Annotated in this window: 49 protein-coding genes, 1 other RNA gene and 1 other annotated feature (2 of these 51 cut by a window edge); of the genes, 1 reads left to right on the top strand and 49 read right to left on the bottom strand. The window is 45.5% G+C overall.

Translation table 11 applies throughout. From position 1 onward, the window contains the following. From MWG26_RS13345 to ssrS, 28 genes are all read right to left on the bottom strand, one after another. Positions 1-347: the beginning of a response regulator gene (locus MWG26_RS13345; RefSeq protein WP_025657078.1), read on the bottom strand. 3,265 nt of this gene lie to the left of the window's left edge; 347 of the gene's 3,612 nt are visible here — the first part of the coding sequence; its start codon is at positions 345-347; its stop codon lies off the left edge, out of view. Continuing rightward, the gene (locus tag MWG26_RS13350; RefSeq protein WP_025657077.1) at positions 331-2,061 is read right to left on the bottom strand and encodes a putative bifunctional diguanylate cyclase/phosphodiesterase; all 1,731 of its coding nucleotides are present in this window, start codon (positions 2,059-2,061) and stop codon (positions 331-333) included. Before MWG26_RS13350 ends, MWG26_RS13345 begins: the two co-directional genes overlap by 17 nt. An 80-nt stretch (positions 2,062-2,141) precedes the next feature. Further along, positions 2,142-4,940 (bottom strand): ATP-binding protein, encoded by a 2,799-nt coding sequence (locus MWG26_RS13355; RefSeq protein WP_044927246.1) that lies wholly within the window; start codon positions 4,938-4,940, stop codon positions 2,142-2,144. 347 nt (positions 4,941-5,287) lie between these two features. Beyond that, positions 5,288-6,259, bottom strand: coding sequence for an ABC transporter ATP-binding protein (locus tag MWG26_RS13360; RefSeq protein ID WP_025657075.1), 972 nt, complete (start codon positions 6,257-6,259; stop codon positions 5,288-5,290). Positions 6,260-6,271: 12 nt separating this feature from the next. Beyond that, positions 6,272-7,363, bottom strand: a complete 1,092-nt coding sequence (locus MWG26_RS13365) for an ABC transporter ATP-binding protein (RefSeq protein ID WP_117440781.1) — start codon at positions 7,361-7,363, stop codon at positions 6,272-6,274. A 2-nt stretch (positions 7,364-7,365) separates the two neighbouring features. Next, complete coding sequence (locus tag MWG26_RS13370; RefSeq protein WP_049915845.1) at positions 7,366-7,950, bottom strand: TetR/AcrR family transcriptional regulator; 585 nt, start codon at positions 7,948-7,950, stop codon at positions 7,366-7,368. A 12-nt stretch (positions 7,951-7,962) separates the two neighbouring features. Then, positions 7,963-8,835 (bottom strand): ABC transporter permease, encoded by an 873-nt coding sequence (locus MWG26_RS13375; protein ID WP_044927242.1) that lies wholly within the window; start codon positions 8,833-8,835, stop codon positions 7,963-7,965. Between the two features lie 17 nt (positions 8,836-8,852). Continuing rightward, positions 8,853-9,785, bottom strand: coding sequence for an ABC transporter permease (locus MWG26_RS13380; RefSeq protein ID WP_025657073.1), 933 nt, complete (start codon positions 9,783-9,785; stop codon positions 8,853-8,855). 235 nt (positions 9,786-10,020) lie between these two features. Beyond that, entirely contained in the window at positions 10,021-11,562 is a 1,542-nt protein-coding gene (locus MWG26_RS13385; protein ID WP_025657072.1) for an ABC transporter substrate-binding protein, read from the bottom strand. A gap of 192 nt (positions 11,563-11,754) precedes the next feature. Continuing rightward, positions 11,755-12,177 (bottom strand): DUF2000 domain-containing protein, encoded by a 423-nt coding sequence (locus MWG26_RS13390; protein WP_025657071.1) that lies wholly within the window; start codon positions 12,175-12,177, stop codon positions 11,755-11,757. Continuing rightward, on the bottom strand, positions 12,161-13,039 hold the full coding sequence (locus tag MWG26_RS13395) for an AraC family ligand binding domain-containing protein (protein WP_025657070.1): 879 nt from the start codon (positions 13,037-13,039) through the stop codon (positions 12,161-12,163). Before MWG26_RS13395 ends, MWG26_RS13390 begins: the two co-directional genes overlap by 17 nt. Before the next feature lie 121 nt (positions 13,040-13,160). After that, positions 13,161-13,649, bottom strand: coding sequence for an FtsX-like permease family protein (locus MWG26_RS13400; RefSeq protein WP_025657069.1), 489 nt, complete (start codon positions 13,647-13,649; stop codon positions 13,161-13,163). A 390-nt stretch (positions 13,650-14,039) separates the two neighbouring features. Further along, a complete protein-coding gene (locus tag MWG26_RS13405; protein WP_416388519.1) occupies positions 14,040-14,309 on the bottom strand; it encodes an ATP-binding cassette domain-containing protein in 270 nt (89 codons plus the stop codon). Continuing rightward, on the bottom strand, positions 14,231-14,662 hold the full coding sequence (locus tag MWG26_RS13410) for an ATP-binding cassette domain-containing protein (protein WP_275891947.1): 432 nt from the start codon (positions 14,660-14,662) through the stop codon (positions 14,231-14,233). Before MWG26_RS13410 ends, MWG26_RS13405 begins: the two co-directional genes overlap by 79 nt. A 47-nt stretch (positions 14,663-14,709) precedes the next feature. After that, a complete protein-coding gene (locus MWG26_RS13415; RefSeq protein WP_244062732.1) occupies positions 14,710-14,898 on the bottom strand; it encodes a hypothetical protein in 189 nt (62 codons plus the stop codon). A 129-nt stretch (positions 14,899-15,027) separates the two neighbouring features. Continuing rightward, positions 15,028-15,285, bottom strand: coding sequence for a hypothetical protein (locus MWG26_RS13420; RefSeq protein WP_049915842.1), 258 nt, complete (start codon positions 15,283-15,285; stop codon positions 15,028-15,030). 91 nt (positions 15,286-15,376) lie between these two features. Next, a complete protein-coding gene (locus MWG26_RS13425; protein ID WP_025657067.1) occupies positions 15,377-18,499 on the bottom strand; it encodes a glycosyl hydrolase in 3,123 nt (1,040 codons plus the stop codon). Then, positions 18,486-20,015, bottom strand: coding sequence for a response regulator transcription factor (locus tag MWG26_RS13430; protein ID WP_025657066.1), 1,530 nt, complete (start codon positions 20,013-20,015; stop codon positions 18,486-18,488). Before MWG26_RS13430 ends, MWG26_RS13425 begins: the two co-directional genes overlap by 14 nt. Positions 20,016-20,108: 93 nt before the next feature. Then, the gene (locus tag MWG26_RS13435; RefSeq protein WP_181969572.1) at positions 20,109-21,806 is read right to left on the bottom strand and encodes a sensor histidine kinase; all 1,698 of its coding nucleotides are present in this window, start codon (positions 21,804-21,806) and stop codon (positions 20,109-20,111) included. An 85-nt stretch (positions 21,807-21,891) separates the two neighbouring features. Next, positions 21,892-22,722: a carbohydrate ABC transporter permease gene (locus MWG26_RS13440; RefSeq protein WP_025657064.1), complete on the bottom strand. Its 831-nt coding sequence runs from the start codon at positions 22,720-22,722 to the stop codon at positions 21,892-21,894. A gap of 1 nt (position 22,723) precedes the next feature. Beyond that, positions 22,724-23,581 carry a carbohydrate ABC transporter permease gene (locus tag MWG26_RS13445; RefSeq protein WP_025657063.1) on the bottom strand — a complete coding sequence of 286 codons (858 nt, stop codon included), beginning with the start codon at positions 23,579-23,581 and terminating at the stop codon, positions 22,724-22,726. Between the two features lie 38 nt (positions 23,582-23,619). Continuing rightward, positions 23,620-24,957, bottom strand: coding sequence for an ABC transporter substrate-binding protein (locus MWG26_RS13450; RefSeq protein WP_025657062.1), 1,338 nt, complete (start codon positions 24,955-24,957; stop codon positions 23,620-23,622). A gap of 509 nt (positions 24,958-25,466) precedes the next feature. Beyond that, a complete protein-coding gene (gene queA, locus MWG26_RS13455; RefSeq protein WP_025657060.1) occupies positions 25,467-26,492 on the bottom strand; it encodes a tRNA preQ1(34) S-adenosylmethionine ribosyltransferase-isomerase QueA in 1,026 nt (341 codons plus the stop codon). Positions 26,493-26,511: 19 nt separating this feature from the next. Next, positions 26,512-27,519 carry a signal peptide peptidase SppA gene (sppA, locus tag MWG26_RS13460; protein ID WP_117440783.1) on the bottom strand — a complete coding sequence of 336 codons (1,008 nt, stop codon included), beginning with the start codon at positions 27,517-27,519 and terminating at the stop codon, positions 26,512-26,514. Between the two features lie 122 nt (positions 27,520-27,641). Beyond that, positions 27,642-30,059, bottom strand: a complete 2,418-nt coding sequence (pheT, locus tag MWG26_RS13465) for a phenylalanine--tRNA ligase subunit beta (RefSeq protein ID WP_025657059.1) — start codon at positions 30,057-30,059, stop codon at positions 27,642-27,644. 64 nt (positions 30,060-30,123) lie between these two features. Then, complete coding sequence (gene pheS / locus MWG26_RS13470; protein WP_025657058.1) at positions 30,124-31,143, bottom strand: phenylalanine--tRNA ligase subunit alpha; 1,020 nt, start codon at positions 31,141-31,143, stop codon at positions 30,124-30,126. A gap of 234 nt (positions 31,144-31,377) precedes the next feature. After that, positions 31,378-31,604, bottom strand: a binding site (T-box leader). Positions 31,605-31,681: 77 nt separating this feature from the next. After that, positions 31,682-32,542: a YihY/virulence factor BrkB family protein gene (locus MWG26_RS13475; protein WP_025657057.1), complete on the bottom strand. Its 861-nt coding sequence runs from the start codon at positions 32,540-32,542 to the stop codon at positions 31,682-31,684. Positions 32,543-32,747: 205 nt separating this feature from the next. Continuing rightward, a non-coding RNA gene (gene ssrS / locus MWG26_RS13480) (6S RNA) lies at positions 32,748-32,926 on the bottom strand. Between the two features lie 162 nt (positions 32,927-33,088). Here ssrS and MWG26_RS13485 point away from each other — a divergent pair. After that, entirely contained in the window at positions 33,089-33,871 is a 783-nt protein-coding gene (locus tag MWG26_RS13485; RefSeq protein ID WP_025657056.1) for an EFR1 family ferrodoxin, read from the top strand. 322 nt (positions 33,872-34,193) lie between these two features. On the opposite strand, the gene MWG26_RS13490 is transcribed toward MWG26_RS13485, so the two are convergent. The 21 genes from MWG26_RS13490 to MWG26_RS13590 form a co-directional block, all read right to left on the bottom strand. Continuing rightward, positions 34,194-35,885, bottom strand: coding sequence for a phosphoenolpyruvate carboxykinase (ATP) (locus MWG26_RS13490; protein WP_025657055.1), 1,692 nt, complete (start codon positions 35,883-35,885; stop codon positions 34,194-34,196). A 258-nt stretch (positions 35,886-36,143) separates the two neighbouring features. Further along, positions 36,144-36,491 (bottom strand): hypothetical protein, encoded by a 348-nt coding sequence (locus MWG26_RS13495; protein ID WP_025657054.1) that lies wholly within the window; start codon positions 36,489-36,491, stop codon positions 36,144-36,146. A gap of 3 nt (positions 36,492-36,494) precedes the next feature. Next, positions 36,495-37,988: a threonine synthase gene (gene thrC, locus MWG26_RS13500; protein ID WP_025657053.1), complete on the bottom strand. Its 1,494-nt coding sequence runs from the start codon at positions 37,986-37,988 to the stop codon at positions 36,495-36,497. A gap of 68 nt (positions 37,989-38,056) precedes the next feature. Continuing rightward, positions 38,057-39,355: a Na+/H+ antiporter NhaC family protein gene (locus MWG26_RS13505; RefSeq protein WP_025657052.1), complete on the bottom strand. Its 1,299-nt coding sequence runs from the start codon at positions 39,353-39,355 to the stop codon at positions 38,057-38,059. A 17-nt stretch (positions 39,356-39,372) separates the two neighbouring features. Next, a complete protein-coding gene (locus MWG26_RS13510; RefSeq protein WP_044927229.1) occupies positions 39,373-40,173 on the bottom strand; it encodes a TrmB family transcriptional regulator in 801 nt (266 codons plus the stop codon). After that, a complete protein-coding gene (locus MWG26_RS13515; RefSeq protein WP_155857973.1) occupies positions 40,160-40,297 on the bottom strand; it encodes a hypothetical protein in 138 nt (45 codons plus the stop codon). The genes MWG26_RS13510 and MWG26_RS13515 overlap by 14 nt, the downstream gene beginning before the upstream one ends. 56 nt (positions 40,298-40,353) lie before the next feature. Further along, positions 40,354-41,340 carry an ornithine cyclodeaminase family protein gene (locus MWG26_RS13520; RefSeq protein WP_117440784.1) on the bottom strand — a complete coding sequence of 329 codons (987 nt, stop codon included), beginning with the start codon at positions 41,338-41,340 and terminating at the stop codon, positions 40,354-40,356. 461 nt (positions 41,341-41,801) lie between these two features. After that, positions 41,802-42,287, bottom strand: a complete 486-nt coding sequence (gene leuD, locus MWG26_RS13525) for a 3-isopropylmalate dehydratase small subunit (RefSeq protein ID WP_025657049.1) — start codon at positions 42,285-42,287, stop codon at positions 41,802-41,804. Beyond that, entirely contained in the window at positions 42,287-43,561 is a 1,275-nt protein-coding gene (gene leuC / locus MWG26_RS13530) for a 3-isopropylmalate dehydratase large subunit (protein ID WP_025657048.1), read from the bottom strand. Before leuC ends, leuD begins: the two co-directional genes overlap by 1 nt. Before the next feature lie 615 nt (positions 43,562-44,176). Further along, positions 44,177-45,262, bottom strand: coding sequence for an aspartate-semialdehyde dehydrogenase (gene asd, locus MWG26_RS13535; RefSeq protein WP_025657047.1), 1,086 nt, complete (start codon positions 45,260-45,262; stop codon positions 44,177-44,179). A 111-nt stretch (positions 45,263-45,373) separates the two neighbouring features. Continuing rightward, a complete protein-coding gene (argH, locus tag MWG26_RS13540; RefSeq protein WP_117440785.1) occupies positions 45,374-46,750 on the bottom strand; it encodes an argininosuccinate lyase in 1,377 nt (458 codons plus the stop codon). Between the two features lie 122 nt (positions 46,751-46,872). Further along, entirely contained in the window at positions 46,873-47,502 is a 630-nt protein-coding gene (locus MWG26_RS13545; protein ID WP_025657045.1) for an epoxyqueuosine reductase QueH, read from the bottom strand. Between the two features lie 600 nt (positions 47,503-48,102). Then, a complete protein-coding gene (kdpC, locus tag MWG26_RS13550) occupies positions 48,103-48,708 on the bottom strand; it encodes a potassium-transporting ATPase subunit KdpC (RefSeq protein ID WP_025657043.1) in 606 nt (201 codons plus the stop codon). A gap of 46 nt (positions 48,709-48,754) precedes the next feature. Beyond that, the gene (gene kdpB / locus MWG26_RS13555) at positions 48,755-50,821 is read right to left on the bottom strand and encodes a potassium-transporting ATPase subunit KdpB (RefSeq protein ID WP_025657042.1); all 2,067 of its coding nucleotides are present in this window, start codon (positions 50,819-50,821) and stop codon (positions 48,755-48,757) included. Between the two features lie 19 nt (positions 50,822-50,840). Beyond that, a complete protein-coding gene (kdpA, locus tag MWG26_RS13560) occupies positions 50,841-52,583 on the bottom strand; it encodes a potassium-transporting ATPase subunit KdpA (RefSeq protein ID WP_025657041.1) in 1,743 nt (580 codons plus the stop codon). Between the two features lie 132 nt (positions 52,584-52,715). Next, the gene (locus MWG26_RS13565) at positions 52,716-53,153 is read right to left on the bottom strand and encodes a tetratricopeptide repeat protein (RefSeq protein WP_117440787.1); all 438 of its coding nucleotides are present in this window, start codon (positions 53,151-53,153) and stop codon (positions 52,716-52,718) included. 274 nt (positions 53,154-53,427) lie between these two features. Continuing rightward, on the bottom strand, positions 53,428-54,054 hold the full coding sequence (locus tag MWG26_RS13570; protein ID WP_025657039.1) for a YesL family protein: 627 nt from the start codon (positions 54,052-54,054) through the stop codon (positions 53,428-53,430). A 46-nt stretch (positions 54,055-54,100) separates the two neighbouring features. Beyond that, positions 54,101-54,958, bottom strand: a complete 858-nt coding sequence (locus MWG26_RS13575) for a class II fructose-bisphosphate aldolase (protein ID WP_025657038.1) — start codon at positions 54,956-54,958, stop codon at positions 54,101-54,103. After that, complete coding sequence (locus tag MWG26_RS13580; protein WP_025657037.1) at positions 54,958-55,926, bottom strand: 1-phosphofructokinase family hexose kinase; 969 nt, start codon at positions 55,924-55,926, stop codon at positions 54,958-54,960. Before MWG26_RS13580 ends, MWG26_RS13575 begins: the two co-directional genes overlap by 1 nt. Next, positions 55,927-56,952: a LacI family DNA-binding transcriptional regulator gene (locus MWG26_RS13585; protein WP_025657036.1), complete on the bottom strand. Its 1,026-nt coding sequence runs from the start codon at positions 56,950-56,952 to the stop codon at positions 55,927-55,929. It abuts the gene before it with no gap. A 15-nt stretch (positions 56,953-56,967) separates the two neighbouring features. Next, positions 56,968-57,671 carry the 3' portion of a cupin domain-containing protein gene (locus tag MWG26_RS13590; RefSeq protein WP_025657035.1) on the bottom strand. The gene runs 505 nt beyond the window's last position, so only the last 704 of its 1,209 coding nucleotides appear in the window; its start codon lies off the right edge, out of view; the stop codon is at positions 56,968-56,970.

The raw sequence follows: 57,671 nt of genomic DNA on the forward strand, positions 1-57,671 counted from the left end.
ATCTGCCACTTCCCGCCCGTACATTTTAAAGTAAAGAAAAACCGGAGGTGCCACATATACATGGAATTGATCAGAGTCAGGTCCGCAGCCTGCGAAAAGATGCCGGCCGCCAGATACTGCTCATGAATGACCGAAAAATCCATATGAAAAGGTTCCGGAATCTCACTTATGTCCTGCCTCAGATACTCCGTCATCATTTCCTTTCCCTGGGCTGTTTCCCCGATTCCGGTACCGACAAATTTTATATCCTCCGCTAAAAAAGAAAGCGTTTTTTCCAGATTCCGCTCCTGAAACCATGCTCTGCAGAAAAGCTGCACCGTCTGCCGTTCATCAATTGTAATTGCCATACTTGTCCTCTCTCTTTCCGCTAAATGCAGTATTGTTATATAATATATCAGCGCTGCTGCATTCTCTCAAAAGAGCTTTGAATTCTTCGCAGGGCATCGGTTTTGCAAAATAATATCCCTGCACGTAGTCACAACCTATCTGGCGGAGCCGCTCGAGCTGTTCCCCGGTCTCCACCCCTTCTGCCACTACATCCAGGTGCATCCAGCGGGCCAGATCAATGATAAAGCGCAGAATCCCCTGGCTGTTAGGCTTGGCGGTCTCGCTCCGGATAAACTTCATATCCAGCTTTAAGATATCAATCGGCATTTCATTTAACATATTCAGCGAGGAATATCCGCTGCCAAAATCGTCCATTTCAATAACAAATCCCATATCCCGCAAACGGCTGACCGTATCTATGATCTGTTTCGGATTCTCTGTATAGGCGCTTTCCGTAATCTCCAGATGCAGCCGGGAGGCTGGGAGCTGATAATTTTTAACCGTTTCCCTGAGAATCTCGGACAGGTCTGCATTGTATATATCGGCCCGGGATACATTAACAGAAACTGAGACCCGCGGCAGCCCCTCCAGATCCCATTCTTTCATGCTGCTGCATACCTTGTCCCACACAAACTGATCCAGCTTTGTAATAAATCCGTTCTGCTCGAAAAGGGGAATAAACTCAGCCGGTGACTGAAGCCCCCATTCCGGATGCTTCCACCTCACCAGCGCCTCTGCTCCGGCCAGCTTTTCATCCGATATCCGGTACTTAGGCTGGAAATATACCTGGAACTGCTGCTGCTCCAGTGCAGACTCCATACAGTCTGTAACCGCCTGTTTCTTCAGTATCATATTGCGGAGCATATCATCATATTCCGCAAAATATTTACCGTATTGGCCTTTAATACTGCTGGCCGCCAACAGCGCCCTGTCACACATCTGTTCCACGGAGATGGTTCGGTCAACGATCGTATAAACGCCCCATTTCATCGTAATATTCCTAATATCCGCCTCTTCATTCACCTGCTCAATTGCTTCCATAAACATCTCATCCGTATAGTCTGTACGTTTTTCCAGCAGACAAGCGAACCGGTCTGAATTCAGACGGCCGCAGATGCCTCTGTCCGCCGTTTTCCGGCTGTACATGTCTGCCACCGCACAGAGCAGGCGGTCTCCGGTCGGTACACCGAACACAGCATTGATCAGTTTAAAATTTTCGATATCGGAACAGACAATATCATATTCTATATCCGGATTTCTTAGAAGTATATCTTTTACCATCTGATAAAAAAATTCTTTGCTGTACAGCCCCGTCAGCCTGTCATACTGAATCACGTTAATCATGGCCGCCGTCTCCCGCAGATTGATGATGTTGGCTACCCTGTGCAGGATAATCTGAGGTTTGTAGGGCTTGGCAACAAAGTCAGCGGCGCCGTGGGACAATGCCGCCACCTCGTCGGACTCTCCGTCGTTCTGGGTCGCTACGATGACAGGGATAGCGCAGAATGCCGGTTCCGCTTTCATAATAGAGAGAAATGTGTAACCGTCCATCACCGGCATAACAATATCCAGAAGAATCAGTGAAATTACTTCCCCGTATTGCTTTAAAATATCTAAAGCTGCCTGCCCGTTCTCGGCCTCCAGAACATCATATTCCGAAGAAAGAATCTGGCAAAGCAGCTCTCTGTTCAGTTCATTGTCTTCCACAACTAGAATTTTTTTCTTTGAAAACATAATTTCCATCCTTCTGTAAAAAGTTATTCTTACAATGTCTATTGCAAGTGCTCCTACTCTTCGTATATTTGCAGGTATTTCTATTTTCCGTATATTAGAGTATGCAAAACATGAAACAGGCGGTTCACATCCAGAGGCTTTGCAAGAAAATCGTTCATTCCTGACTCTCTTGCTGCATCAACATCTTCCTGGAAGGTATTTGCAGTCATAGCCACAATCGGGATAGAGTCAGCGTCCTGGCGACGGAGGGCTCGGATAGCCCGTGTGGCGTCCAGTCCGTTCATTTCCGGCATCTGCACATCCATCAGTATAGCCTGGAACTCCCCTGGTTCACTTTCTTTAAACCGTTCTACCGCCAGCACACCGTTTTGCACCCGGCATACGACGGCTCCCTGCATTTTCAGCAAATCTTCTGCGATCTCCGCGTTCAGGTCATTGTCTTCAGCCATCAGGATATGGGTCCCTGCCAGTATTTGGCCTTCCTGCTTATCTTCCTCCTCTGTTTTCCTCTCACAGATTGGAAGCGTAACTGTAAAGTAGAATTCACTCCCCTTCCCTAACTGGCTGTTAACCTGCAGCTCCCCGCCCATCAATCGGACGATATTGCTGCTGATCGCCAGCCCCAGCCCAGTGCCCTGACTTCTCGATGTATTGCTGCCGAGTTGTTCAAAGGATTTAAAAATCCGCTCTTGATCCTCCGGACGGATACCCGTACCATTATCTATTACTCGGAAGGTAAATACAGCCTCCTGTCCACCGGTTTCTGTTTCGATCGTACGAAGCATAACCCTGCCGCCTGCCGGGGTGAACTTAAAAGCATTGGAAAGAAGATTTACCAGTACCTGGCGCAACCGCACGGCATCTCCCATTAGACTGCTGTGGGAGATCTCTGTTTCTAAGGAAAAGGAAAGCCTGTAACGTTCAGCCTCGCCAGCCATCATGCTCTGCAGGTCGTGAAGCATCTGCTCCAGGTAAAAGGGTTCGCGTGCAATGGAAAGCATGCCGTTCTCGATGCGGCTCATGTCCAATATATCGTTGATAAGGCTGAGCATATACTGTGAGGAGGTACGAAGCTTAGACAGGTTTTTACGTGCACCATCAGGGACCCCCTCCATCATACTAGTCAGATCTGCCAGCCCCACTACCGCATTCATTGGGGTGCGGATCTCATGGCTCATGCGTGAAAGAAATTCACCTTTGGCACGGCTGGACGCCTCCGCCTTTTCCAAATTGCTCCGCATCGCAGCCGCCTTCATACGGGAACGGAAGATCAGAACCACCGCAGCTACGATGAACAAAAGGATTCCCCCCAGTACCGCCGCAAACAAAAACGGGTTGGCATAAACAAAATTAACCAGTGAAAACTGATTGGTGCCAATGGAAACCATGTTTCGGTTGAGGAGATCATCCTTTTCATCAGCATCAAGACTGTTGATGGCCTTGTTCAGTATAGTAAGAAGCGTAGGATCCACTGGACGCGCCAGCGCAAAATCCACACTGCTGTTATCATTGACCAGGGTCACCGGAACTACCTTATTGAAATAGCTCCGCTGAATTTCCTGCTCGATGCGGTTGGAAAGCCCATAGCAAAAATCGATTTCGCTCCGGTCAACCGCAGCAAGGGCCTCTTCTATGTCAGAATAGGTTCTGACTTCCGACACGGGTATACTTTTGGGGAGCTGCCGCCCCTCAACAATGCCGCCTACCAGATCATCGTCTGGATAGTTCGATGCCTTGTTGCGTACAATAATGTTGTTTAAGCTGGCATAGGGGGCTGAAATTGCCAATCCCTGTTCAGCCGCATTTTCTTCCGAATCAAGGTAAAAACCTAACATATCTGCCCGTCTCTCCTTCACCATCTGGATAGCTTCCAGATAACTCTGGGCGTACACATAGGTGAATGTAAGACCGCTATAACCTTCGATCTCCTGCAGAATATCAGGAACCACTCCTTCATGTGCGTTTTCTGCCGAGGTCTTACAGAATAGAGGGTGCCAGCCCTCCGGTACAGCCACTGTTACCACTTTCTTCTCCTTAACATAAGACAGCTCGTCTTCGTCAAGCAGGATATCCGCCGTTAGATTCGTAAAATTTGCATTAAATCGTTCCGTGCCAAAATTAGGATTCGATGCGCTGATTAGCGCCAGTGACATATTTAACCCATCCAGAACCTCCTGGTTTCCTGGTGTGGTAACAATATAGTATGGCTGGGAATCATAGGACGCCACAATACGGAAATCTGTGCCGCGCTCAGTAAAATTGCCCAACAACAGATCTACCTCTCCTTCAGCCAAATATGTATAAAGATTCCCCGCCGCCGATAACTGATCATAGGAATATTCCTTTAAGCGGCAGTTCAGATTGTTAGTGGACAAAAATTCTTTCAAACGGCGGATAGATTCCTGTGCATTAACATAGACACCGATGACTTTGCCATTCATGCTCTCCAGATCATTAGTCCGGATGCTCCCGTCGTCCCTGCGGGCCAGAAGGGCAGATCTGCCGTACCCCATATTGTAATCCGGATAGGCATAATGCTCCTCTAAGCCAGGCATGTAATAGCTGCCGCCCATCAGGTCGAATTCGCCATGATCAAAGCGCTCCAGCAGTTCATCACTGCTGTCAACATCAATGTACTCGTACTCCCAGTTCGTATATTTTGCGATTTCGTTGAGGTAATCAACCACCAGGCCGTGACGGGTTCCATCCTCCGAATTCTCACTCATTCCCTTTACTTGGGGAAAGGCCACCCGAAGTACGCGAGGAGTCTTTTCTGCAGACTTTACCGGAATACAAAACATGATTGTCAGAAGTACCGTCATCAAAATCGCAGCAATCCGCTTCCTAGATTTGCCCTGAGATCTTTTACATATTTCCATATCCTTGTACCCCTTATTTCTCCAAATTGCCTGATCATGTGAGATGCTGCAGACCGTCATTTCAATCATTACAGATCTCAGGCAGAGTGCCAAGAGGTAACGGTATGAATTCAGCTTTTCCGCATCCTAATTTATATATCTATATTTAGTAGTATAGCAAAAACAGCCTAAAATATCAATAGAACGTCAACGAATAGGAAGACGGTGTCAAAGCCTCAGGCACTGGCTGGATTTGAAGTCATTAAAAACCCACAAAAGCGTATCCGGCCATGCTTATGTGGGTTTTATCTATAATGAAAGACCAAGATCCTCTGTCTTTCTATTGATTGTTTCGATTTTTCATTTCTTCAGGGTTCTAGCAGGTGGCAGGCTGCTTTATGTCCGCCCCCGCAGTCCTTCCAAGCCGGCGCCTGCTCTCTGCAGATGTCCATACAATGTCTGCATCTTGTATGGAATTTACAGCCTGATGGCGGCTGATCGGCTGACGGAACATCTCCTTCCAGTATGATCCTGCCTCCTTTACGGTCAGGATCCGGCCTCGGTACAGCGCTCAAAAGCGCCTTTGTATATGGATGCAGGGGATTCCTAAATAATTCTTTCTTAGGCGCAACCTCTACCATAGAACCAAGGTACATCACCCCTACCTCGTCCGAAATATGTTCTACCACTGACAGGTCGTGTGAAATAAACAAATATGAAAGCTGCTGCTCCCTTTGCAGCTTCTTCATGAGATTAATGACCTGCGCCTGGATTGAAACATCCAGTGCAGATACCGGTTCATCACATATAATAAGATCCGGATTCAGCGCCAGCGCCCTTGCAACGCAGATACGCTGTCTCTGCCCGCCTGAAAATTCATGAGGAAAGCGTTCAATATATTCCCGGGAAAGGCCGCATTTTTCCATAGTCTCCTCAACATAACTGCGCAGTTCATTGCCAGGTACCAGGTGATGTTCCCTTACCGCTTCCCCAATCAATTCAAACACATTCATCCTGGGATCCAGCGAGGAATATGGATCCTGGAAAATCATCTGGATCTTTGTGCGCATCTTCTTTAACTCTTTCTGATCCAATAAAAACAGATCCCTGCCAAACAGTTTTGCTTCTCCCGCCGTCGGTTCCGTCAAGCGCAGGATTGTTTTGCCGATTGTCGTCTTGCCACAGCCTGATTCTCCCACCAGGCCAAAAGTCTTTCCTTTTTCTATTGTAAAGCTGACATCATCCACTGCTTTCACAAGCCCTGCGCTTTTGCCAAATACCCCTTTTTTCATTGTGTAATACGTTTTCAAGTGATTGACTTCCAATACCGTATTGCTCATACCTTATCCCTCCTAACCGGCCGATTCTCCGCTGTCAAAACAGCTGACCAGGTGTGTCTCACTTAATTTTACTACGTCCGGATATGACTCCCGGCAACGCTCCTGACAATTGTAGCAGCGATTCTGGAAATAACATCCGGGCGGCAGTTCCAGCGGATTCGGGACGCTTCCCGGTATGGCATAGAGCTCTTCTGTCTCCTCGTTCAGCACGGGCCTTGACCGCAGCAGCCCAACCGTGTAAGGATGTTTGGGATGATGGAATATTTCGCTCGCTGTCCCCGATTCTACAATCCTTCCTGCGTACATGACAACCACAAAGTCTGCCATCTCAGCCACCACGCCCAGATCATGCGTAATCAGCATGATCGAAGCGCTGATCTCTTGTTTCAGTTCCCGCAGAAGATCCAGGATCTGCGCCTGGATCGTAACATCAAGCGCTGTCGTCGGCTCATCTGCGATAATCAGCTGTGGATTCCCAATCAACGCCATTGCAATGATCACACGCTGGCGCATCCCTCCGGATAATTCATGAGGATAATTATCATAAACATTTTCTCTTGTGATGCCTACTCTCTTCAGAATCTCCAGAATTTTCACTTTTGCTTCCTTCTTGGAGATACCTGGCTGATGGGTGCGTACGCATTCTTCCATCTGGTCTCCTATTGTATAGACCGGATTCAGGCTGGTCATCGGTTCCTGAAAAATCATGGAAATATCATTTCCCCTTATTTCCCGGTATTCCTTTTCCGGAATCTTCGTCAGATCAACGGTTCTTCCCCGCTTCCTGTCTTGAAAACGTATGCTGCCGCTTTCTATCTGCCCCTGTGGTCCGGGAAGCAGCCCCATAACGGAAAGACTGGTTACTGATTTGCCGCATCCAGACTCTCCCACTATTCCAATTGTCTTTCCCGCCGGGATATCCAACGTCACTCCGTTCACTGCTCTTACGGTTCCGCGATCAGTATAAAAGCAGGTACACAACTGTTCAATCTCCAGAATATTCTCCTGTGAGTTCATGGTCGTCAAATATTCTGATTCCGGCACATTTTTTCTCTTTTTTTTCTTATAGTATTCTTTATATTTCTGCTTATTTCCATCCTTCATACTTATCGCTCCAAATTCTGATATCCAGTCTTCAGCATTTTTTTTAATAACAATAACTCTTCATCGACTACACGGTCAGTTCCATCGGCCTCCGCAAATTCATCCAGTATATATTGCAGTGAATTCATCACAAAGGCCACCATCCGTTTTTCCCGTTCCGTATATTCCGTCTTTGTCCCATACTCTTCTACTTCTCCCAAAAACCGTTCAAAAAGCTGGTTGTTATTTGTTCTCAGATAATAATGTTTCCGCTTATCCAGGGAGCACTTTTCAAACTGCTCCCAAAAGGCCTTCTGAAGCGGCTCCATTTCCAGAATTTCTTCCGTCTTCACATCCCGGTTCAGTTGTTTTCCCAATGCCTCCTGCTGTTCTAAAAACTTCTGAAACATATAATCTGTAATATAAACAAACAACTCTGTCTTTGAATCAAAATAGCAGTAAAATGATCCGATTGAGATATTCGCCTTTCTCACAATCTCCCTGACATTTGCATCATGATAGGAATGCGTGGAGAATTCCTCCACTGCCGCTTTTAGAAATATTTCCCGCTTTTCATCTGCAAGATTAAAAAAAGTCATTTTTGGCATTTTTTGCTCCTTTTACCGTTTGGATCTCGGATCCAGCGCGTCTCTCAGTCCATCACCCAGCAAGTTCATAGCCAATGCCGACAGAATGATTGCGATTCCAGGAAATACGATCATGTAAGGAAACGTTCTCATATAGGCGCGCCCTTCATTCAGCATGGCTCCCCATTCCGGTGACGGCGGCTGTATGCCAAGTCCCAGAAAGCTCAGGCCTGCAATTGAAAGAATTGTCCCGGCCACTGTCATGGCTCCCTCCACGATGATAATTCCCATCGCATTGGGCATCACATGCCTGACTGCAATCTTCCATGTACTGAATCCGGACGCCTTTGCCGCACTGATATAATCCTGGTTTACAATGGACAGCACCGCTGCACGCACCACTCTTGTAAATCCGACTGTCGTGTTGATGCAAAGCGCCACCACCAGATTACGGAGTCCGGGTCCTAACGCCGCTACCATAGCCAATGTCATCAGCATGGAAGGGATACACGTAAAAATATCCACCACCCTCATGATTAAATTATCCAGTTTCCCGCCGAGCAGGGCTGACAGGGAACCTATAAATCCGCCTAGTGCTGCGGAAATAATCACAACCAGAAATCCTACCCCTATTGACACCCTTGCCCCATAGATCATGCGCGCGAAAATATCTCTTCCCAGATGATCCGTTCCCAGCCAGTGTTCTCCGCTCGGAGCCTGAAGCCGGTTCACGGTATCCTGTTTAATAACCATATCATAATCGCAGATTACGCCTGCAAAGACTGCCAGAAGCACAAAGATCAGTATCACAATCAATCCGGTCATGGCCGCCTTATTTCTGCGCAGACAACGCCAGACGTCTAAAAAGCGGTCCGTCTTACGTTTCCATTTTTGCTGAATCTCCATCGTTTTCCCCGCCTCCTCTATTTTCTAAGATATACATTGCGAATTCTTGGGTCAATATAAGCCATAATAATATCAGCCAGCAATACAAGCATACAGTATATCAATGCCAGGAAAATAGTGGCCGCCATAACAACAGGGACATCTTTCTGCCTGATGCCTGTCAAAATCAGATTGCCAATCCCAGGTACTGAAAATACATTCTCAATTAACACGAGTCCGCCAAGAGACAAACCAAAGGTAGTAATCAATGTCACTAAGATCGGAAGCAGCGCATTCTTAAATGCATGTTTCCAGATCACCTTCCACTCCGGCAGGCCCTTGGCCCTCGCGGTCCGGATGTAGTCCTGCTGAATTGTTTCCAGCATGGAGGTTCTGGTCAGCCTGGAGGTAATTGCGGCCTGAGGCAGTGCAATAACAGCGATGGGCATGACGAAATTCCGCCAGGTATCGATTCCGCTGGGCGGAAGCATGTGCAGCTGCAAAGAAAACAGAAGAATCATCATAAGCGCAAGCCAGAACTGCGGCACCGCCGCAAAAAACATCGCAACCACAGTACTTCCCACGTCAACTGCCGAGTACTGTCTGACCGCAGAATAAATCCCGATCGGTATTCCGATCAGATATGCAATAATGGTTCCCCACACTGCCAGCCTTAAAGAATGCGGAAATGTAGCTACAATCTCCGTGATAACCGGCCTCTGTGAATTATAGGAAATCCCAAAGTCGCCATGAAGCGCGCCCCCTATAAAATTGAAAAACCGGACGAAAAAACTCTGGTCCACGCCCAGCTGATGGTTGAGCTTAGCGACTTCTTCCGCCGTAGCATTCATACCTAGAATTAATCTTCCCGGATCACCCGGTGTCAGAGATAATATAAAAAATACGATAAATGTGACTCCCAGCGTAATCGGGATCACCAAAAGACATCTTTTAATAATATATTTTTTCATGCTGTTTCTCCCCACATTTCTAAAATAGGGTGTATCCTTATAGCCCTTAAGGCGGATTTGGATTCCACGGATTTCATATTAAAATAGAGTTTCGTTTGCGAAGCTCGCGCCTTCGGCGGCCGCATCGCGACATCTGCCTCTTACGCCGCAGTGCACATCCCGCCCAGAGGAATTTCCTATATCATAAAAAAGAAGGCTGCCTCGCAGGGCCGCCTTCTCAACTTTCAACCCGTTCTTATTCACCCCATCTGAAATCCTTGAAGCAATAGAACATTCCGTTTGGATCAATATATGTATCCTGCAGACCCTGACGGTAAACGATATTAGATGTCAACGTTACCAATGGAATCTCATTTGCCGATGCCATAATATCCTTTAAAAGAGAGCAAGTCTCTTCAGTTTTCTTATCTGAATCTACTTCATAACGGATTGCATCCAGTCTTTCATTATAAATATCGCTGTCCGGTGAGGATGCACTCCATGTATTATCCGGCCAATAATAACTGTTGTAAAGTCCCTCGCTTAAGTCCGGCGTGATCTCGGAACCACTCTGGTAGATAGCCTCGAAGTTCCCGTTCAGCCAGTCCTGAGAATGCGCCCCCATTTCCAGCGTCTCAATCTTGACCTCTATTCCGATCTGATTCAGATTATCCATAATAATCTGCGGAACAACATCGCCATAGGTATCGGATGTTTTGATTGTAAAGGAAACACCGCCATCCGGATATCCTGCTTCTTTCATAAGCTCTTTTGCCTTGTCCAAATCAAGCGGATATGTATAGTCTTTCCCGTCATAGTACAGGAAATCTTCATAAGACCCGGTAGCTATTGTACCGGTACCTTCAAATGCGGATGTATTAATGGCTTCTCTGTCAATTGCGCAGGCAATCGCTTGTCTGAGTTTCTCGTTTTCAAGAACGCCATTGCGGACATTCAATACCAACGATGCGGTACTATGCGATGGTGCACTCTGAAGCACTAATTCCTCGTTCTTTTCAATCAACGGTAAATCCGCTGCTGAGGCGTTGATCATAAAATCATTATCACCATTTTCCAATGCCACAAGGGCCGTTGCGGAATCCGTAATGATATTGAAATTGAGATTTTTAATTCCTGCCTTCTTGCCATTATAATCTTCGAAGGCTTCGAAACTGATCTTGCTTCCTTTTACCCACTCTTTTAACTTATATGCTCCGGTACCTACCGGCTCGATAAAGGCATCATCGCCCTTTTCCTCTACGTAAGACTTGCAGACAATCCCAAGTCCCGGTGAACTCAGGCTTGAGAAAATACTTTCACAAGGATATTTCAACTTTAATTCTACCGTATTGTCATCTACCGCAGTCCATGACTCAATCTTAGGTTTAAAGGAATTGGAAGGAGATTTTTCTGAATTCATCTCAAAGCTGTAAATAACGTCTTCACTCGTACATGTCTCTCCATTATGGAACTTTGCACCCTCGCGCAGGTGGAAGGTTATCGTCTTCTTGTCATCGCTGACATCCCATGATTCGGCAAGTCCTGGGACAGGCTCCCCCTCCTTCATATATACCAGACGCTCATAAATCTGATAAACCGACATAATATCCGAATAAGAATTCGTCACATAAGGACTAAACTGATTTGCATCATCCCCTACAATGACATTCAATGTGTCCTTTGCTGCATCGCCGCCCGTTGACTTCGAAGCGGATTTGTCTTCGCCGCCTCCTCCACAGCCGGAAAGCATCCCGATGCACAGCATGACTGTCATCACTACCGCTGCTGCCTTTTTCATGAATTTTCCTCCTTTTGATCGAACAGTGTGCATCTCAAAGAGTATGAACCTGTTCATTTTTACATAGTAATATAATACACCTATGCTTTAATGTTGTAAAGCCGCATTTTAGATTCTCAGAGGAAATTTTCAGACATTCTGGCATATTTTAACACAGTTAAGCAAGAATTTAAATGATTGGACAACATGATTCTATCGCAGCAGAGGAAGATTCCCCGTTAATTTACTGACCAGTTTTTTCTCTCCACAAATCCCAATCCCATAATAGTTAAAATCAGTCTCTTCCACAGAGGCCGCTTTTTGAATATAATCTTCATACACATTGCAGCTCTGCGCCACATCGGAAAAATCCACCACGGTCAGGCCTTCAAATTCCGGTTCAAAAAGTCGTTCCCGTAACTTTTTGATTTTCTCTTTATCCGCTTTCAGGACCGGAACCGGTATCTGAATGATCCCCAAATGAGAACTGCCGCTTTTATCCGTAACTACCGGTCCAATTGTTTCCGGAATATGCTTTCCAAGAGTAATCCCCATGATACCGGCAGTATTTGCTATAACGCCGAGGGGCAGAGCCTCATCAATCACCATCACACATTTATTAGAGTTCTGTTCCATATCTTTTTTCTCCTTTACCTTCTCCTGATTCAAATGCCGGCGTATCGGTAAAAATCCGCTGATACTGCTTTGGCGTCAACCCAATAAATTCTTTAAAATAATTGGTAAAATGGCTTTGGTCGGTAAATCCAGTCATCCCCGCAACGTCTATTGGCACAATCCCCTGCTCCAGCAGCCTCTTTGCCCTCTCTATCCGGATCGTCTGCAGATACCGGTAGGGGGATACACCTACTTGTTTCGCGAAAGAACGCAGCAGATACGATTTTCCCGCTCCAATCATGGAAGCCAGATCGTCCAGTGTAATATTTTCAGCCAGGTGCTGTTCCATGTAACTGCAAAGCATTTTCGTCTGCTTATCAGGTTCTGTATCTCCAACCTTTTCAAGCGGAACCGCATACTCCTGCAGAATCTGTTCTATCAGATAAAAGAGGGCTTCTTCCTTCTTAAGCTTTGGCGAATCCATAAGGATTGCATCATACACATCTGCTACGGATGGGGCAATTTCGCTTTGGATAATGACATTCCGGGTAAAATATGGCGTGTACTCCTTTCCGGTAATTTCTTTGACAATGCCTGTCATGACATCGGCGTTGATATTCACAGCGCGGTAATCTAACAGTTCCCCGCCTACGGGGGCACAATAATGGTTGTCCCTCGGATTAAATAAGACCAGGTCTCCCGCGCTCAAATCGTACTCCTGTCCCTTGCACCAAAGGTGGCGCTTTCCGCCCTCAATAAAGCCAATTACGTAAAATTCATGAAAATGATTCGGAAACTTTTGTACGATCCCGCTTAACTGATATGCCTCTATTCCCAGATCACGGTCATAGTAGATATGACGCTGCTCCTGCTTTTTGATCATGTTTTGTTTACCTCCTAAATATTGGATTAGATGATTATAACATGTAGGATTTGTTTTTTCTTGTATAATATGACACGATGAATACAAGAGAGGGGCTGCCTTCACGACGCCCCCCTTTTCATCATAATGCAGAGTTCTCATTCAGGTTCCTCTTTCTACAAACCCGTGATATCCCTATTGAAAATACGATTTCAACCATCTGATAGATTACATTCAGGAAGACAAACAGCAGCAGTATTGCGTTTACATGAATCCCAAAAGGCATATAGTCCTGAATTGCAATCGACAATGCTTTCTGAACAGCTCTCGCAGTCAAAATGCCTGGAATAAGCGTTATCATAAAAGCAGCCCACACAATGGGACGGTAAACATAAACCTGCATTTTTCGGATTTCCTTCTGACTGTATCCCAAAAGACTTAAGATGGACATATCCCTCTGATTGTCCTGGAAATTGAGATACAGCGCAAGGAACAGCAGTATACATCCTATAATCGCGCCAATCACCTGGTTTATGACTGCACTCGTTTTATTGGAGGTAGCATCCCGCTGAAGCATCTGCTTCACCTGTTCTTTGCTGATTGCCGTACCATCTTCTGACACCGGGCTCATGCTCCATACTCCATTGTAGCTCCCTCGGGCGCCTTAATAACCTCCGACAATGCGGATGCATTCACATAGATCGTTTTTAACTGTGCGTTTTCAGCAATCCCGCGAACACTTTTTTTGATCTCATGTCCGCCGGTCCCTATGACAGAATCACAGAAAAGATACGGCAGTGCATCTTCCGGAAGTGCTTCGTTTTTGTATTGCCATATTCCCGTCTACGGAGAACATGACAAAGAAAAAGGAAAGTGATGTAAGGCCGGTCAATAGAAAGAGAAATAGGATAAAGACTTTATTCTGCCCGACTTGTTTCGCCAGCTGTTTATATAATAGACCCATATCTTACCCCCATACCATGTTTCTGGCTGCTATTGGATGTTCATTCAGCACATCACTTTATACGATGCCATTTTTCATCGTAATAACCCGGTCGGCCGTCCTGGCAATCTGCGGATTATGCGTCGTGAAGAGAATGGTCATGCCAAAAGTCGTCTGCAGATTATGCGAAAGTTCCACCATAATTTTGCTGTTCTCCTCATCAAGGGAACCTGTTGCCTCGTCACAGAAAAGGAGCCGCGGGCTTTTGATCACAGCCCGCGCGATAGAGGTTCTCTGCTGCTGTCCCCCGGAGAGCTCAGCAGGAAACTTATGCAGCAAATCTTCCAACTGGACACCAGGCGGTCAAAGGAAAGGGAAGGCTTTTGGGGGCTTATACCAATTTTTATATTTTCTTGCACCGTCAGGTTATCCAATAGCAGATAGTCCTGAAAGACATTTCCAACATCCCTGCGCTTCCATCCGGCAAGCTGTTTTTCAGTATAGTCCGTAATGACGGCATCTCCGCACCTTACGCTTCCGCCTGTTGGCTTTATCAGCCCGGAAAGAATATTTAACAGGGTACTTTTCCCGGAACCGCTGGGGCCCAGGATGGCGGTGAATGTATTTTCATGGATTGTGAGGGTAATTCCTTTTATCACATGCTCTTTTCCAAAATCTTTCGTCAGATTCTCCGCTTTCATAATTGTGTCCAAGTATATGTTTCATTGCCGTTTCTGGATTCGGTTTTTTATAGTCCTTTTGGCACTTTCCTATTCATTCTGACCTCTTCTTTTGTCCGGTAGAGATCTGTAAGATAGCCAACCAGATAAATCACGAAAACCATAACGACTAATACCCATACAGGAATACTCCGATACCAATGGAATACGGCGCCCAATAAAAGTGTCACAAACAAGGGATAACTAACATCCAGCATAATTCCAAAAACGGATTTTGGATATCCAGCCTGTACGGCTGTTTAACAGAGGCCGTACAAAATCCAGCACATGGATATTTAGAACGCATGATTTACTAATCTGAACAAACCCAACCGGGGCCAGAATTTCTAATAATTAATACAGGCGGATGTCTGTACGGTAAACCCCGTTTTCACAGTAACAAAAGTATGCTTATCCACACTTTCGAGGTAGTAAATATCTGAGGCATTGAGCAGCTTCTCATTCCCGTCAGCGGTGCATCTGATTTGGGTGTCTGCTGACCGGATCAGCGAAATGAGCCTCGTTACATCCTGGTTCATTTTCGGATATTTTATGGAAACCTCGATTTCTTTCTGGGTTGTGTCTTGTTCCAGCTTGAGTAACAATGTAGTACCTCCTGCTATTTATGGATATTAGATCCGGAGTCATGGGACGCTTATTTTGTGAATTTCATATCATTTCTGATCATTCTTCTTTTTAATCACACACGTATAAAAGAGGCGCCTTTAAGATTCCGGACGGTTCTAACTGATATTCGCAGGCCCAGCACGTTCCTTCCGTTCTCCATGCATTTGGACCATACCATCGCTCCGTTTCATTGCAATTATGAAGCGTACCAAAGGTATTTATACGATTTCCAAAAACAGTGAGCTTCAGTACATGCTCCCCTTCCTCAATCTCCGTCTTCACTTGATATGGCGCATAGGCGACTGCCTGTTTCCTGCCTTCGTCAATTTGAACTTTTAAAAGAGGCGCTCTGAATCTGGATACCTCAACAAGGATTTTCTGTCTTTTCTCCAATTGAAATGGTATATGGTATTGTATGTTCCCGCCATAAAACGGAAGTCCCTGACGAGTTATATCCGCATATGCCAGTTTTCTTACAGGCGCTGTCAGGATTGATTCCGCGCCAGCAGTTTGTACTCCAAAATCCCCTAGCAGAAACATCGCCTCAATATTTTCCTTTTTCCTATAAGGGATTTTTACGATCAGTTCGTTTTCACCCCGGCTGATTATACCTAATTCCCTGCATATGATGTCCTGGTCCACATACCATCCATTCACCCTGCTCTGAACCATGCTTCCATTGAGCCAAACTTCTGCCTCCCGATTCTCCAAGGCCAGTTTTGCTCCCGCTATATCTGCCATTGATAAAAACTTAAACCTCAAAAACAACCAGTGTTTCAGCGGTTCTGCATCCTGATCCAGCCAAGGCTGTGCAAAGGCTTCCATACGAAGGGGGTAACCCAGAACCTTCCGGAACTTATTGTCGATACGCAGTATTTCTTCTTTTTTCTGCCATGGTCCCTGGTCGAAAATATACTCCGCCTGATCGAACACCAGTACATTCGGTTCCGATAAAACAACCGGCACTTTTTCTGGAATTTCTATTCGTTTCAGAGCTTCCGTTTTTTCCCTTTCCGGTATCACCGGCATCAATTTTTTTTGATATTCCACAGCTTCTGCAGGACAAAGACGGAGCAGAAGGCTGTCATGATTATACATTTCTTTTCGGATGATCGTTTTCCCATCATAATACTCTAATGCTAATTCTGTTTTTGTGCCATCCAGGGGATTATAACATATAACCCTGTATACTCCTTGTATTGTAATGGTATTATTTTCACGCACTGGTACATCCGGATTTTCCATTTTGTTTACATGTGCAAGGAAAATTATTTTTTCTTCATTGTCCTCCCGCATCTGATAAATCAAATTATCCGCTCTCATGCCATTTTCATTTTTTACATCTAACACTCTTCTATTCTCTAATTTATTTAAAAGCTTAGTGCGCGTAAATGGAACGTATTCACATACTTTTACAAAATCCTCCATTTCTTTTGAATATTTTCCATCCAGATACTTCGGAGTGTTTCCTGTGAATAAAACGCTGCCACCCTTTTTGTAAAATGCTTTCAGACGCTTGAACGTAGTAGTTCTCAATGTCTCACAATTCGGTACCAGAATTGCCTCATACCTCATGTCTCCCACCGGGAATATTTCGCCGTTTATTTGTTCTATGCTGTTTTGGTTTGGTAATAGCGATTCACAGATAAAGTCAAAATCCAGAAAACCATAGAGCAGCCACTCTATCACTTTTTCAAAATTCTGCTCCATCTCCTTTCGTATTCCACTTGTTTTTTCCTCACATCCCCAGTAAAGCCAATACGATTCAATGGGATGGATCACACCGATCTTTACGACAGCCTTTCCCCTTGTCAGTAGTGTATTGATTCTTGCAAAATAATCTTCCACATAATAATACTCTCTGTACCAAGGTGACTGGTAACCAATGGCCGCCGGATAATCCCGCTTTGCTTCGCCTCCCATAGAAGTCCATGTTAAATGATGGACACGCACGGTTACACCCAGGGCCGCCTGCCAGTCTCCCTGCAGTTTATGTCCCCGAAAGTCAAAATCCCAGTTTGTTACACCATACATTTCACTTAACACACCCGGACAGCCAAACTGGCGGGCTGCACTCTGGGCCTGTTTGGCAGTTGATAACTCCCGCCTGTCACAAAGCATATCTATTCCCGGGAGCTGAAATGCTCTGTATGACCTCATGGCTTCTCCCAGTGCTGCTGTCTGTGATTCAAGAGTAGGCTCATCCATCATATGTCCTGTCAGCATTAACCCGTTTTGTCTGCACCAGTTCCCCAGTGTGTCTGCAAAAGCCGATACAAACCGTTCACAGACATGATCATGATACTGATAACGGATTTCAGAAACACAGTTTTCACCTTTTTCCCAAAATAATTCCGGCAGATAAGACAGAAAATCATGCCCATACGCTTCCGTAAACGTCTCGTCAAAATCATCTGTGTAAGGAATTATGACTTCCGTTTTATCTTCAGCATAACATAACCTTGTTTTATGGCAAAACTGCGGTTCATCTGTAAAGATAGCAGGAATAGACTTTCCAAATTCAGCGCCCAGTTTTTCCTTATACTTTTCATGTGTAACTTCAATAAAACATTGTATAGCCTTTTTATCCAGTGTATTAACATATGCCTGGTTATTAAACCATGGATTCTCCCCGGAGATTTCTAAATATGCAAACCATTCATCATAGCCGCTCTGTGGTACTTCTGCCTCTGACAGTCTGTGATAATCTATAAGCCATCCATCCCTGATCAGTACTTCATAGCGGGATAAGAGCCTGCGCTTATCGCTTCTGACAGCCTGACCTGTAGAGGTAACTTTACTTCCGGTCTGATTTTTCTCCAGACGGCAGGGAGAAAATACCAGAAAACGGATGCGGTATTTTTCATTTTTAGTCACCATTCCGCCTCCCGATCCAGAAGGCCAGCGATCCTCATCATATAACCAGGTCAGCATCTTTTCTTTTTTTAATTTTTTATTAGAATCCTCAACCAGATCAAGGAATTCCTCTCCCATATAGGGATTGTCAAGTCCTGTGCGGCAGTGAATATGCCCGCCGCCCATCCCCATTGTCTTTAAGGTATCTATCATCATGCTGATTTTTTCTTTCGTCATATAGCAGTTCCATGCCCAGAAGGGCGTACCTCTGTATTCACTGTCCGGATTCTGGAACTGCGCTTCCTGAAAAGGAAATTCATTTTTAGGATATAGCATCATTCTCCCCCTTGTTTAAACTGTTTTTATCCTGCACTGCTTTTTCTATGTACTCTGACGGGCTGATTCCCGTAACAGTGCGGAAGATTCTGCTAAAGTAAAACTGATCAGAAAACCCAACCATTGCAGCTGCATCTTTGATAAACAGCTCCGGATTGTCGGACATAATTTCCTTTGCTTTTTCAATACGGAAAGAATTCAGAACTCTGTTAAAGCTCTGCTCACAATACTTGCGGAATAAACGGCTCAGATATGTCTGGGAGATTCCAAAGACATGGCTGATGCTTTGCGGAGAAAGCGAATCCGTTAAATTTTCTTTCATATATTTTAAAATCTTTTCGAAAAATTCCGGCGTGTCAATTTTTATTCTTCTGGCCTCTTCCTCGAAGTTCTCGCTGAAAATCTGAAGAATATTGTCTGAAAGCTCCTGCATATCCGATGCAAAATAAAAGGCTTCATCTAAAAAGTATTCATACGTGTCTACAGATTCCCATAGCATATTTCGTCTGCGAAACAAACCGAACAACTCTCTCACCTTTTCTTCAACCCATAACTGAGTTCGTTCCTCCTGCTCCCATTTTGCAAAACAGCCTTTAACTTCCTCGCGTATCTGCCTCCGGTTTCCTTCTTTCACAAGTATATTCATTCTCTCCAGCCCACTATTATATCCCTGTTTTTGTTGTTTTCTTTCCTGTTTATCATTCACAGGCACAACCTGATCTTTTCCAATTACCAGGGAGGCATCCAGCGTCTGATACAGCCTTCTTACTGCATCCGGTAGTTCTTTGGGGTTCAGCGGATCTTCCATCAGTACCAGGGTATAATAGTCGGCTGTTCTTTTCTCTTTTTCTGCCATATGAGTCATCAGCCGAAAGAAGCTTCCGGAAAAAAGAAAATCCTTTGGAAGTAAATAAAGTGCTTCCCTTTCGTCCCTTCCATATACGGCCATCTGCTCATCTTTTACTGAAAATATTTCTGTTTCTTTTGAATTCACAAATCTGCGTGGAAGACCATTTTTCCGCAAAAGTGCTGCATAATACTCTTCTTTTGAAAAAATACGGTAAAAATCCTTTTGATTTTCCATGTCGGTCTTTCCCATGCACATCTCCCGCAGGATTTTATTCCGTTTACTATAATACAATTCATCCAGACAGCCCTGCATAACCCGCATACTGGCCTGAAAAGCGGATGGCCTGACCGGCTTTAATATATAGTCACATACCCCGGTCTGAATCGCCGCTCTTGCATATTCAAACTCCTGATAGCCGCTGATAATCAAAGTCATGATCTGCGGATACCTGTCTTTTACTTTTCGTGCCAGAGTTACACCATCCATAATCGGCATCTTTACATCGGTAATCAGCACATCGGTGTCTGTATTTTCCAGCAGGTCCAGAGCGCCCTGCCCATTATCCGCCGTTCCGACAACCTCAAATTCCGGACATTTTAGTTCGATCAAAGTACAAATATGGCGAAGTGCCGCGGGTTCGTCTTCTGTTACAATTACTCGGTACATCTCTGCCTCCCTTGTTCGGGATCTCCCTCTTTCTGTATATGGTTCCTGGGACCCCCAATTAAAACTTCTGCCCCCTTTTTCCAATTTCCCAGCTTAAAAACGGTTTTTTCTGCATATAACAGATATAGTCTCGCATAAGTATTGACAAGACCCATTCCGCCTATTTTTAATTCGATATACTGTCTGTTGACGCTTAATGCCTTGCACATTCTCCATCTTTTCTTTCAATGCGCTCAAAACATCCTGATGAAAGCCGTCTCCATTATCTCTGATCCTTACATACCAGAAATCATTTTCTTCCCAGCCCTCAACGCAGATGCGCATCACTTCAGTGCTGTTTTCAAACCCATGGGAAACGCTGTTTTCCACAAACTGCTGCAGAATCATCTTAGGAAGCATCTGCTGTGATATCCTGTCATCAATCTCGATCTGATAGGAGAGCTTATGCTCATATCGATACTTTAATAATGAAAAGTATTTTTGAAGATAATTTTTTTCGCTGATGATATCCGCATATCTTTCATTTGTATTCGTGGTATACCGGAGCATTCCGGCTAAATCATCGCAAATATCACAAATGACCTCGTCATCGTCCTGAATCCCGCGGTTTGAAATTATATTCAAAACGTTATATAAAAAGTGCGGATTTACCTGTGCCTGTAAAACATCCAGCTGCGCCTGCAGCTGCAGCGTTGATAACCGTGCCTCGCGGATTATGGATTGATTTAATTGTTCTTTCATTTCTTTATATATCTGGCTCAGTTCCTTGAATTCGTTCTCTGCTGCCGGAATATTCTCTGCTTTTTCCAGATGTGCATTTCTTACAAATATACGGAGCTGCTCTATTGGCTTTGTAAGCTTTTTGGACGTAAAAATAATATAAAAGAACGAAAAGCACAAAATAATAGCTATCATAAGTGCAGTAATAATATAGATACCTTCCATTTTTTCGGCCAGAATTTTAACATCTTCTGTTACAATTATTCTTGCACCCAATTCTTTATTATATATTCCTGCCGCAAGTATCTTCGTACCATTCACCGACTCGTAGCTGCCGGGAGTGATCTGTTTCTCCTTTGTAAACTGCTTATAAAATGCTTTGTCTTCATTTCCTGATTGAAATAAAATATTACCGTTTTCCTGCAGCAGGCAGATATTTACCGTTTTGTCTGAAACCTGGAATATCTGTTCCAGATCTGCCTCTGTTTTCTGCACTTCAATAAACCCTATGTCCTGTCCCTGGATTTTTACAATCCCTGAAAACACCTGCACTTGTTTTGCTTTTCCCCAGGGATCCTCGTGAAGCCCCTGTATATATAATTCACCCCGGTTTTCACCCATATTCTTGTATGCGTCAAGCTGGCTGATATCCAGACCGGGCTTAATTTCCCGGCTTCCCCAATTATTACTGGCTATTACGTCGCCATGTTTATTATAGTAAATGACTCTGTAAAATTTTTGATTCAGATAGTCCGTACTCATCATTGTCTGGATCTTCTTTTTACCTTCTTGTATGTAATTACTGTTTTGAGGCGTTTTTTCCAGATGCGCCAGCATCAGTATCGCTGATAGGGTATCACTGTCACTTAAAAGATAATGGCTAACGTCTTCCATCGACCGCAGCAATTCTACATACTGCTGATTTAATTGTTTAGCCGTGCTGCTGAGGCTCATGCATTCCTGCTGTATAAAATGGGACTTACTCATGGAATAATAAATGCTGCCTGTTGCAACTGCGGATACAATTCCAAAAAGCGCATAGACTAAAAATATTTTTTTCTGAAATTTCATCCGTCTCTCCTTTATTCTACTGCCCATTATAACATATTCTTTTCCGGTTATACTACACGATGTTCAGCCTTATTCCGCAGCCCGTTTAACCTTTCACTGATCCGGCTACCATGCCGTCCACAATCCGCTTATTAAAGATTAAAAACAAGATTAGCATTGGAATGGTAATCAATATAACATCTGCAAATAACAGATTATAGGAACTGGCATACTGACCCTTAAAATTGTACAGTGTCAGCTGAATTGTAGTATTCTCATTCCCTGGCAGAAAATAGAGTGGATTTGTAAAGTCATTAAATATGGTAACCGCATTCAGAATAATGATCGTAGCCGTTGCCGGTTTTAACAGCGGAAAAATGATGGAACTGAATAATCTGATTTTACTGCACCCATCTATGTAGCCCGCCTCCTCCAATTCGACCGGAATGGAACTCATAAAGCCACGGTAAATCATAATATCAAATGGAATCTGCAGGGCAATCTCAATCAAAATCATTCCAAATAAGGTTTTATATATATGCAGTCCCTGCATGATCCAGATCGTTGGCAGAATTGCCGGTGGAATCATTAGTCCCGTCATGATAATAAAGTTTACAAAAGACATGGTGCGTCCCCGCCTTCTCTGAAGAACATATCCGGCCATGGAACATACGAAAACAAGTCCGCATAAGGAAAATACCGTCAGTAATAAACTGTTTTTAAATGCTGTCAGAATGATGTAATTATTTGACTCGAAAACTTCCTTATAATTGCTCCATAAAGGTTTCACAGGAAGTGCCATACTAAGTAAATTTGCCTCTCTCCTGTCTTTCAGAGAATTAACTAACATAAATAAAAATGGAAATACAAATACAATAACAGCCGCCGCCATTCCCACAATGTCACCAAAAAGCAGGATCCTTTTTTTACGCTTCACACTATTCCACCTCCCTTCTCTGCAAAAATCTTTGCAATGGGAATGCCAAAATAGCAATTAAAATGAACATGATCACGTTCCCGGCCGTAGACAGGCCATAAAAACCGGAAGCATACTGTTTATACACAATAGAAGCCATTACATCTGTTGAAAATCCCGGTCCCCCGCCTGTCATTGTCCAGATTAAGTCAAAACATCTCAGTCCTCCAATGAAAGATAATATAATAACAGAATTCATAGCAGGCCTGCAAAGCGGCAGTGTAATGAGTCTGATTTTCTGCCATCCATTTGCCCCGTCTATAGCTGCCGCTTCATAATATGTTTTATCAATTGAAGAAATCCCTGCTATATATATCATAGTGGCAATCGACAGTCCCTTCCATACATCTGTCCCAATCACCGAGTATAACGCCAGATCCGCATTTCCCAGCCAGTCAATTCCGGTGCCTCCAAGAAATTCAATAAATTTATTGAAAACCCCCTTCGTAGGATGCATAAATGCTGTAAATGTTATCCCTACAGCAATAGTACTTACCAGATTTGGGAAGAAAACCATTAACCGGATTATATTTTTTGTCCGAATTGCACTTGTCAGAAAAACTGCTATTAAAAAAGCCAGCACAACCTTTAAGCCTGATGTCAAAACCGCGTAGATCAATGTGTTTATAATACCAATATTCAATGTCCGCTCTGAAAAGAACATCTTAAAATTATCCAGCCCTACGAAGGTGAATTTCTCAAAATCCCACACCGTCAAACTAAAAAAAAGAGAGATTACCATGGGAATAATGAAAAAAACCAGAAAGATTGTCAATGCAGGTACCAAAAACCAAAGTGAATATATTTTTTTCTTGTTCATATTCCCGCCCTATTTTGTCTGTTTTTCTATTCTTCTGTTTATTTCCAGTCTAATCCAAGCTGCACTGCCTGCTTCTTACAATCTTCATCATATGCTTTTGCGGTCTCTTCCGGTGTTGATTGTCCTGATCCGAGCTCCTGGCAGAGTGCAGGACAGTTTGCTCCCTTCACAGGCGATAATGCTTCCATAGCCAACACTGCCCGTCCTTCTTCTACATATTTTTGGGAATCTTTAACCGCATCAAACGCATCTTCCGGCAGTTGATAACCATTATGGAATGGGCCGTCAGGAAGAACTTTTGAAACATAGGCATCGATTGCTTCGTCTGATAACCACCACTCCATAAATGCTTTTACTGCATCGACGTTTTCACTATCCTTATTTCCATAGAGAGCCGCTGCTGTAAATATAGTCACACCTGTTTTATCTTCCTCATCACCTGGATAAGCAAAAAAGCCAATATCATTTACCTGATCTCCATACAAAGTATAGATATTGCGAAGCGCCGCACTTGTCATGATGTAATGTGCTCCCTCTCCATTTACCAGCATATCGCAGGCATCGTTATAATTTGTTGCCAGATAGTCCTCGTTATAATAAGGGGTCAATTCGGAAAGCTTTTCCCAGCTTCTAACTCCGGCCTTTGAATCTGCATATTTAACTGTTCCCTGTGTGAATTTTTCCGGGAAATCAGGTTCTTCCTGAAGAAGTTCATAATTATCTACCAGAAACGGAACCTGTGATGTCCAGTTTTCTCCGAAAGAGCCTATAAGCGCTGTATCTCCTGCTTCTTTTATCGTATCACAATTTTCCATGAACTCATCCCAGGTCACGGGGATTTGAAGGTCATATTTCTCATAGATGCCTTTGTTATACATGACTCCTCCAAAAGAGCTGCTTGACAATGGAACGCCATAAAGCACGTCATCCACACTGGCCGCCTGAATGAAGTTATCATCTAATGTCGAAGCAGCCTCAGAATCCGTCATATCAATAAAGTATTCTGCCGGATTTAATGCTGCCAGCATCGCGCCTGAAGAGTATACACAAATATCTGCCATATCTCCCGATGCCAGCCGTGTTTTAACAATGTTGTTCCCTTCATCTCCGCTGGAACGTGTTTCCACCACTACTTCTATCCCCAGTTTTTCCTTTGCGAGCTCTATCACCGCCTCATATCCTGCGGGTTCCAGACCATTCTCCACCTGCATCGTTAGTTTCACGCCATCATATGGCTTGTCCCCTGTTTTAGTATCAGTTTCCACTTTAGATTCTTGTTTGTTTTGGTCGGGTTTCTCCTGGCCGTTACATCCGCCGAGAGCTCCTATTGCCATTATTAAAACAGCGAATAGAGCAATGACTTTTTTCCTTTTCATTTCTGTATCCTCCTTTTTTTGATATACACATCTTAACACTTCACCAGCGATTATTTACATGGATAAATCCGCAATTAAAAATGTACATATTCTGTCTCAAATAAGATTTCTCTTTCATGTGTCAATTTTTCCATTTTTAATACTAATATTTCCATTGCCCATAAAACAATAAAAACAATTTATAAGATGTGTGACTTTATTTGTAAGTAGGTCAATAACCCATATCTTAACAAAATGAAAAATCCCCCAGTATTGATCTTACGGGGGGAAATTCAGCTTTTGCCATTTCTGATTACTGCGTTAATTATCCGGGAGACTTGACGACCACGGAAGTAGCTCCAACAATTCTTCTTTTTTCGGAAATGAACTAAAATCTTTCATTTTTTCCATCACATAGGTTAAATAATAGTCAGCATCCACCTCAATCCGAACATTTTCTGGAAGACAGACTGTCACAGAAGGATATGAAAATTTATTGTAGATTCGGATTATTACCTGCTTATTTTTTCTCACATCACGTACATTGCATCGCCAAAACTAAAAAATCTGTACCCTTCCCTGACCGCCTCCTCATAAGCCGCCAGCACATGCTCCCTGCCCGCCAGTGCAGACACCAGCATAATCAAAGTAGATTCCGGCAGGTGAAAATTCGTGATCAGTCCATCCAGCACCTTAAACTGATACCCCGGATAAATAAAGATTTCCGTCCAGCCGCTGCACGCCTTCAGCCTTCCATCCTCCCCTGCCGCAGACTCTATGGTTCTGCAGCTGGTCGTCCCAACGCAGATCACGCGTTTTTTCTGTTCCTTTGCACGGTTGATCTTATCCGCAGCATCTTCATCGATGAGATAGAACTCCGAATGCATATGATGATCTGTAACTTCCTCCACCTTTACAGGCCGGAAAGTCCCCAGCCCCACATGGAGTGTTACTCTGGCAATATCCACGCCCTTTTTTCCGATATCCTCCAGAAGCTGCGGGGTAAAATGCAGCCCGGCCGTAGGCGCAGCAGCAGAGCCTTCATGCACGGCATATACCGTATTATACCGCTCCTTATCCTGCAGCTGATGTGTAATATAAGGCGGAAGCGGCATCTGTCCCAGCCGGTCCAGTATTTCCTCAAAGATACCTTTATACTCAAAATGTATCAGCCGGTTTCCCTCGTCCACTACATCCACCACTTCACCCACCAGGATACCATCCCCGAAACTGATTTTCGTTCCCGGTTTTGCCTTTCTGCCCGGTTTCACCAGGGTCTCCCACACATCATTTTCTTTCCGTTTCAGCAGCAGTACCTCTATCTTTGCATCCGTGCCTACTTTGGAGCCGATCAGTCTGGCTGGTATCACTTTGGTGTCATTGATCACCAGACAGTCCCCTGGGTTCAGGTATTCGATTATGTCTTTGAAATGCCGGTGTTTCGTCTCTCCGGTCTCTTTATCCAAAACCAGAAGTCTGGAACCGGATCTGTCCTCCAGCGGGTCCTGTGCGATCAGCTCCTGCGGCAGTTCATAATAAAAATCACTTGTTTTCAACTTTAAATCCTTCTTTCTGCTATTCGGGAACCGTCTGCCCTGCATAGGACATCAAGACGCCGCTCCCGTATTTTTCTGTCAGACTGCTCAACACCTGCATATCCGATTTTGGCAGGATCTCTTCCGCCCTGCCAAAAAAAGAGGCCAGCGCCGGCTCTTTCATATCCGGCTGGTAAAATGTAGTGTTTCCAACCTCATACTGCATTTCCACAGCCAGATCCTCAAATGTGGTGATCTCATCGATCAGGCCGTTATCCAGGGCCTGCTGTGCGGAATAGGGGCGTCCGTCAGCCAGTTCTCTGACCGCTTTTTCGGGCATTCCCCTGCCCTGGGCCACCGCGCCAACAAATCGGTCATATTCTTCCTCAATAATATCCCGGTAAATTTTCAGCTGTTCCTCGTCGGGACTGCTCATGTCTTTGTTGTCCCCGGTTGTCACACTGTAATACTTGATCCCTAGCTTCTCATACAAACCGGACAGATCGTAGCCGGACATAATCACCCCGATGGAACCCGTCAGGGTTCCTTTATTCGCACCAATCCAGTCCGAGGGCGCGGCAATATAATAAGCGGCGGAGGCGCCGTAATGGTTCATGTATGTCCATACCGGCCGTCCCGTTGTGTCTTTATATTCTGCAATCTTGTCATAGAGTTCCACACCTTCGTAGGTGGTTCCCCCCGGTGAATCCACATCCAGCAGAATTCCGCTGTTATTAGGGTCATACATCATGGCGTCGATATAGTCCATCAATGCCTGATGCTGGTAGCTCTGCGGCTGGTCGAACATACCGGTCCTGGCCTGCGGTTCGATTGTGCCGTAGACACTGACAATCCCCACATACGGCTCTGTTGGGAGCGTGATTGACATATTCCCTCCTGTCAATACCCACTCCGAGGATTCCTGCGCAGAAGGACCCGCCGTATGAAATAAAGTTCTCACCACAAGCCTGGCAAAGACTGCCACAATCAGGATTGCAGCCACAACAACTGCAACAATAATCTCCGCAGTATGATTTTTCTTTTTCATATGATCTGCCTTTCTTCTATAAATATATAGAAAGTACAAAATGTGTTTTAAATTCACTGCGCCCGTCTGAAAGCCCCGTCAGGCGGGACACTCAGCCGGGCACATGGATGATTTAACACACCTTACTGTCTCAGTTCGATTCCCATCTCCTCCAGCGCGCTCAGAATCTTCTTCATGGCTGCTGCCACATCAGATTCTTCCAGGGTCTTATCCTTTGCACGGAACACGATAGAATATGCAATTGATTTGAAACCAGGTTTAATCTGGGCTCCCTCATATAAGTCAAACAGCGCGTAACGCTCCAGATAGGAACCGCCCTTCTTCTCGATGACTTCTTCGATCTGTCCTGCCAGGATATTCTTCGGAACCACCATACTAATATCCCGGGTAACCGCAGGATACTTTGCAATTCCGTTATATTTTCTGTCAAACGTAGCATACTCCAGTATCTCCGGCATATCAATCACTGCCACATATGCACGCTCTCCGATCCCGTAATGATCGGCCACATCCGGATGTACCTCACCGAGATAGCCGACGACTCTTCCCTCGTAAATAATGTTTGCCTGACGGCCGGGATGAAGATATGGCTTCCCAGCATTCGGATCGTAAGTTTCTTTCTGTTTCATGCCGATTTTCTCAAAAAATTCTTCCACTACGCCCTTCATACTGAAAAAGTCACCGTTCCCGTACATTCCCAGTGTAAACTGCATGCGTTCCTCGGGCAGTTCTGTCAGGGGAAGCTGTTTCGGAAGATAAATATTACCCAATTCATACAGACGTACGTCTTTGTTTCTGCGGTTGTAGTTTGTTGCCAGCGAGGTCAGCATTCCGTTTAGGGATGTTGTGCGCATGACACTGTAGTCCTCCCCGAGTGGGTTCATGATCTCTACTGTATTTCTGAGTACAGAATCTGCCGGCAGCAATAATTTATCAAATACTTTCGGGCTTTCAAAGGAATAACTCATGCCCTGGCTGAAACCACAGAACTCTGCAATATCTCTTGCCACTTCTTCCACCTTAAGCTTAAAGGAGAGCTTTCCTGCCGTTGCTTCCCCGCTGGGCAAAGTCGTCGGGATATTGTCATATCCGTAGAACCTGGCAACTTCCTCTGCCAGATCTGCCAGGCAGAACAAATCATGGCGGAAGGTCGGCGCAATCACTTCTTTTGCTGCGGCATCATATTCCAAGCCGATTTTCTCAAAATAACCGAGCATTTCCGCTTCAGTTATCTCTGTTCCCAGCAGTGCATTGATCTTCGCAGCGTCAAAAGGCACTCTGACCGGTTCTTTTACTTTCCCGTATACGTCTACGGTTCCGCCCACTACTTCTCCTGCGCCCATCTCTTCTACCAGCTGGCAGGCACGGTCAATTGCAGCTTTTGCATTGTTCGGGTCCAGGCCCTTTTCAAACTTGCCGGATGCATCCGTACGCAGTCCTACTCTCTTGCTGGACTTCCGGATATTTACCCCGTCAAAGCAGGCAGCCTCAAACAGCATCGTCTGTACATCGTCTGTAATCATAGAGTTTTCTCCGCCCATGATTCCCGCGATGCCGATCTCTTTCTCGCCGTCGCAGATCATCAGCACTTCTTTGTCCAGCTTTCTTTCCTGCCCGTCAAGGGTGGTAAACTTATCCCCATCCTGTGCGGTCTTAACGACAATCTGTCGTCCCGAAATGGTGTCCAGGTCATAGGCATGCATCGGCTGGCCGTACTCTTCCATTACATAGTTCGTAATATCGACCAGATTATTGATCGGACGGATTCCCACAGATGCCAGCCTTCTCTGCATCCATTCCGGTGATGGGCCGATTTTAATATTCTTCACAACCCTAGCACAGTAACGCGGACAAAGGTCTGTATTTTCCACGCTTACCTTAATATAATCGTTGACATCCTCTTCGTTTCCTGTCTCTTTTACAACAGGAGGATGGAATTCCCTGCGAAATGTAGCCGCAGCTTCTCTTGCAATGCCAATAACGCTGTAGCAGTCCACTCTGTTTGATGTCACCTCATACTCGAAAACCACATCATTGAGGCCCAATGCCTCCACCGCACTGGCTCCAATCTCCGCATCCTCCGGCAGAATATAGATACCGCTTTCAGGAGCATCGGGATACATTTCCTTCGTGGAACCCAGCTCCTCAATGGAGCACATCATCCCGCAGCTCTCCACACCGCGGAGTTTGCCCTTTTTAATCTTGATTCCTCCTGGAGTCTTTGAACCGTCATGTCCTCCGGCAACACGCCCGCCGTCCAGCACAATCGGAACCTTATCCCCCTCGCGGACATTGTCCGCACCGGTAACAATCTGTAACATTTGGTTTCCTACATTCACCTGGCAGACGATTAATTTATCTGCGTCCGGATGTCTTTCAATTTTATCGATCTGTCCGATCACAATCTTGTCCAGATCCGCATCCAGCACTTCATAGCCTTCTACCTTTGTTCCGGACAATGTCATTGCATCTGTATACTCCTGCGCAGTTACATCCAGATCAGGAACATACGCTTTAATCCATGATAATGAAGTATTCAATCTTATTTCCTCTCTTTCTGCTTATTCATATTATCCAATATACTTTCCATACCCGCCGGCTGTTCTAGAACTGTTTCAGGAAACGGATGTCATTCTCGTACAGCAGCCTCATATCGTCGATTTCATATTTTAACAGGGCAATACGCTCCAGTCCCATGCCAAATGCAAAGCCGGAATATTCTTCCGGGTCAATGCCGCACATTTCCAGAACATGCGGATGTACCGCCCCACAGCCGAGAATCTCAATCCACCCGCTGCCTTTGCAGAATCTGCATCCCTTGCCGCCGCATTTGAAGCAGCTCACATCCACTTCGGCGCTCGGCTCTGTGAATGGGAAATGGTGCGGACGGAATTTGGTCTTTGTTTCCGGTCCGAATAATTCTTTTGCAAATACCTCCAGCGTGCCCTTTAAATCGGCGAAGGAAATGTTTTTATCAATGACAAGCCCCTCAACCTGGTGGAAGGACGGAGAATGTGTCGCATCCACTTCATCAGACCGGAATACCCTGCCCGGTGCAATCATGCGGATCGGCAGTTTCCCCTGTTCCATCACACGCGCCTGTACTGGAGAAGTCTGGGTACGCAGCACAATATCTTTATTGATATAGAAGGTATCCTGCTCGTCCTTTGCCGGATGGTCAGCCGGAATATTCAGCTTCTCGAAATTGTAAAGATCATATTCCACTTCCGGGCCTTCCACAACCTCATAGCCCATACCCACGAAAATGTTTTCCACTTCTTCCAGGGCTATTGTGTTCGGATGTCTATGGCCAACCATATTTTTCTTAGAGGGCAGTGTCACATCAATGACTTCCGCTTTCAGCTTCTCTTCTCTCAGAATACGTTCCATCTTTGTTTTGGACTCTTCCAGCACGGCCTCAATCGCCGCTCTCGTCTCATTCACAAGCTGCCCTACCTTCGGCCTGTCCTCTGGCGCTACATCTTTCATTCCCTTCAGGACAGCGGTCAGCTCCCCCTTCTTTCCAAGGAATTTAACCCGCACATCATTCAATTTCTCTGGAACATCCGATGCCTGAATCTGTGCAATCGCTTCTTCTTTGATTCGCTCCAATCTCTCTTTCATTTGGCATTCTCCTTTCTTAGCGGACGCAGCAGCCTCTCATAAGCTGCGTCTCAGACAGCGCTTCACCTGTATCTCTTTTTAATAAAACATCCCAAAATCATTAGGGTATCCCGCCCGGAGGGCTTTGGCGCCGCCATGCCTCTTTGCGGCTATATACCATATGGCGGCGTGTGCATCCTCCCGGAGGGTTTTATGATATAGGATTTTCCTATATCATAAAAAAACTCCGTCCCTGAAAGGGACGAAGTTCTACACTCGCGGTACCACCCTAATTCCCGCAGTATTCCTGCAGGCTCTTAGCTTTGTGTAACGTACAACATACGGCATTCTCTACTATTGGTTCAAGAATGCAGCTATCGTGGGAATTTCGATTGCCATCTGAACTAAAGAAAACTTGCAGCCAGTGATTTTCTCTCTCTGATAGAAAATGGTTCTCTACTATACACGGTTATCGCTTTTTTTTATTCTGATATATCTTGTGTTATATCGGATTTACTTTATAATTGTATCACAAGGTTTTTTATTGTCAAGGATTTTCTTATTTTCTCATTCTGTCCCCTTTTCTCTCCTCCAGGCCTTCCAGCAGGGCATTCAGTTCTCCGCCAAGCAGGATGACATACATGCAGACATACAGCCACAGCATGATCAGTATAATTGTTGTAAGGCTGCCGTACATACTGGAAAATCCGGTAAAAATATCCAGATAAACGGAAAATATAAAGGAAATTAACAGCCATCCGCAGGAAGTAAATACCGCACCCGGGAGCTGCTGTTTCATAGTTGTCTTGGACAGATTCGTCCGGTTCGGAAGGTACTTATAGACCATATCCCAGAATAGAGTCAGAACTACCAGAGTCAGCAGGGTTCTGATACGAATCAGAAAATCCATAATCGTCGTCAGTACCGGCATATGCTTATATACAATGATACTAATACTGTTGCCGAACACAGAAAGTGACAGAGACAATACAATAGCCAGTATGAATATAACTGTGTAAAAGGAAGCACGCAGCCTCAGATAAAAATAATTTCTGGTCTCAGTATTTTCATAAATCAGATTCATACCCGATGTCATCGCGAGCACGCCCTTCCCTGCAGACCACAGAGCTACGATTATGGTCACTGGGATGATCGTGCTGGACTGCCGGTACACCTGATCCACGATGGAGGAGATCAGCCCTTCCACAGACGTTGGAAACACCTGAGTTACTGCAGCCATCACATCCTGCCGTGTTACCGGAGTAAACTGTACCATTGTCAGAAGCAGCAGTATAATAGGTATTAAAGACAGCACGAAAAAGTATGCCGCCTGCGCCGCATACGCCCCTGTATGGTGTGAACCCAATATAGAAGCCAGTCTATTAATTTTTCGTGTAATGCTTTTCACTCTTCCCTTCATCCTGTTCTCCTGCCTATCCTATTAATAAACTTTTCAAATCATACCATAAAGGAGGAATTTATTCAAGCTCAAGAGCTCTGAATCCCCTATTTCACGGCATTACCCTCTTTTCTATTAGAATCAGTATAACCGCTTTCATACCCATATATGAAGCTGGACAAAGAAAAAGACAGCTGCACGCTGACAGCTGTCTTTATCTTTAGTAAGTTTCCCCAAAATGCCGGTCCTGTATTTTGACTCCTAGCCGCAGCTAGGTGGGCAACCGCATCTGCTTTTCTGTCTTCCACTGCTAATCGGAGGCTTGACATATTACAGAAATATAAGAATCCCGTTTAAAGTATTGTAGGTTCAAAATAACAGGGTTATCGAACATTCCAGGTTTTCTTTAAAAGTATTATACCCCATTTATCTAAAATTTACAACTGCTATTAATGGCTATTTTTATTTCCTTTTTTTGTGATTATTTCTTATTTCGAAACCGTGCATTTTATGCTGTTATATGATATAGTTAATGGTATACTTATTTCGATAAAGGAGTCTTAATTTATGAAAATGAATGAGTTAAAGCTTGTCTATTTCAGTCCAACAGGCACAACACGAAAGGTCATCATGGAAGTTGCGAGGAATATTGATCTAAAATCCGTCTCCTTTGACCTTACAATCCACAAAGAGAAAAGAGCGCCTCTTCAGTTTAAAAAAGATGATTTTGTTTTATTTGGTATTCCTGTATACAGCGGCCGCGTGCCGAAAACATTCCTGGAATACTTTGACGGCCTGAACGGGGACAGCACTCCTGCCGCACTGGTCGCTACATATGGATGCCGTGAATATGAGGATGCGCTTCTGGAGCTCAAAACAGAAGTAGAAAACCGCGGATTCAAAGTAATTGGCGCCGCCGCATTCCCCACAGAACATTCCATCGTACGCTCCGCCGGTCTCGGCCGTCCGAACAAAGCGGACATGAAAATCATTGCAGACTATGGCATTCAGCTGAACCGCCGCATCAAGAAGGAAGAATCCTTCGATCAATTTAACATCCAGGTTCCCGGTAATACGCCATACAGAAAGTACCGCCGTGCCCCGCTCTATCCAAAAGTAGACGTAAACCGCTGTACCGAATGCGGCGCCTGTGCCAAGTCCTGTCCGGCAGGTGCAATATCAGCCGAGAGCCCCAAAAAGATAAACAAAAAGAAATGCATCACCTGCCATAAGTGCATCCGTATCTGTAAACAAAAGGCGCGTTATCTCGGCAACTTAAAAACAAAAATGGCTTTCAAAAAAATGAACAAAATCTGCCAGAACGATAAGGCGGCTGAGGTATTCTTGTAAGAGCAGGAGGGACGCCTGACGTGGAACGGGACGGGGGGATTGCGGTCTTTCCTGCCGGCTGGATGAGCCAGCCAAGCGGGCTGTAAGGCCCGGGGCTTCCTGCCTGTAAGGTCGGTTTAAAACTTCCGTATAGCGGACGACTAGAAGATCTAACAGAGCCAGAGGCGCCCAGAAGGGATGTTCCCTTCTGGGCGCCTCTGGCTCTATTAGATCTTCTTCGTTAAGCGGTCAGGATTTTAAACTGACCTTACAGGCAGGAAGCCCCGCGCCTTACAGTCCGCTTGGCGTCCTCCCATCCATTCCCAAGCCAAAAGCCCGCGAACTAGTTTAATTCATCTACTACTTTCTGGATTGCTGCGAGTGCATCATCCGGAAGTTTATCATATCCTTCTTTCGCTGTCTCGAAAGCTTTGATCTCGTTGACACGGTCGTTCATACGAGCTTTCAGCTGTCCGACATATTCCGGATCATTCATATCCGGTACAAAGCCTTCCCAGTCAAGAATCTCGATGTCTGAGAACGGTCCCCATTTGTGGAAGTCTGCTTTTTTCTCTACGATTGCTTCCAGAATTCCAAGGGTGTCTTTTGGCTGTACCTTCTTGCCCATGAAATCGCCTGTGTTGATGATGTAGCAGTCTACGTTCTTTTCTTCAACCAATTTTTTGAACTTCTCGTAGTCGTTAGCCAGCGGATAGGTTCTGAATGGGTTTGCATATGGCACTACTACCAGTTTGTTCGGGTCTACGCCAGGAGCAAGTCTCTCTGCTGTAGATCTCTTTGTTGCAAGTGTAGCTCCCATTACGGATGCAAGGGAAGCTCCTTTTAATTTAACTACCGGCGGAATGGTAGGATCTTTCATGATCCAGAAGATTGCGTTAACAGGCGCCTCGATCTTATCCACACGGTTTGGTGACCATAATTTGGATTTGATAGCACGTCCGTTACCATTTCTTACGTCTTCTGTTACTAACTGTACTTTTCCGTCTTCGTCAAGTGTAGCGGAACAGTTCTGCGCTGTCAGCAGATACTTGTTGTCTTCGCATCCTGTCGGATAATCCTGTGTCTTGTCAAAGTAGGTCGGCTCGATGGCAATAGATGCGCATGTATCTGTGTTGATGATAAAAGCGTCATCGTGAAGAACTTTGATATCGTACTTTCCGTCATGTTTTGCATGTGTGATTGTAGATTTACCGGATCCGGACAGACCGTATACGGATGCAACGTACTTGCTTCCGTCAGCCAATGTGTATTCTTTTTGTCCGCCATGGCAGGAAGCATATCCGTTGCGGTTTGCAATCGCCCATACCATCGTAAGTGTTCCTTTTTTGTGCTCTCCGAAGTATCTCATACCAAGGATGCATGCACAGTTTGTATCTGTGTTGAAATAGCACAGTGTCTGAGGATCGCTCAGGCAGCTGTAATCAACTCCCGGATGAGCAACCGGTGTCCACTGCGGATCGGAGAAAATATAGATGTCTGGTTCTTTTCCATCGCCAACTGCAACAGATTCTTTATACATCTTTACATAATCATCTGACATATACTGGAAGTTCAGCATCCAGGAATACATGATGTTCTCTTCGCCTTCCGGAATCAGGAGGTGTACCTTAACCATGAATTCCGGGTCAAGCCCTGCATATACAGTCGCATGATACAGCTTTTTGTAACGAGCGCTGTAAATAGCATCCATAGCCACTTTGTCTAATTTGTCGCAGTCTACTCCAGGTTCTCCAGCGATGCGACGTGCTGCGGCATAACGTCCTGTAATTGCGCCGTCGTTGAATAAAAGCACCTTAGCGTCTGCATCCAGACCAAATTCTTCACCTCTATATACGGGCATATCTGTTACGATTGTTCCCGGAGAATTCTTCGCCAGATTATATGCCTCTTTTAATGTGTTAACTGGAACTACATTGTTTCCATAAAATGCTGCTTCAATAATGGATCTTGTTTTTGAAAATCCTGGTTTGCCCTTTCCAATTTCACTAATTGGATAATATGCTTTTGTTGACATAGTGTAATTTCCTCCTTCAAATCGAAATTTGTTCTATTATCTCATGTTCGTTATAAAAAGTCAACAGTTTTATTGAAAGACATATCTGTCTCAGTTTCATTTATCACCGCTTTTTCGGGTAAAAGCATATAAAAAAGCGCGAAAATGCAAGAATCCATATTGCATCCTGCATTTTCGCACTGAATATATATCTTTTTATTGATATTTTATATCTTTTTATCCGTATTTTTGCAACTTCCTCGTTAAATGTTTCACTAACTACTCAAAGTATTTCTTTTTCAGCTTGGTTGTAAATACCATATACCAGATCAGTACAATAAGAAATACAACCATAGCAATCAGATCCAAAACTTTCATAGGGAATATAAAGTAATGGATTGCATCCACCGCTCCATACAGGGTTGTGAAAATGCCAAATACCAGAACAGCGGGGAGCGCTTTTTGAATAAACTCCTCTTTGTTGCTGCACATCTGTTCCGTGATTCCCTTGCCAAGCAGCAGGATTTCATTAATGTGTCCGTCCTTTTTCATTTTCACATAGGCGTACAGCCCATAGATGCCACATCCAAATATCAGGAGGCTGAGCGCCCCAAACATATCTTCCATATATTACACCTCTACTCCCAGGATCTCTTTTACGGTATCCTTCATCTTATCTGCGTCGCACTCTCTTGTGTGCAGAATCTCTGCGTTGCGGATTTCTTCGATTGCATTCGGCACATCAACCTGTGATACTTTCTCTAGTTCATCAATCAGTGCGAACTCATCAAGGGCGTCATACTCCTGGTCGATCGCTGTCATAACGCTTCTTGCAAACTTATATGGACTTGCAGTAGATGCGATCAGCGCTTTTCTACTGTCTTTGCTCTCCTCCCGGTATGCTTTGCACACATGGGCTGCTACCGCCGTATGTGTATCCATCACATAACCAGTGGATCGGTACGTATCACGGATGGCTGCCTTTGTTTCCTCTTCGTCTGCAAAACCACCGATAAAATCAGCCAGTTTTTCTTTCATGTCCGGCGTTATCTCGTATGCCCCCTCTGTCTTCAGCTGCTGCATAAGAGCGGCATTTTTCCCTGCATCCTGGCCTGCAATCGTGTAAATCAGGCGCTCCAGATTGCTGGAAATAAGTATATCCATAGAGGGGGACGAGGTCAGCACAAATTCGCGGTTCCTGTCGTATCTGCCTGTCTTGAAAAAATCAAACAGTACTTTATTTTCATTGGATGCACAGATCAGCTTCTCAATCGGTACCCCCATTTGTTTTGCATAATATGCAGCAAGTATATTGCCAAAGTTCCCCGTAGGCACTGTAACATTGATCTTTTCTCCCGCTTCAATCTCTTGGTTCTGCAGAAGTTTTGCATATGCGTACACATAATACACAACCTGAGGCACCAGTCTGCCGATATTAATAGAGTTAGCAGAGGAGAACTGATATCCGGAATCAGCAAGTTCTTTTTCCAGCTCCCGATCCTCGAACAGAGCCTTCACTCCGCTCTGGGCATTATCAAAATTGCCATGGATGGCAACTACAGACGTATTCTTTCCTTTCTGTGTCACCATCTGCAGTTCCTGTACCCTGCTCACACCGTCCTTTGGATAAAATACAATAATCTTCGTACCAGGAACATCCGCAAATCCCGCCAGGGCAGCCTTCCCCGTATCCCCGGAGGTTGCCGTCAGAATGACGATATCCTTTGTTACGTGGTTTTTCCTGGCTGCAGTTGTCAGCAGGTGCGGCAGAATGGAAAGCGCCATATCCTTAAACGCAATGGTAGCTCCGTGGAAAAGTTCCAGGTGATAAGTATCCCCCACCTTGACCAGCGGCGCAATTACTTCTGTGTCAAACTTCTCGTCATATGCGCAATTAATACAGTGCTTCAGTTCTTCTTCGGAAAAATCAGTTAAAAACTGCTTCATTACCGCATAGGCAGTCTCCTGATAGGTCATATCCTTCAAGTCGTCCATTGTTACATCCAGTTTTGGAATGCTCTCCGGCACAAACAGACCGCCGTCCTCGGCCAGTCCCTTCAGAATTGCTTCGGAAGCGGTCGCTGTATTGTTGGCATCCCTTGTACTTTTGTATAATAGATTCATTCTCTTACCCTCTTTTTCTTTCTTCGCTGTGTTACTGCACTGCATTATATCATATGTTTTAGTTTTAATCAATTTTGTTTGCGAAATATAATAAACAGAATTCCGCTCGCTGCCATCAGCATGGGATAAAACAGGTATGGAGTGATATCGAACGGTGTAAGGCCGGTCAGGGTTGCAGCCGACAGCATCTGTGCGCCGTAAGGAATCATCCCCTGCCCCACCGAGGTAAACATATCAAGCAGGGAGGCCGAACGTTTTGGAGCGATCTCATATTCATCACTGATTTCCTTTGCAATCGGCCCTGCCATAACAATTGCCACCGTATTATTAGCCGTACACAGATCCACAAACAGTGCGAGCAGCGCAATGCCAAGCTCCGCTCCCCGTTTTCCTCTGATCCTGCTCTTAATCAGCCTTAGTATAAAATGAATCCCGCCGTATTCTTTTACAAGAGCCACAATGCAGGCAACAATAATAGAGATTACCGTAATGTCATACATGGATGTCACGCCGTCTCCGACCACATTAAACAGATCGGCTACCGCTATACTGCCTGTTGCAACACCCACAATCAGCGAGATTACCGTACCGCCGATCAAAACCAGAAATACATTGATTCCAATCAGCGCCCCCACCAGTACCAATATATAAGGAAGCACCTTCCAAAGGTTATACTCCATGATTGTAGTGCTGCTCAGACGTACATCTCTGGTAATAATCAGGAAAATAATAATCGTAATAACAGCAGCCGGAAGCACCAGCAGAAAGTTCGCTTTAAACTTGTCCTTCATCTCGCATCCCTGAGTCTTTACTGCCGCAATGGTCGTGTCCGAGATCATGGATAAGTTGTCTCCGAACATGGCGCCGCAGACAACCGCACCGATACAGATTGCCAGAGAGAATCCTGTCTTTTCCGAGATTCCGATTGCAATCGGCGCCAGCGCGGCAATCGTCCCCATGGAAGTTCCCATAGAAATCGAGATAAAGCAGCCAATCACAAACAGACCAACCACGGCAAATCTTGCCGGAAGAATGGAGAGCCCGAAATTAACCGTGCTCTCCACGCCGCCTGCCGCCGTCACAGCACCGGAGAATCCGCCGGCACACAAAAAGATCAGGCTCATTGTGATAATGTTCTCGTCTCCCGCCCCTGATGCAATAATTTTTATCTTTTCCCCAAAAGTCACTGTTTTATTCTGCATAAATGCCACAAACAACGCTATCAAAAAGCCTACGATTGCGGGCATCGCGTAAAAATCTCTGGTCACTATTCCCGCGCCCAGAAATATAACCAGGAATACGGCAATGGGCAGCAGCGCCACAGCCCTTCCATTGTCTGCCTCTGTTTTTGTATTTTCCTGTCTCATTCCATACCCTCTCTTAATCAAAATATTTCCCGTAAACTTCGGATATCTATCCCCAGTTCCTCTTGTCTCTGGCTTATATATATATCTGCCCCTTTATAACAATACAGGTCATGCCGGACACATTCCGCCGCCATGGCAACCATAGGCTTTGATTTTGTCCAGATGACCTCGGACACAGCATCGCTGACGATCTGGCCGAATACAGCCTCCTTTTTATCGGAAACCAAGGTCAGAAAACGCCCTCCCATCTCCTCTTTCTTTTCTTCCAGCATTCCATGCCTGCAGCAGTGGTCCAGCGGTACTTCGTCCTGCGCTTCTCCAAAGTAAACGATTCCCAGACGGATTCCCTTTTTCTCCAGTTCCTGTATCTCTTCCAGTATCTTTGGCAGATCCTCTGCCCAGATCTGCAGCAGCAGTTCCGAACGTGTATCCTTCAGAATGCTTCGGCATACTGCGATCACATTATCATACTCCCGTATATGCCAGAATCTGTCCAAATCCGTCTCCGCCCTGTAATCATGCAGCAGCTCCTCAAGCTTATTCAGGATCTTATCCGTCTCATCCCTGACCCTGCCTGAAATCTCTTCAAACGGCACTGCCGCGTAACGATTTGAACACTCCTCCTCAGAATACAGTATAAATCCTTTCATGACAAGAGATTCGAGCACATTATAAATTTTCGAACGGGGAACCGCTGAATACTTACTTGCCTCATATCCTGTCATGCCCCCATTTCTTAGCAAAACAAGGTATACCTTCGCCTCCGAATCTGTAAATCCAATTTTATTTAACAGATAAACTCTGTCATCCTGCAGCATTTTTCTCTCCTTTTATTGCGGCCTCTTCACACAGCCGCATCGCCCCACCTTGCTCTGCCTGTCTGCCTGTTCCTGCAGATAGATTCGGGCATACCTTACGCCTCTTCAGCGGCGGGTATGCCATTCTTACCGCTCTCCTTTCCCAATCTTTTTCCAGGCTGTTGCACACCTTCGCTGCTCCTATGCCAGGAATGTCCCTACTCCGGCCGCAACCGCCTTATCATATATCTTTTTTGCTGTTACCAGATCCTGCGTTCCGATTCCGACCGTCTTAAAAACGATAATATCTTCCTCAGATCTGCGGCCTTCTATATCCCCCAAAAGCACATCGCCCAGGTCACCGGTAAAATCATCCTCTGTGATCAGCCCTGTTTCCAGAGGTATAATAATATCCCCCGCCTCCGACAGCACTGCCTTTCTCGAATCAAAATAGATACCGGATGCCCGTTTCAGCACGACCGGATCCATCTCCTGCATATGAGGCTGGTTAGAGCCGACACAGCTGACAGTGGCCCCCTTCTTCACCTTGCTGCCATCGAATACCGGAGCCACAGAAGGAGTTGCGCTAATCAGCAGATCCGCATCCTCCACGGCATCATCCGAGCTTTCAGCCGCCAGAATCTGTGCTCCGTAATCCCCCAGCTCCCGATTCATCTTCTCCACAAATGCCCAAAGCCTTTCTTTATCCTGATCAAATACCTTAACCTGATCCAAATCTCTCACTGTCAGCATTGCCTCCAGCTGCGTGGCCGCATGTCCGCCGGTTCCGATCAGAGCTCCCTTTTCACATTTTTTATTTGCCAGCACATCAAAAGCTGCACCGGAAGCTGCGCCCGTGCGGAGTTCATTTACATAATGCCCGTCCAGCACGGAAACAACCATTCCATTCGTAGAATCAATCAATATAACCTGAGCCGGTGATGGCGGCATTCCCTTTTCACCATTTTCTGGTGTTACGTTAACGACCTTGAGGCACCCCATATCCATCTCCTCCACAAAAGACGGCGTATACATCATAGATCCTCCATGTTCCGGTGCATGTATATTTGCGTGCCCCGGCGCCTCGCCCTTCCCGGCGGAAAAAAGGCGGAAAGACTCCTTCACCGCTTCCACGGCATCCCGCATTGTGAATACCTCTTTCATATCCTCCTTAGACAATAGCAGCATCTTGCTTCCTCCTAAAATAAAAATTCCTTCCCCCCATATCCGTAGTATCCCCCTTTGGTGACTATTATTATCATTATAGGCAGGAAGTCGAAATTTGTCAATTAGGAGCGGAGGTCGCCTGTGTGTAGGGAGAGCTGCGGGGCGGGTGCCTCCCGGGGTAAGCGTTTTCTTCTGCCTGGATGCGTCCAGCCGCCGGAACGGATATAGGGATGTCTGGAAGCGTCTTACTGTTGTTAGCCGGAGTTAAGTAAAATAGAAGGAAACCCGGGGTGAATCTTTTGATACCGAATCAAAAGATTCCCTGGCCTCAGCATGCGAAGTCATCGGGCTTCGGATGATGTGGCCAGGTTACCCCGGTTTTCCTTCTATTTTACTTTATTCCGGCTTACAGCAGTAACCCGTTTCCAGACATCCCTATATCCGGCTCCGGCGGCGGCCCCCTCCTCAAGCACCGCCCGCCCCTACTTACTGTTCGTGTAGTTTACAAGGCCTCCGGCTGCGATTAGTTTCTGCATGAATTCCGGAAATGGCTGTCCCTGGAATTCTGTGCCTTTTGTTCGGTTATAGATCTTTCCGCTGTCAAAGTCTACCTCGACTTCGTCTCCGGCGTCTATATTTTTTGCAGCTTCCGGGCATTCAATGATCGGAAGTCCGATGTTGATTGCGTTGCGGTAGAAGATTCTGGCAAATGTTTCTGCGATTACACAGCTTACCCCTGCAGTTTTTAAGCAGAGCGGCGCATGCTCTCTGGAGGAGCCGCAGCCGAAGTTTTTATTTGCCACAATCAGGTCTCCCGGCTGTACCTTGTTTACGAACTCCGGGTCAATGTCAGCCATCGCGTGGCTTGCCAGTTCCTGTGCATCAAAGGAGTTCAGATATCTTGCCGGTATAATTACGTCTGTATCTACGTTATCCCCATATTTAAAAACGTGTCCCAATGCTTTCATTATTTGTCACCTACTTTCTCAGGATTTGCAATATATCCTGCGATTGCACTTGCGGCAGCCACTTCTGGGGAAGCCAGATAAATCAGGGATTCCACATGTCCCATACGGCCTACAAAGTTACGGTTCGTTGTTGAAACGCACTTTTCCCCTGCTGCCATTACCCCCATGTGTCCGCCCATGCAGGGCCCGCAGCTTGGTGTATTCACCGCACATCCTGCATCTACAAAAATATCCAGAAGTCCCTCTGCCATGCATTGTTTATATATCTTCTGTGTTGCAGGAATTACCATGACACGCACATCCGGATGAACCTCACGGCCTTTCAGAATTGCCGCGGCTTTGCGCATATCCTCCATCCTTCCGTTTGTACAGGAACCAATGACAACCTGGTCGATCTTGATTGGCTCCATAGCTTCTATCTCGTCAATGGTCTTCGCATTGCCCGGAAGATGCGGAAATGCCACGGTCGGACGCACCTCTGACAGATTGATCTCAATTACTTCATCATAATCGGCATCCTCATCTGCTTCATAAATCTTATATTCCTTCACGGAATGCTCTTTTATATAAGCCTGCACCTTCTCATCCACCGGGAAAATCCCGTTCTTTGCCCCTGCCTCGATCGCCATATTCGCCATCGTAAAACGGTCATCCATAGAAAGTTCCTTCAGGCCGTCCCCTGTAAATTCCATAGATTTATAGAGAGCGCCGTCTACACCGATCTTTCCGATAATATGAATAATAATATCCTTACCGCTCACAAAAGCCCCCGGCTTACCGGTCAGAACAAACTTTATTGCACTTGGCACCTTAAACCACAATTCCCCTGTAGCCATCCCCGTTGCAATATCCGTCGTGCCCACGCCCGTTGAAAATGCCCCAAGAGCGCCATATGTACAGGTATGGGAGTCCGCACCGATGATACATTCACCTGCGGTCACAACACCAGCCTCCGGTAGAATTGCATGTTCCACCCCTGATTTTCCCTGCTCAAAATACCACTTCAGCCCCTGGTCCTTAGCAAACTCACGGATAGACTTAGAGTTCTCCGCCGACTTAATATCTTTATTCGGCGTAAAATGATCCGGAACCAATACAACCTTATCTTTATCAAAAACCCTCTCCGCCATTTCCTTGAAAATAGGCAGAGCCATAGGTCCGGTAATATCATTCGCCATTACCACATCCAGTTTCGCCTCTATCAGCTGCCCGGCCACAACAGAATCAAGCCCCGCATGAGCCGCCAGAATCTTCTGCGTCATAGTCATTCCCATCACAACAACCTCCTCTTTCTAATAAATTCTACCTGTCATTTTATCATAATAAAGCGTCAAAGAAAAGATGAGATCTTATCCTTTTTCCAATCCAGCCCCCGACCACTTCCCCATAATTCCGCGCCATTTCCTCATCCCCTCTTCTCATATGCCCACATCATTCACTAACTTCTATCCCTTCCATAATACACTTCCTTATATATCAGCTTCCTCGTAAGGCCCCATACTGCAACCTTGTGCCATCTAGTCCCCCGCCGCCATCCCCGTACCACAACGTCCCCCGTAATCCCGGCCGGATGCGCCCAGCCTGCCGCCAGAGCGGAGTGCCCCCCCCCTCCCGGGGACGCATCTGGTGATTTCTAGTGCATCAAAGTGCGTATTAGAAAACGTTGCGTCAAAACAGGAGCCCCACAGAGATAGAATTTGCTTACCAAAGCAAATTCTAAGACGACCTGAGCTGCGTAGTCATAAAGATTACGCAGTGAATGCCGTCGGTTCTCTGTGAGGCTCCTGTTTTGATGTTACGTTTTCTTTGCAAACGGCCTGCACCAGAAATCACCAGATGCGCCCCTCGGGGGTTGGCACTCCGCTCTGGCGGCAGGTGCCCCTCCAACTTTATTTTGCCTGAATATATTTTTTCGCTGTCAGTGCCTCTGCGCACAATACCGCTCCGCCTGCCGCGCCGCGTACTGTATTATGTGACAGTCCCACGAATTTGTAATCAAACAGGGTGTCTTCTCTCAGCCGTCCGATGGACACGCCCATACCATTTTCATAGTCTACGTCCATTTTAACCTGCGGACGGTTATCATCCTTCAGATACTGGATAAACTGCTTTGGAGCACTCGGCAGTTTTGCCTCCTGAGGGAAGCCTTGATAGCTTACCAGTTTATCGATCAGCTGCTCTTTGGTTGGTTTTTTCTCGAAGTTTATAAATACTGCAGCCGTATGTCCGTTCAGAACCGGAACACGGATACACTGGCATGTGATCTTAGGCAGCTCTGCTTTTACAATCTCGCCATTTTCTACTTTTCCAAGCACTCTGAGAGGTTCCTGCTCACTCTTTTCTTCCTCACCGCCGATATAGGGGATAATATTTTCTACCATTTCCGGCCAGTCTTTGAAGGTCTTTCCTGCTCCGGAAATTGCCTGGTATGTGGTTGCCACAACTTCTTTCGGCCCAAATTCTTTCCATGCTGCAAGACATGGGGCATAGCTCTGAATCGAACAGTTTGGCTTAACGGCAATGAATCCTCTGGTTGTTCCCAGACGCTTTTTCTGATCTGCAATTACTTCAAAATGGTCTGCATTGATTTCCGGTACTACCATCGGAACGTCCGGTGTCCAGCGGTGTGCACTGTTGTTTGATACAACCGGAGTCTCTGTCTTTGCATATTCTTCTTCAATTGCTTTGATTTCTTCTTTTGTCATATCCACCGCGCTGAATACAAAATCCACAGTAGAAGCTACTTTTTCAACTTCATTCACATTCAACACAACAAGTTTCTTTACGGCTTCCGGCATTGGCGTATCCATTTTCCATCTGTCTCCCACTGCCTCCTCATATGTCTTACCTGCAGAACGCGGGCTTGCCGCTACAGTTACTACTTCAAACCAAGGATGGTTCTCAAGCAGAGAGATAAATCTCTGTCCGACCATTCCTGTTGCGCCTAAAATTCCTACTCTTAATTTCTGTTCCATTTTTCTCTCCTTCTCTTTTCCTTTGGTTTAGACAATATTTATTCCACAGCCTGCTGCGTATCCCGCCCGACCAGGCATACATTACCGGATGTCCTTTGGGATATTATTTTCTTATATGCTCAAATACGCCTCTTGCAAAGCGATAACTTTTTCCATGGCTGCTTTTCCAGGAGCGCCGATCGTGTTTCGCATTTCCACACAGGTTTTCATACTGATTGCATCATAGATGTCTTCTTCAAATACCGGGGATATTGCCTGGAATTCTTCCAGGGACATATCGTCCAGCGCAATATTTTTTTCTATACAATAAAGAACCAGCTGTCCTACGATCCCATGCGCATCCCGAAATGGCACGCCATGATTTACCAGATAATCCGCTGCATCCGTTGCATTCGTAAATCCGTGTTTGGCACTGTTCTCCATACGCGTTTCATTAAAACGCATGGTACGGATCATTCCGGTAAACAGCGCCAGGCACCCCTTGGTCGTATCAATGGCGTCGAACACCAGCTCTTTATCTTCCTGCATATCCTTATTATATGCAAGAGGGATTCCCTTCATCGTTGTGAGAAGTGACATCAGTGCGCCATATACGCGTCCTGTCTTCCCGCGGACAAGTTCCGCGATATCCGGATTTTTCTTCTGCGGCATAATGCTGCTTCCTGTACTGTAGGCATCGTCAATCTCTACGAACTGGTATTCATTGGAATTCCAGATGATCACCTCCTCAGAAAAACGGCTCAGATGCATCATCACAGTTGACATGGCAGACAGAAGTTCGATCAGATAATCCCTGTCTGACACGGAATCCATACTGTTCAGCGTCGGCCCTTCAAAATCCAGAAGCCCGGCCGTGTACTCCCTGTCCAGGGGATAAGTCGTCCCTGCCAGCGCCCCGGAACCAAGCGGACAGAAGTTCATGCGCCTATAGATATCTTTCATACGTGAGCGGTCTCTCTTGAACATCTCGAAATATGCGCCCAGATGGTGTGCCAGCGTGATCGGCTGTGCCTTCTGCAGATGTGTGAACCCAGGCATATAAGTCTCCGTATTTTCCTTCATTAGATTCAAAAGAACTTCAAGAAGCTCCTTGAGCAGCTTATCCAGCTCCAGAATCTCATCTCTGGTATAAAGCTTCATATCCAGAGCCACCTGGTCATTGCGGCTCCTTCCTGTATGTAGTTTCTTCCCGGGTTCCCCAATACGTTCAATCAGATTGGCCTCCACAAAACTGTGGATATCCTCATACTCGTCCGTGATTTCCAAAACGCCGTTTTCCACATCGGCCCGAATTCCTTCCAGCCCATCTATAATCTGCTCTCTTTCTTCCGCTGTCAGAATTCCCTGTTTTGCAAGCATCGTCACATGCGCGATACTCCCGCGGATATCCTGTTCATAGAACTTTTTATCAAAAGAAATTGATGCATTAAAATTGTACACTAATTGATCCGTTTCCTTTGTGAAACGACCACCCCATAACTGCGCCATTTCCTGATCCTCTTTTCTCTATTTTAGATTTTCTCATTAGTTTATCATAGTAACGTGCTGGTGTCTACAATAAATTTCAAAGGGGTCTGACCCCTTTGCGTTCCGTTTTCAGAATATTCTCATTATTCTTTTCTTCTGCTCTCCATCGAAAACTGGCATCCGCAGTAATCCTGGCGGTAAAGCCCGTGTGTTTTCGAGAGTTCTATCGACCTTTTATAGCCGTTTTTCTTTTTAAAGTCGGACTGCAGGTATTTTATTCCATATCTGGATGCTATATCTTTTCCTATTGTATTCAGCTTTTCCGCATTTTTCATCGGACTGATACTCAGCGTGGTTGTAAAGTAATCGAAACCGCCTTTTGCCGCCATCTGCGCGGTCTCATTCAGACGCAGTTCGTAACACTTGAAGCAGCGCTCACCGCCTTCTTTTACATGTTCCAAGCCCGCGGCCATGCTATAGAACTTATCTTTGTCATAATTCCCGGCTAGAAAAGAAACCGGATGTTTAAAGTTCATATCCGAGATTAATGTCTGCTGCTCCAGCAGCCGTTTTGTGTATTCACTTTCCGGGAAAATATTGGGATTATAATAGAAAACTGTAATTTCAAAATATTCCGATAAATATTCCAGCACATAACTGCTGCAAGGAGCGCAGCAACTGTGCAGCAGAAGCCTTGGCACCCGCCCTTCTTTCTGCAGAGAAGAAATCAGGCGGTCCAGTTCTTTCTGATAATTTACATAGCGATAGTTCATATTTAATTGAGACCTTTCTATCGATTCATAATAATATGAAGGTATTATATCACACCTCCCTGACATCCCGCAACTTATGAGTATATATTCCACGTGCCAAAAGTTATATACTTATTGTTCGTACTCTCGATGGAGATAATTATTGAAATACCCTCAGTCAATTACCGGGGCCTTTTACGCTCAATCAAGCGAATTCATACGCCGCTGCGGCTTCGAAGCCACTCCCATTGGACGCCCCTCTTTTACCGACTGGATGCACCAGCCGAAAAACCGGGCAGCCTGTCTCATGCCGGTAGCATATATGCCATTTTATTAATCCTAGAGTTAACGTTAGGGACCCTTAAGGAAAAAACATAGAAAATGGTGGGCAGAATTTGCAGTCTCACTGCAAATTCTGAAGCGGCATGCAACCCGAAATTATCATATTTCGGGTTGCATGCCGCTGGACCACCATTTTCTATGTTTTTTCCTTTAGGGTCTCTTACGTTAACGGAGCGGATTAATAAAATGGCATATATGCTCTCGGCATGAGACAGGCTGCCCGTTTTTTCGGCGCCCTCCCCCCATTCTACTAAATCCTGCTCCCACTGCGCATCCAAATCACTTTAGTATTCCATCCAGTGCCAGATTGACCTGGAGTACATTTACAACCTTTTCTCCAAAAATACCAAGGAATCTGCCGGTCGTATACCTTTCTATGATATCCTGTACCTCTTCCTCCGTCATATCCCGCTCCTTTGCAAGCCGTGGAACCTGATATTCTGCTGCGTCCACACTGATGTGCGGATCCAGGCCGCTGCCGGAACAGGTTACCAGGTCTACAGGTATCTGCTCATCCTCTGCATCTGGATTTCCTGCCTTGATTTTCTCTACTCGTTCCTGAATCTGTGCTTCGAATTCCTCACCGGCGGGAGTCTTATTAGAAGGCCCTGCATATACCGTCGCCATCCCATCTTTATTTGTGAAGGTCTCGGTATTGATATTCATAATCCTTCCCCACATATACTCATCACCTGTGAACTGCTGTCCCAGCAGCTCGCTTCCGTACTGCACGCCATCTACTTCAATTATACTTCCATTTGCCTTATCTTTGAAAAACAACTGTGATATGCCAGTCATCAGCCAGGGATAGATTACCCCGCATAAAACGCTGAATATGACAAGCGCCAGAAACGCTTTCCCAACTACTGACTTTAAAGTCTTCATCTATCGACACCTCTTTCTTATTTACTTCCTGCACATTGGCTGATGTTTAGAATCCTAAAGCTACAATCAGCATATCTATTAATTTGATGCAGATAAACGGTGCAATGATTCCGCCCAATCCATAAACCAGCAGATTTCTTGACAATAGTTTGCCTGCGGAAACTTCCCTGTACTTTACTCCCTTTAATGCCAGGGGTATCAGTGCAATGATAATCAGGGCATTGTAGATGATTGCTGAAAATATTGCGCTCTCTGCACTATGCAGATTCATAATATTCAAAGCACCCAATCCGGGATACAGGCCCATAAACAGTGCTGGGATGATTGCAAAATATTTTGCCAGGTCATTGGCGATACTGAATGTAGTCAGGCTACCCCTCGTCATCAGCAGCTGCTTTCCGATCTTGACAATCTCGATCAGTTTCGTCGGCGAAGAGTCCAGATCCACCATATTTCCCGCTTCCTTTGCGGCCTGTGTTCCCGTATTCATCGCCACCGCCACATCGGCCTGCGCCAGCGCTGGTGCGTCGTTTGTTCCGTCCCCGGTCATTGCCACGAGATGGCCTTTTGCCTGCAGCGTACGGATCATATCCAGCTTTCCCTCCGGTGTTGCCTCCGCAAGGAAGTCATCCACGCCCGCCTCTGCCGCGATTGCCGCTGCTGTCATCGGGTTATCTCCGGTAATCATAACCGTCTTAATCCCCATCTTGCGCAGATCGGCGAATTTTTCTTTCACGCCTGATTTAATAATATCTTTTAGATAAATCACGCCCAAAACCTGATGATCTTTGGCTACGACCAGCGGCGTGCCGCCTTTTTCAGCAATCCTGCGTACGACTTCTTCGCATTGGGCGCTAAAGCTCTGCCCATATGATTCCACATATTCACGCACAGCCTCTGCTGCGCCTTTCCTGATTTCACTCTCTGCAGTATTCACTCCGCTCATCCGTGTCTTAGCGGTAAATGGAATGAATTCCATATGAAGCTCTTCCAGACTTCTCTCACGGAAGTTGAATTTTTCCTTTGCCAGTATGACTATGCTTCTGCCCTCCGGCGTCTCATCCGGAAGAGAGGAAAGCTGTGCCGCGTCAGCTACTTCCTGTTCCGTGTGTCCGTCTACGGGGATGAACTCGCTTGCCTGCCTGTTTCCAAGCGTGATAGTTCCTGTTTTATCCAAAAGTAGTGTATCAACGTCTCCTGCCGCCTCGATTGCCCTTCCGCTCATGGCCAGTACATTAGCCTGATTCAGTCTGCTCATTCCGGCAATGCCGATTGCAGAGAGCAGCGCGCCGATCGTAGTCGGTGCCAGGCATACAAGCAGTGCAAGCAGTGATGTCACGGAAGTCGGATTCTCGATTCCTGCCTGGCCCGCTGAAAATTGGGAGTATGCATACAGGGACACTGTTACTAATATAAAGATTACCGTCAGCGCTATCAGAAAGATTTCCAGTGCGATCTCATTCGGGGTCTTCTTTCTGGATGCCCCTTCCACCATGGCGATCATCTTATCCAGGAAGCTTTCTCCTGCTTCACTGGTCACTCTTACAACGATCCAGTCCGATATAACCGTTGTTCCGCCGGTGACTGCGCTTCTGTCGCCTCCTGCCTCACGGATTACAGGAGCAGATTCTCCTGTAATCGAGCTTTCATCGACAGATGCGGCGCCTTCTACAACTTCTCCGTCTGCGGGAATCTGTTCCCCGGTATGAACGATCACCAGATCCCCTTTCTTCAAATATGCTGATTTGACATGTTCGATTTGATCCTTCTGGTCAGCAGCAGGAATTTTATTCGCCATCACATCTTTTTTAGACGCCCTCAGGGAATCTGCCTGCGCTTTTCCTCTGCCTTCCGCAATCGCCTCCGCAAAATTTGCAAAGAGTACGGTAAACCATAATATAACTGCGATTCCTAAGATAAATCCAGCTCCTGCATCCTGGATGCCGAACAATGCAAGAACAAAAAGGATTGTTGTCAGTATCGCTGATACATAAACCAGGAACATAACCGGATTCTTTACTTCTGTTTTAGGTGACAGTTTGATGAATGCGTCTTTTACCGCCCGCATCAGCATCTTTTTATTCACCATTGTGTCTTTCATCTTTTCTGCCATTTTCGTTATGCCTCCCAACTTATCCTAACATCTGAAAATATTCTGCAATCGGTCCGAGCGACAGCGCCGGGAAGAAACTCAATGCCCCAACCAGCAGGACTACAAAAATCAGCAGTCCGATAAACATTGCATTGCTGGTGGACAGTGTTCCTGCCGTAACAGCCACTTTCTTCTTCCTGACAAGACTTCCGGCAATCGCCAGAACCGCCATCATCGGGACAAATCTGACAACGGCCATAACCAGCCCGAGCGATATATTGATAAAGAGCGTATCCGCGCCAAATCCGGCAAAAGCGGAGCCGTTATTTCCACCAGCTGATGAGTATGCGTACAAAATCTCAGATAGTCCGTGTGCTCCCGGGTTATTCAGACTGTCAAGCGTAGATGGGAGCACCGCTGCGATACCGCTACCAATCAGGATCGCAACCGGTGTTGCAAGGCAGACAACGCATGCCATCTTCATTTCATACGGTTCGATCTTCTTACCCAGATATTCCGGCGTCCGCCCGACCATCAGGCCGGCGATGAAGACCGTCATGATCGCAAATCCGAGCATTCCATATAACCCGCATCCTGTCCCTCCAAATACGACTTCACCAAGCATCATCAGGAGCATCGGTATGGCCCCTCCCAGCGGAGTGTAGGAATCGTGCATGGAATTGACGGAGCCGTTAGACGCCGCGGTTGTAAAGACCGCCCATGTGGAAGATGTTGCTATCCCGAATCTGGATTCTTTGCCTTCCATATTACCGCCGGATTGTCCGTCCGTATGCTCTATATTGACTGCACCATCCGCTGCAAGCTGGGGAGTCGCATTCTGTTCTGAAATTGCAACACCTGACAATGCAAGAACCAGCATAATCATCATTGCAGAGAAAATTGCAATGCCCTGCTTTTTATCCTTAACATTTCTTCCGAACGTGAAGCACAGCGCCACAGGTATTAATAGAAGAGACAGCATCTCAACCATATTGGAAAATGGCGTCGAATTCTCCAGTGGATACGCTGAGTTCACGCCGAAGAAACCGCCTCCGTTTGTGCCCAGCTGCTTAATAGCGATCTGACTTGCCGCCGGCCCCATAGGGATTGTTGCCTCTGTTATCTCCTCCCCCTCTTCCGTTGTGACCGGCTCCACCAGCTGCGTTGTCTCATAGCTGTTCATATTTTGCACAACACCCTGAGACACAAGCAGAACAGTTACTACGATTGACAATGGAACAAGAACATACAGGACCACTCTCGTAAGATCGGCCCAAAAGCTTCCAAGCCCCTCCGACTTTACTTTTATAAATCCACGGATTAAGGCAAACAGTACACAGATTCCGACTGCCGCAGACACGAAGTTCTGTACGGTCAAACCCACCATCTGTGAGAAGTAAGAGAGTCCTGTCTCGCCGCTGTAAGCCTGCCAGTTTGTGTTGGTCACAAAACTGACCGCTGTGTTAAACGCCAGATCCGGACTCATCCCGCTAATTCCTTCCGGATTCCATGGCAGATGTCCCTGCAGCATAAGAATCAGGAATAACGCAATAAAGCTGAAAATACTGAAAAGCCCTACGCTGGCCGCATATTTTTTCCAGCCCATCTGTTCCTCTTTATTCACTCTGAGGGCTTTATAGACCAGCCCCTCTACCGGTGACAGTATCTTGCTAAGCCATACTTTTTCACCATTCATAATTTTTCCTATGTAGCCCCCAAGCGGTATTGCAAGCGCTACTAGGATGACAACATAAAGCACATACTGCAAAATTGTATTTCCCATTTATTTTTCCTCCTTACAGGTCTCTAATTTACGCCAGTCTATATAAAATTGGGATAATAAAAATACATTCTGGTATTAAAATGACATTAAAACAGCAATCCGCAAATCTATTCCTTTCTCATAAATAAGGGGTCAGGACCAGGGATTTTCCAGTTCTGCATCATACTCCAGGTTCCTCAGAAAAAAATAGTTTTTTTTCCCCTTAACTTCGCTTGTCATCCTGATACAGTCATTCATGTCAAATGCCGGTTCTACCCTGCCCTCCTTTTCAAAAGAGGCGAACCGTTCCATATTAAAGTTTGCAGGAACATAGGATGCATCCAAGGCCTGTGCCGCCCGGAAGTGTTTCATGGCTTCCGCATGCCTGCCCTGTTTTTCCATGACAATTCCTCGTAAATTATGCGGCACCGCACTGTCCGGATATAACTCCATATACTTCGGAATCAGACGGTCACACTCTTCCCACTTATGTTCGGACACATAATTCCTGATGACTCTGCAGAGATTCTTCAGATCATCCTCCATATCAAATAAATTTCCACTCCCATATTCGTTAGATTCTTTCTTCATTATAAAAGCCTCCCTGCTTCGGATGCGTACTGCTTTACCGCCGCACCCATATCTTCTCTTTACTACTAAAAAATAGCATGCTTTGTATTAAATAGGTGTGAAAGAACATACGGCGGGTATTAAAAAAGTATAAAAACCATAAGGAGGAGGTCAAGGGGGTCTGACCCCCTTGACCTCCGTTTTCAGAATATTCTCAAAAAAGCGGGAAGCCGTGGGTATTCTTTTCCCACGGCTTCCCGCTTTTATCGCATCTGCAAATTTTCTAATCCATGCTTTATGTTTCAACCTCCTGTATATATTTTGAAAATATTCTATTCAAGATACAGGCCGAAATATATGCTGTTCCTGAGACAGCAATGATAATTAGTACCGGTAAAAGATACAGATCGATGGCCACTGCCAGATACGGTATGAGTATTACAATCATCATCAGGATTGTACGGATAATATGCCTGAAGCATAAAAATATGGATATTTTCAATATTTGTATAATTGTTGTATCAAATTTAGCCAATACCGGCGCCAGATAGATACCTATCATTACATATAGAATAGACATAACTGTAAATACCGTCAGGAAAAAAGCCTGTGCAAAAAGCTTCCCTGTGGCCGCCGCATACAGGTTGAAGTAAAGTATTCCCCCAACTCCTGCATAAGCCAGCCAAATCAATGTCCCCTGCCTGAAATTTTTCCGAAAGGCCTGTACAAAGGAACGGCATATATAGGACTCTTTATTCCTGCACATTTTCAGGGTAACCGTATAGAGAGCTGCCGTAGATGCACCAACCGTAATTATGGGGAGGCTGAAAAGAATCCACAGTATATTCAGTAAAAACAGGTTGCTGATTTTATAAAGAACCGGCATAAAACCGTTTTCCGGGCTGAACACTCTCTGAATCATACATAGCCTCCTTTCTCTGTGAGCACTAATACGGCGGCCTTATGAATCAGGCCATACCAGCGGAATGGAATAGCCTCATTTTGCCTTCCGCAATTTCTTCACACTTTGTTTTTACATATTTCATATAGTTTCTTGGATCAACCTCTGCTGTTTCATTCACAGCAACAGCATCTCTGATTGCATTTGTATACGCCGCCTTAAATTCGGTCCCCACATTGATCTTACTCATGCCCAGGCTGACGCATGTCTGAAAATCTGTTTCCGACACCCCTGTCCCCCCATGAAGAACCAGCGGGCAGGATGTTAACTCAGCGATTTTCCTAAGGCGTTCAAAATCCAGTTTCGGCGTACTCTTATAAAATCCATGTGCAGTGCCGATTGCCACTGCAAGTGCATCTACTCCTGTTTTTTCTACAAATTCGGGTACTCTCTCCGGGTCAGTCAGCGCACTCGAAGCATCATCAACAACGATCTCTTCTTCCCGGCCGCCAATTCTTCCAAGCTCCGCTTCAACCGAACATCCGAATTTCTTCGCATATACTGCGACTTCTCTCGTGATTTCTATATTCTCTTTAAAGTCTTTTTTGGATGCGTCTATCATAACCGAGGTAAAACCGGCGACTACCGCTTCTTTGAGAAACACCGCATCTGTTGCATGATCCAAATGGAGACACACCGGAATGTCTACGGATTCCGCCATCCCCTTAATCATCCCGACTGTCTGTTTCAGTCCGATATATCTGGCAGCTCCCATAGAGGCCATGAGAATTATGGGGGAGCGCATCCGAAGCGCACTGTTCATCATCCCCTGAGCATCCTCATAACCATTAAAATTAAATGCCGGAACTGCATATTTCTTTTCCCTTGTTTCTTTTAAGATTTCTTTTAACGTGACTAATGACATTATACCACACTTTCTCCTTTCTTCCCTATCGTTATGTATTTTTCCAGTCTATTTACTTCTTCTTTCGTTATCATTGCCGGACCAATTTTATATGTATTTGCAAGACCACATGCACCGGCGTATTTCAGGCATTCTTCTAATGACGCATCCTGTGCATATTTTGCCAGATAACCTGCTAAAAAAGAGTCCCCCGAACCTACGGAATAGTTTCCGCCCTGTACTTTTTCGGCTTTTCCAAATAGGCATTCCCCGTTTTTACCACAGGCTATACTTCCATTTTCACCATCCGTGACAATCAGTTCTTCGATTCCCCTCTCGAATTTAAAGCGCTTTAATTTTTTGGTAAAAAGAAAAGCATCCAACTGAAACGCTTCTTGGAATTCCTCTCTATTCACTTTCATCAGACTTAATGGGTAGTCCCCTGCTGCTTTCAGCCAGTTTCCTGAAACATCCACAGCGAAACGATGCCCTTTATAAACCCCATATTCCAGGATCTCCCGAAAATCTTGTTCCGATATTCCCCTGCATGGCGCACCGCTTATGACAAAAGACTGCTTTTCCTCTGAGTCCATTATGCCCTTTAATAATATCTTAAGGCCCGAGACCTCTTCCCTGGATAGTACGGGACCCGGATCATTATAAGAGAGTGTCTTTTTGTCATACTCCAGCATGACACAGGTATTAATCCGGGATTCGCCGGCAATACGGTACTCCAGGCAGTTCAGATGCTCCTTCCTGCCCAGATCCCGGATTATTTCCCCTGTCTTTCCGCCTAAAATATTCATGCAAACATATTCTTTACATGCCAGATTCTTTAATGCCCTGGCAACATTCAGCCCTTTTCCCGATATGATATGCAGCACCTCGTCTGCCCGGAACACATTCTGTACAGCAGGCCTGCTTCGCACAATATGCCACTGGTCATAGCCGGGATTCAGGCTTAAAATAAAGTACCTTCCGCCTTTCATTTAATCCCCCTTTGTTGTTTTGCGCACCACTAAGGACGGACGTATCAGATGCTGGACCGGCTGTTTTGGCTGGAAGTCTTTATTCATCTTCTGCATCAGCAGATTTACGGTATTGGCTGCCATGCTGTCCAAATCCTGATGTACTGTCGTCAGTGGTTTGTCGGCAATCAGATGATAGAAGACATCATCATATCCCGCCAGAGAAATATCTTCCGGTATACGATATCCGCATTCCTGGATCGCCTTTTTGATTCCATATGCCATATAATCATTCAGTGCCAGTATCCCATCCGGTGTCCGGCCACTCTGGAGAAGCTGCTTCGTTTTTGCATAACCGTATTCCACACTGATATCATCACAGCCCACAATCCAGTCCTGTTCCACGTCCAGCCCCATCTCCGCAAATGCCCTCCTGTAACCGCTGATACGTTCCTGGGCGACCGGCAGCTTTTTATCACTGGTGACAAAATACCATAGCTCGCGATGCCCATTTTCTAATAAGTAACGTGTCAGCTGGTAGCTGCCCTCCGCATAGTCTGTCAAAACACAATCTTTTTTAAAGCCTGTATAATAGGAAGTACAGAACACGATCGGAATCTTATTCTCCTTCACATCCGTAAAAACTCTGCTTTCATTTTTCCTGATATTTAGCGGAAGCACGATAATTCCATCGTACTGTTTATCCACAAAATTCTCCATAATACGAGTTTCCATATCCGGATTATTATTGGACACACCAAGCACAAGTGAGTACCCATATTGATTGCAGTAATGCCCCAGCAGCTTCATGAGTTTCCCGTAATAGGGGTTCTCGGAATCCGGGCAGACTAACCCTATTGTCATAGATTTTCTGAGAGCTAACCCTCTCGCCAGGGGATTCGGCTTATAGTTCATCTCCTCTATGCACTTCAGTACCCGCTCCCGTGTACGGCTGTTCACGACACTCTTATTATTCAATACCAGTGAAACAGTTGCCTCCGATACACCTGCTTTTTTTGCAATATCCTTTAGTGTTATGTTCCCCATTATCTCTTCCTTTTCCTACTTGTGCCCCATTTTCGGCAAATTTTCTATATTGATATCAGGTCCAAAATATTTATATAAGACAAGGTCATGTTTGCCTGTGTTTTTAATTATATAACCTTCCTTTGCCCTTTGGCAAGTAATTAAGAGCTCATCCATACAGGAATACAGGTCAAATTGCCCTGCCGCCACCTCCTGGCCGCCGACTGTCCCCTGCCCCTTCCAGACAAAGATATTGTGTACGCCTCCCTCACGGCTGAAAAATTCTTCACCCGGCTTTAGAATCAGCCTTTTCCCGCTGAATTTAGGAGTCCCATAATAGATCCAGTCTTCCGAGATATCCCCCTGTCTGGTCTCCTCTACAGGTTTCGGATAAATATGCCTCTTCTCATAAAAATCAGGATCGCTGCTTGCCTCCCAGTCAATCAGATCTAAGGCCGCTTCCTCCCCTCTATTCTCAACCTCTTCCTGTGCCACGTCCTTATACAGCATGCTTTTGGGAATGCTGCAGCCCTCCACAACGGGCTGAAATACGGTACAGACATCGGAAGACTCCTGGATCTCCATTGTCAATGCGCTCCCCGGCGCATGAAGTATTCCCGAATCCAGGAAAAATCCTTCTCCCGGTACATTTAAAAAGGCCCGGGAATGTTTCAAGACCTCTTCCTCTCCAGCTTTCCATTCTTTCAGGATCGGAAGGAATATCTCTTTCTGGAGGTTTT

The organism is Faecalicatena contorta (assembly GCF_022835095.1).
In the GTDB taxonomy this organism is placed as follows: Bacteria; Bacillota; Clostridia; order Lachnospirales; family Lachnospiraceae; genus Faecalicatena; species Faecalicatena contorta.

Excerpts from the sequence above, each read along its gene's own strand:
- MWG26_RS13350 (WP_025657077.1), bottom strand. The coding sequence starts at position 2,061 with ATGTTTTCAAAGAAAAAAATTCTAGTTGTGGAAGACAATGAACTGAAC.
- MWG26_RS13355 (WP_044927246.1), bottom strand. The coding sequence starts at position 4,940 with ATGGAAATATGTAAAAGATCTCAGGGCAAATCTAGGAAGCGGATTGCT.
- MWG26_RS13360 (WP_025657075.1), bottom strand. The coding sequence starts at position 6,259 with ATGAGCAATACGGTATTGGAAGTCAATCACTTGAAAACGTATTACACA.
- MWG26_RS13365 (WP_117440781.1), bottom strand. The coding sequence starts at position 7,363 with ATGAAGGATGGAAATAAGCAGAAATATAAAGAATACTATAAGAAAAAA.
- MWG26_RS13370 (WP_049915845.1), bottom strand. The coding sequence starts at position 7,950 with ATGCCAAAAATGACTTTTTTTAATCTTGCAGATGAAAAGCGGGAAATA.
- MWG26_RS13375 (WP_044927242.1), bottom strand. The coding sequence starts at position 8,835 with ATGGAGATTCAGCAAAAATGGAAACGTAAGACGGACCGCTTTTTAGAC.
- MWG26_RS13380 (WP_025657073.1), bottom strand. The coding sequence starts at position 9,785 with ATGAAAAAATATATTATTAAAAGATGTCTTTTGGTGATCCCGATTACG.
- MWG26_RS13385 (WP_025657072.1), bottom strand. The coding sequence starts at position 11,562 with ATGAAAAAGGCAGCAGCGGTAGTGATGACAGTCATGCTGTGCATCGGG.
- MWG26_RS13390 (WP_025657071.1), bottom strand. The coding sequence starts at position 12,177 with ATGGAACAGAACTCTAATAAATGTGTGATGGTGATTGATGAGGCTCTG.
- MWG26_RS13395 (WP_025657070.1), bottom strand. The coding sequence starts at position 13,039 with ATGATCAAAAAGCAGGAGCAGCGTCATATCTACTATGACCGTGATCTG.
- MWG26_RS13400 (WP_025657069.1), bottom strand. The coding sequence starts at position 13,649 with ATGAGCCCGGTGTCAGAAGATGGTACGGCAATCAGCAAAGAACAGGTG.
- MWG26_RS13410 (WP_275891947.1), bottom strand. The coding sequence starts at position 14,662 with ATGAAAGCGGAGAATCTGACGAAAGATTTTGGAAAAGAGCATGTGATA.
- MWG26_RS13415 (WP_244062732.1), bottom strand. The coding sequence starts at position 14,898 with ATGCTGGATGTTAGTTATCCCTTGTTTGTGACACTTTTATTGGGCGCC.
- MWG26_RS13425 (WP_025657067.1), bottom strand. The coding sequence starts at position 18,499 with ATGCTATATCCTAAAAATGAATTTCCTTTTCAGGAAGCGCAGTTCCAG.
- MWG26_RS13430 (WP_025657066.1), bottom strand. The coding sequence starts at position 20,015 with ATGTACCGAGTAATTGTAACAGAAGACGAACCCGCGGCACTTCGCCAT.
- MWG26_RS13435 (WP_181969572.1), bottom strand. The coding sequence starts at position 21,806 with ATGAAATTTCAGAAAAAAATATTTTTAGTCTATGCGCTTTTTGGAATT.
- MWG26_RS13445 (WP_025657063.1), bottom strand. The coding sequence starts at position 23,581 with ATGAACAAGAAAAAAATATATTCACTTTGGTTTTTGGTACCTGCATTG.
- MWG26_RS13450 (WP_025657062.1), bottom strand. The coding sequence starts at position 24,957 with ATGAAAAGGAAAAAAGTCATTGCTCTATTCGCTGTTTTAATAATGGCA.
- sppA (WP_117440783.1), bottom strand. The coding sequence starts at position 27,519 with ATGAAAAAGAAAAATCATACTGCGGAGATTATTGTTGCAGTTGTTGTG.
- pheS (WP_025657058.1), bottom strand. The coding sequence starts at position 31,143 with ATGAAAGAGAGATTGGAGCGAATCAAAGAAGAAGCGATTGCACAGATT.
- MWG26_RS13475 (WP_025657057.1), bottom strand. The coding sequence starts at position 32,542 with ATGAAGGGAAGAGTGAAAAGCATTACACGAAAAATTAATAGACTGGCT.
- MWG26_RS13485 (WP_025657056.1), top strand. The coding sequence starts at position 33,089 with ATGAAAATGAATGAGTTAAAGCTTGTCTATTTCAGTCCAACAGGCACA.
- MWG26_RS13490 (WP_025657055.1), bottom strand. The coding sequence starts at position 35,885 with ATGTCAACAAAAGCATATTATCCAATTAGTGAAATTGGAAAGGGCAAA.
- MWG26_RS13495 (WP_025657054.1), bottom strand. The coding sequence starts at position 36,491 with ATGGAAGATATGTTTGGGGCGCTCAGCCTCCTGATATTTGGATGTGGC.
- thrC (WP_025657053.1), bottom strand. The coding sequence starts at position 37,988 with ATGAATCTATTATACAAAAGTACAAGGGATGCCAACAATACAGCGACC.
- MWG26_RS13505 (WP_025657052.1), bottom strand. The coding sequence starts at position 39,355 with ATGAGACAGGAAAATACAAAAACAGAGGCAGACAATGGAAGGGCTGTG.
- MWG26_RS13510 (WP_044927229.1), bottom strand. The coding sequence starts at position 40,173 with ATGCTGCAGGATGACAGAGTTTATCTGTTAAATAAAATTGGATTTACA.
- MWG26_RS13515 (WP_155857973.1), bottom strand. The coding sequence starts at position 40,297 with ATGGCATACCCGCCGCTGAAGAGGCGTAAGGTATGCCCGAATCTATCT.
- MWG26_RS13520 (WP_117440784.1), bottom strand. The coding sequence starts at position 41,340 with ATGCTGCTATTGTCTAAGGAGGATATGAAAGAGGTATTCACAATGCGG.
- leuD (WP_025657049.1), bottom strand. The coding sequence starts at position 42,287 with ATGAAAGCATTGGGACACGTTTTTAAATATGGGGATAACGTAGATACA.
- leuC (WP_025657048.1), bottom strand. The coding sequence starts at position 43,561 with ATGGGAATGACTATGACGCAGAAGATTCTGGCGGCTCATGCGGGGCTT.
- asd (WP_025657047.1), bottom strand. The coding sequence starts at position 45,262 with ATGGAACAGAAATTAAGAGTAGGAATTTTAGGCGCAACAGGAATGGTC.
- argH (WP_117440785.1), bottom strand. The coding sequence starts at position 46,750 with ATGGCGCAGTTATGGGGTGGTCGTTTCACAAAGGAAACGGATCAATTA.
- MWG26_RS13545 (WP_025657045.1), bottom strand. The coding sequence starts at position 47,502 with ATGAACTATCGCTATGTAAATTATCAGAAAGAACTGGACCGCCTGATT.
- kdpC (WP_025657043.1), bottom strand. The coding sequence starts at position 48,708 with ATGAAGACTTTAAAGTCAGTAGTTGGGAAAGCGTTTCTGGCGCTTGTC.
- kdpB (WP_025657042.1), bottom strand. The coding sequence starts at position 50,821 with ATGGCAGAAAAGATGAAAGACACAATGGTGAATAAAAAGATGCTGATG.
- kdpA (WP_025657041.1), bottom strand. The coding sequence starts at position 52,583 with ATGGGAAATACAATTTTGCAGTATGTGCTTTATGTTGTCATCCTAGTA.
- MWG26_RS13565 (WP_117440787.1), bottom strand. The coding sequence starts at position 53,153 with ATGAAGAAAGAATCTAACGAATATGGGAGTGGAAATTTATTTGATATG.
- MWG26_RS13570 (WP_025657039.1), bottom strand. The coding sequence starts at position 54,054 with ATGATTCAGAGAGTGTTCAGCCCGGAAAACGGTTTTATGCCGGTTCTT.
- MWG26_RS13575 (WP_025657038.1), bottom strand. The coding sequence starts at position 54,958 with ATGTCATTAGTCACGTTAAAAGAAATCTTAAAAGAAACAAGGGAAAAG.
- MWG26_RS13580 (WP_025657037.1), bottom strand. The coding sequence starts at position 55,926 with ATGAAAGGCGGAAGGTACTTTATTTTAAGCCTGAATCCCGGCTATGAC.
- MWG26_RS13585 (WP_025657036.1), bottom strand. The coding sequence starts at position 56,952 with ATGGGGAACATAACACTAAAGGATATTGCAAAAAAAGCAGGTGTATCG.